Source organism: Winogradskyella epiphytica (assembly GCF_003217215.1).
In the GTDB taxonomy this organism is placed as follows: domain Bacteria; phylum Bacteroidota; class Bacteroidia; order Flavobacteriales; family Flavobacteriaceae; genus Winogradskyella; species Winogradskyella epiphytica.
In genome coordinates this window covers 1-57,671 of sequence record NZ_QJTD01000002.1, presented here as the reverse complement: position 1 = coordinate 57,671, position 57,671 = coordinate 1, and the positions used below count along the sequence as shown (strand labels likewise).

The following is a 57,671-nucleotide window of genomic DNA, read 5'->3' as shown; positions in this document are numbered from 1 at the left end:
AAGTTATTATTGATGCTGAAAACGATCCTGCAAATGCCATAATGCGAAAAGCCATTGCCCAACGAAAGGCAAATCTCGAAAAAATTAATTCATTTAAAGCTGATTTCTACTCGAGAGGCTTATTGAAAATTAAGGATGCTCCTGAGAAAATAATGGGTCAAGAGGTTGGTGATTTAGGCGGTGCTCTAGACTCAACTCGAAGCGGAATTATCTATTTATCTGAAACTATTTCGAAACTTCAGTTTTTAAGTCCAGATAAATTAAAAGAAACTATTACTGCTTCAAAAGTGAGTGGTAACGACAATGGCTTCAGTTTCAATAGCGCTTTAGATGTCGATTTTAATTTCTATAACAACACCATCAGTTTTGGAAATGAAATGATTTCACCAATTGCCAACAACGCTTTTGGTTATTATCGCTATAAGTTAGAAGGTATCTTCTACGATGACCGAGGAAACTTAATTAATAAAGTTAAGGTGATACCAAGGCGAACTAATGACCCTGTGTTTACCGGGTTTATTTATATTGTGGAAGACCAATGGGACATTTATGCTGTAGAATTAAGTCTTACCGGCACACAAGCCCGAAATCCACTGATTGATCTTGTTTCCATACAACAAAGTTTTTCTTACTCTGAAACTAACGATATATGGGCTCGCATTTCACAGAGCATCGATTTAAAATTTGGAATATTTGGAATTAAAGGGGAAGGTAGATACACGGCAGTATATAGTAACTACGAATTCAATTTAGGACTTACTAGAAAAGATTTTGATCGTGAAATCATAGCTTTTGAAAAAGAAGCCAATAAAAAAGATTCTATATTTTGGAATACGATTAGACCTGTTCCATTAACCAATGAGGAACGCGTAGATTATATAAAAAAAGATAGTATTCAGATTGTCCAAAAATCTAAACCTTATTTAGATTCCATCGATACGGCCAAGAATAAATTCAGACTGGAAAATATACTCGGCTATACCTATCAAAACTCACATAAAGACTATCGTGTAGGATTTGACATTCCAGCATTGGCAACTCAATTTAATACAGTTCAAGGCTATACACCAACTGCCACTGTGTTTTTTACTAAAAATTATGACGATTTCAACCGTTACTTCAGAGTCAATGGAAACTTTGTGTATGGCGTATCAGACAAACGTTTACGTGCCAATGGTTCATTAACGTACAAATTCAATAGTATTAGTCATACGTTTTTGACTTTATCAGGAAGCGTTGCTGCAGAACAGTTTAATCCTTCCACTCCTATTTCTCCATTAATCAACTCTATTAGCTCCTTATTTTTTGAAGATAACTATATGAAGTTATATGACAAGAGTTATTTAGCGCTTAATTATAGCGGAGAACTTTTCAACGGCTTTAGACTCTATACAGGTTTAAGCTACGAGAGACGAAAAGCACTTTTCAACACTACAAATCAAACCTTTTTTAATGATGAAAACGATGTCTATACGAGTAATAATCCTTTAGACGAAACTGCTTATGGGATAGCTCCTTTTGAAACACACCATATTATAAAAGGGACTATTAGTGCACGAATTAACTTTGGACAAGAATATGTTAGTCTTCCAAATGCGAAATTTAATGTAGGTAATAGCACTTATCCAACCTTGTATTTAGGTTATGAAAAAGGCTTTGGAGCAACGAACAGCGATTATAATTTTGATCAAATTAAAATTCGTGTCGAGCAATCCTTCAACATTAAAGATAAAGGGAGATTTATGTATAATCTAAGAGCTGGTAAGTTCTTTAACGCAGACGACATTGCCTTTATGGATTATCAACATTTTAATGGCAATCAAACTCATGTGAGCACAAAAGGTAACTATACAGACGTATTTAATAATTTAAGCTATTATTCTCATAGCACCAATGACTCTTATTTTGAGGGTCATTTAGAGCATTCTTTTAAAGGTTTCTTGCTTGGAAAAGTTCCCGTACTTAATAAACTAAACTTTAATTTAGTCGTAGGAGCGCATTTATTGGCAACACCAGATTTTAAACCCTATCAAGAATACTCGGTTGGATTAGATAATATTGGCTGGGGTAAATGGCGTTTCTTAAGAGTTGATTATCTTCGCTCTTATCAAAGCGGATTTCAAAGTGATGCTATTTTATTTGGCTTAAAATTCTTTTAATTTTGTAATATGAAAAACATCATAGGTATAATATTCCTATTCACTATAGGATTAAGCGCGCAAGAGCCAAAAGATTACACAAAGAACGTAATTACTATAGATAGCACGATTGCTTCCTTATATTCTGTAATATCAGGAGACAAAGGTGAAGCACGTAATTGGGAATTGTTTAAGCATTTATTTCAAAAAGACGCGAAACTTATAGCAACAGGCAAAACCCCGAAAGGAAAAATTTCTACTAAATATCTAACACCAGACGATTACATCAAGACTTCAGGGAAATGGTTGGTAGAAAACGGTTTTCACGAGATTGAAATTCATCGAGAAACACAAACTTTTGGTAATATAGCTCATGTTTTCAGCACTTATGAAGCCTATAATAGTAAAGATGACGAAAAACCATTAATGCGAGGCATTAATAGCATTCAATTATTTAATGATGGTAACCGTTGGTGGATTGTAAATATTTACTGGAAACAAGAATCCGAGCAGACTCCTATTCCTGAATCGTATCTTCCACAAGAATAAATCACTTTACGGTTCAAATTCAACCAACTACGAACGAATATACTTTTAGTCTTACAACTATGCTCAAAATTGAGAACAATAGATTAGTTTTTATCTTCTAACATTGGGACGAACCTGAAATCACCAAATTCATGTTTCTCAAATTCCTTGGGTCCTTTTCTTATGAATAATGTCATAACCTGAACTTCATCGCCAACAGGTATCACTAATCTACCTCCAATTGCTAATTGACTTAATAGTGGGTTTGGTACATAAGGTGCTCCAGCAGTAACTATGATGCTCTGATATGGCGCTTCCTCAGGTAAACCTTTATAACCATCTCCAAAAATGAGTTTTTTAGCTCTATATCCTATTTTTGGTAAAAATTTTGAAGTTTTCTTGAAGAGCTCTTGTTGACGCTCAATACTAAACACTTTTGCTCCTAGCTCGATAAGCACAGCAGTTTGATAACCACTACCTGTTCCTATTTCTAATACATTGTCACCTGGTTTTACCTCTAATAACTCAGATTGAAAGGCCACCGTGTAAGGTTGCGAAATAGTTTGATCTGCAGCTATAGGAAATGCTTTATCTTGATAAGCATGGTCTATAAAACCAGAATCCATAAATAAATGTCTCGGAATTTTACCAATAGCTTTTAAGACAGCCTTATCTTTGATGCCTTTATTAATCAATGTTTCAACAAGTTGCTGGCGCATCCCTTGATGCTTAAATGTATCTTTCAAAGCGGAGTTTAGTTTTGGATAAGTTTCGGTAAAAGTACTTCAAAAAAAATCAATCTTCAAGTCCAAAATGCCTGATTTTTCCACCAAAAAGAACGCTCACAATGCCAATAACTTAAGACATAATTTCATTCTAATATATCTCAACCCACTCATTATCAACAATTAGAATTTTTAAGTAAACATTACGAAATTTCATACTTTATTCAAAGACATAGCAACTCGTCAAAATAATCCCGTTTTTTCTTTGCCTGTTCATTCTCTATACGCCAAGATTTAGTCTTTGTTTCGGAATAATCTAATTGAAATCCATTATTTTTGTGAAAAACATAAATATATGCTGAAAGTTGGTGTTCTAGGTGCTGGTCACCTTGGTAAAATTCATCTTAGATTACTTAATCAATCTAACAAATACGATCTTATTGGTTTTTACGATGCCGATCCAGAAAACGCGAAACGCGTCGTTGAAGAGTTCGGTTATACATACTACGATTCTATAGACGATTTAATCGATGCTGTTGATGTTGTCGATATCGTCACTCCTACGCTTTCTCATTATGATTGTGCTAAAAAAGCCATCAAAAAAGGAAAACATATTTTTATAGAAAAGCCTATTACAAATACGGTTGAAGAAGCCGAAACCTTAAGAACTTTAGTAGCAGAGAATGGCGTAAAAGGTCAAGTTGGTCACGTGGAGCGCTTTAATCCTGCCTTTATTGGCGTTAAGGATCAGATTAAAAACCCGATGTTTATAGAAACCCATCGCTTGGCTGAATTTAATCCTCGTGGGACAGATGTTCCTGTGGTTTTAGATTTAATGATCCATGATATTGATATCATTCTTTCAGTTGTACAATCTCCTGTGAAGCATGTTTCAGCAAGTGGTGTTTCTGTAGTTAGTGATACGCCTGATATTGCCAATGCAAGAATCGAGTTTAAAAATGGTTGTGTTGCCAACTTAACAGCGAGTAGAATATCTTTAAAGAATATGCGTAAATCACGATTCTTCCAAAAGGACGCCTACATATCTGTAGATTTTCTAGAGAAGAAATGCGAAGTTGTAAAAATGAAAGATGCGCCTGAAAATCCAGGTGATTTCGATATGATTCTTCAAAATGCTGAAGGCGTTAAAAAGCAAATCTATTTTGACAACCCTGAAATCTCAAACAACAATGCGATTTTAGACGAATTAGAAACTTTTGCTTATGCGATAAACAACAACACTAAACCCGTTGTGACTTTACACGATGGTACTGAAGCATTACGCGTAGCGAATATGATTATTAATCAATTTTAATTTTCACTTTGGTGAGAATCACATATAATTTCAAACTAATTTAAAAACACGTTCCCTAATCATGGGAATAAAAACATTTTTTTAATGAAAAACATAGCAGTTATAGGTGCAGGAACCATGGGAAACGGAATTGCCCATACGTTTGCACAATCAGGATTTAAAGTTCAACTTATTGATATTAGTGAAGATTCTCTAACACGAGGACTAAATACCATTTCTAAGAATTTGGATCGTATGGTTGCTAAAGAAAAAATAAGTGAAGAGGACAAATCTAATACGCTTAATAATATTACAACGTTTACAGACACTGTAGAAGGTGTTAAGAATGCCGATTTAGTTGTTGAAGCTGCAACTGAAAATGTGGATTTAAAATTAAAGATTTTCAAACAACTTGATGAGGTTTGTGCAGAGAATACGATTTTAGCAACAAACACATCATCAATCTCAATAACTCAAATCGCAGCAGTAACGTCAAGACCTGAAAAAGTGATTGGTATGCACTTTATGAATCCTGTACCTATTATGAAATTGGTAGAGATTATTAGAGGTTACAGTACGAGTGATGAGGTTACTACGACAATTATGGATTTATCTAAAACTTTAGGAAAAGTTCCAACTGAAGTAAATGACTATCCTGGATTCGTGGCAAACAGAATTCTAATGCCAATGATTAACGAATCTATAGAAACACTTTATAACGGTGTGGCTGGTGTAGAAGAAATTGACACGGTAATGAAATTAGGAATGGCTCACCCAATGGGACCTTTACAATTAGCCGACTTTATTGGTTTAGATGTTTGTTTATCTATTTTAAATGTGATGTACGACGGATTCAAAAATCCGAAATATGCGCCATGTCCACTACTAGTAAATATGGTAATGGCTGGGAAATTAGGTGTGAAATCTGGTGAAGGTTTCTACGATTATTCAGAAAGCCGTAAAGCTGAAAAAGTATCTAAACAGTTTTCTTAATAAATAATAAGCAGTGCTCATTTCAATTAATAAGATAGGAAAGTGTTCCTGTCGTTTAAATATGAAATAGAGCACTGCTTACTTCATCTTCTAACTGAATCCAAAACACTGAATTCTATTTAATGATAAAAATAACCCCATTCAAAGCGGTAAGACCAACTAGAGCAACAGTAGGCTTAGTTGCTGCACGTGCTTATCAAAGTTATACGGTTGAGGAGCGCGAGTCCAGAATGGATTATAATCCCTATAGTTTTCTTCATATTGTAAATCCGGGTTACAAATACGCTCAAGAAGTTACAGGTGAAGAACGCTATAAGTTGGTTAAAAACAGGTATTTGGAATTTAAAGAGGCTGGTGTCTTTATTCAAGATGAAAAGCCTTCCTTTTACGTCTATAAAATTGTGAATAGACGCAAGCAAGAATTCACTGGAATTATAGCAGCGATGAGTGCCGAAGATTATGAAAAGGATATTATTAAAAAGCACGAAGATACCATCGCCCAACGTGAAGACAATTTTAAAACCTATGTTCAAACTGTAGGTTTTAATGCAGAACCTGTTCTTCTAACCTATCCTGATAATGATACTATTGCTAAAGTTATTAAGGAAACACAAAAGAATTTTGCTGAATACGAGTTTACCACAACTTTTAGAGACACCCATTATCTATGGAAATTAGATAATGAAAAGGCAATCGCTAAGATTCAGCAAGAATTTGAAAAAATGAAGACGGTTTATATAGCTGATGGTCATCACAGATCTGCTTCATCTTATTTACTTTATAAGGATGAAAAGTCAAAGAATCCTAATCATAATGGAAGCGAATCGTATAACTTCTTCATGTCTTACTTAATACCCGAATCTGAATTAGTAATTCATGGTTTCAATAGGTTGATAAGAGACTTAAACGGTTTATCTAAAGAAGATTTCTTAATTAAATTAGATGAGTTTTATCGTATCGAAAATTGTGGTGAATATCCTTTTAATCCTGCAGAACCACAGCAATTCAGCATGTATTTAGATGGTGAGTTTTATTCATTATATTTACGAAAGACCGCTTTTGAGTTCAACACGGCTTTAGACAAACTAGATGCACATATATTGTATAAAACGGTTCTAGAGCCTTTATTAAACATCAAAGATTTACGTCATGATAGTCGTATATCTTATGTGAATAGTCAACATAATAATGTAACTATAAAAAGTGTGGTGGACAGTGGTGAGTATGCCGTTGGTTTTGGTCTATGCTCTTCTAATGTTGAGCAGATGAAGCAAATTGCAGATGAAGGATTAACCATGCCACCAAAGAGCACTTACATACTTCCAAAGTTGAGAAGCGGTATTACTATTTATGAATACTAAGCTGATGAATAAGTAAGCATAATGCTTTATAAAATTAATTCACCAACTTAATTAAAACTTTAATCATGGGTATAAAAGAAAATCTTAATCATATTAAATCTCAGTTGCCAGAGCAAGTCACCTTAGTTGCTGTGTCAAAAACTAAACCTATAAATGAGATAATGGAAGCTTATAATGCTGGTCAGCGCATTTTTGGAGAAAATAAAATCCAAGAAATGGTTGATAAATATGAAGAAATGCCAAAAGATATTGAATGGCATATGATTGGACATGTTCAGCGTAATAAGGTAAAATATATGGCTGAATTTGTAAGCTTAATTCATGGTGTAGACAGCTTCAAACTTCTAAAAGAGATTAACAAACAAGCTAAGAAACACGATAGAATTATTAATTGTTTACTTCAAATTAAAATTGCCAAAGAAGATAGTAAATTCGGAATGTCTGCTGAAGATGCTTCTACTCTATTACAATCAGATTCATTTTCGGAATTAAACCATGTAAAAATCGTTGGTCTTATGGGCATGGCTACGTTCACTGAGGATATGAAACAGGTAGAAAACGAATTCAAATTTTTAAAGTCCACCTTTGAAAACCTAAAATCCTTAAATACCGATCTCAACATCATAAGTATGGGAATGAGTGGCGATTATGAGTTAGCAATTAGTTGTGGCAGTACAATGGTTCGCATTGGAAGTAGTATCTTTGGTGCTCGCAACTACAACAATTAGTTAAAAGCCCCATTTTACAAGTATAAACTTAACAACGAATATTATTTACGCAATATTAGACATAGAAACCACAGGTGGTAAATATAATGAAGAAGGCATCACCGAGATTGCAATCTACCGCTTTGATGGTCACAAAGTAACAGATCAATTCATTTCATTAGTAAATCCTGAACGGGAAATTCAACCATTCGTTGTTAATCTTACGGGGATTAATTCAAAAATGTTAAAGAACGCTCCTAAATTTTACGAGGTCGCCAAACGCATTGTTGAAATCACCGAAGACTGTATTCTAGTCGCACACAATTCCTCTTTCGATTATAGAATCCTTAAAACGGAATTTAAACGTTTGGGCTTTCCTTATAAACGAAAAACCCTTTGTACCGTAGAGCTATCTAAACAACTTATTCCGGATATGGAATCCTATAGTTTAGGTAAGTTGGCACGTGCCTTAGGAATCCCTATGAGCGATAGACATAGAGCAAATGGTGATGCTATGGCCACTGTGAAGTTGTTCAAAATGTTATTGAGCAAAGATTTAGATAAAACTATCATCAAAGACAATATACAGGTTGAAAAAAAATCGACCATTGCTCCTAACTTAAAAGATATTATTGATGAATTACCCTCAGAAACAGGTGTATATTATATTCATAATGCAGATGGCGACATTATATATATTGGTAAGAGTAATAATATAAGAAAACGCATAATTCAACATTTTACAGGGACAAATTCTAAATCTAAAAAAATTCAGAGGTTGGTTAGTACAGTTACATACGAAAAAACCGGTAGCGAACTAGCAGCTTTATTAAAAGAGAGTGCAGAGATCAAAAAGAATAAACCTATATTTAATAGAGCTCTTCGCAGAACAATCTTTACTCATGCTTTATATAGTTATAAAGACGAAAATGGTTATATCAATCTAAAAATAGATAAAGCAGATGGAAACGCTATACCTATAATTACGTTTAGCACAAGATTAAGTGGAAACAACTTTTTGTTCAAAGTGGTTGAGGATTATAATTTATGTCAAAAATTAACGGGTCTGTACTCAACCAAGTCAAGTTGCTTTAAATATGAAGTAAAAGAATGTCATGGTGCTTGTATACAAGAGGAAGATGTTGAAGCATATAATAAAAGAGTTCAATCTCTAATTGATAAATATAGCTACGACAATAAGGATATGCTTCTAATAGACAAAGGAAGAGATATCGAAGAGAAATGCGTATTTTTAATAGAGAATGGCATCTTTAAAGGCTTCGGTTTTTTTGACCTAAATCATCAGATTACAAATAGAGCCATCTTATCATCTGTTATAACACCTATGACTAATGATAGAGACACGCAACATATTATTCAAAGTTATATGAGACGTAATAAACGACTGAAAGTAATCAACTTAACCTAATATCAATGGATTTTAAACTATTTGCAGTAGCGTGATTTACGACTTTATTAATTTTCACCATTAAATAAACTTAGAGATGATCAAAGTAGTGAAAATACCATCGATTGTAAAATTCCCGAATTCGAACTAATTTAGAAGTCTATTGTTTTTTTACAGAATTTAAAGAAAATGAGCTTATTCTATATTTTAACGTTAAATTTGACCTGCCTATTTATGCGCCATAATATTATCCATATTTAAAACAATTTATGGCTAAGGTTGTAGAAATTCAGAACAATTCATTAATAATTTTAGAAAAACAATAGCTTAACTTTTCGTACTTTTAGATTATGGCTGCTCAGCAAATGCAAAATTGGAAAACCAAGATACATGATATCATTTATGAAGCGGATACACCGTTGGGTAAACTTTTTGATGTCCTTTTATTGGTATTTATACTATTAAGTATCTTATTGGTAATGCTTGAGAGTGTCGAGAGTATAGATCGCGATTATCACGAAATATTGTATATAGGTGAATGGGTGGTTACCATTTTATTTACGGTTGAATATATTTTGAGGATTATTTCAGTAAAGAAACCACTAAAATATATGCTTAGTACGTTCGGTATTATCGATTTCCTGTCGACTATCCCTTTGTACTTATCTTTCTTTTTTGTGGGTTCACAGGCCTTATTGACATTGAGAGCACTGCGATTACTAAGAGTATTTAGAATTTTAAAATTAGCAAGATATTTAGGAGCTTCACAGCACTTGAAAGATTCACTTATTGCTAGCCGTATAAAAATCATGGTTTTCTTATTCGCCATGTTAATCACTTCCATCATTTTTGGAACCATTATGTATTTAGTAGAAGGCGAAGCTAACGGTTTTGACAATATCCCAAAAAGTGTTTATTGGTGTGTAGTAACCTTAACTACGGTTGGTTTTGGTGATATTGCACCTCAAACTGCCCTAGGTCAGTTTATCACTACCTTTATTATGATTTTAGGTTATGGTATAATCGCCGTACCTACAGGAATTGTATCAGCTGAATACGTTAGAAGTTATAAGAATAATGAAGGTGAAGTTCCACCAGAGCTTAACCATTTAGACATTGATCTTAACTCCTTACATTGCTCAAACTGCAACACTTCTAATCATAAAGACAAAGCGGAATTCTGTTATAACTGTGGAGAACATCTGAATCCGTAAACAGTTTTACAAATGATTGAAAGTTCACAAAAAGTTATCATCTCCATAGTTGGACCGACGGCTATTGGTAAAACTGCTTTAAGCATCAAACTAGCACAGTATTTTAATTCTGAGATTGTATCTGCTGATTCGCGTCAATTTTTCAAAGAAATGTGTATAGGAACTGCCGTTCCTTCAGAAGAAGAACTGAACGCGGCTACTCATCATTTCATCCAACATAAATCGATACAAGAAACTTATAGTGTAGGTGATTTTGAGCGTGAAGCCATTTCAAAAATAAAAGAACTGCATCAAAATAATTCCGTAGTTGTTATGGTTGGTGGCTCAGGTTTATATGTTAAAGCTGTAACCAAAGGATTAGATTATTTTCCTGAAGTCGATGCAACTATTAGAGCGGAATTAAATAGTCAATTAGAAAAAAATGGTTTGGCCTCATTACAGGAGCAATTGCAGCAGTTAGACATTGAAGCTTATAACACTATTGCAATAGATAATCCGCAACGTGTTATTAGAGCACTAGAGATTTGTATAGGGACAGGAAAACCCTATTCATCCTTTTTAACCAATCCTGAAAAGAATCGAGAGTTCAAGACCATTAGTATAGGTTTGAATGCAGAACGTTCTCTAATTTATGATAGAATTAATCAGCGTGTCGATTTAATGATCGAAAACGGTTTATTAGATGAAGTAAAGCGTTTGATTCCTTATAAAGATTTGAATGCTTTAAACACGGTTGGCTACAAAGAGGTTTTCGAATATTTTGAAGGTCATACCACTCTAGAATTCGCCATTTCAGAAATTAAAAAAAATACTAGAAGATTTGCTAAGCGACAACTCACTTGGTTTAGAAAAGATGAATCCATCAAATGGTTCGATTATCAAACTGATGTGGAGGAGATTATTGAATTTATAGAATCACAGCTATAAACGAGATTAATACCAAATAGCTTGCTCTACTTTACCTTCTTAAATAAAAAAATCCAGTGCTAAGCACTGGATTTTTAAACTATATAGAACAACTTCTTATTTGTTATTTATCACTAATCTAAAGCCTTCGCCATGAATGTTTAAAATTTCAACATTTGGATCTGGTTTTAAATATTTACGCAGTTTAGCAATATACACATCCATACTACGAGAAGTAAAATAATTATCATCTCTCCAGATTTTAGTCAATGCTAATTCTCTTGGCATTAAATCATTTTCGTGTAAGGCTAATAAACGTAATAATTCATTTTCCTTCGGAGATAGTTTTGTAGGCTCTCCGCCATCGAATTTTAAGAAACGTAACTTCGAGTTGAGATCAAAACGCCCGATTTTAAATTCAAACTGTTTACTGTCTGCTACGGTGTCCGTTGCTTTACGTTGCATTATTGCTTTAATTTTCATCAATAACACTTCACTATCAAACGGTTTATTTAAATAATCGTCTGCCCCTACTTTATAGCCTTTCAAAACGTCTTCTTTCATTGCTTTCGCCGTTAAGAAAATAATAGGCACATCCGTATTCTTCTCTCTAATTTCCTTTGCTAGCGTGAACCCATCTTTATATGGCATCATGACATCTAATATACAAAGGTCATAATCGTCTTTTTTGAACTTTTCAAAGCCTTCCATTCCATTTTTGGCATGTACGACGTCGTAATCATTCATCATTAAATAATCCTTTAAAACAGTTCCAAAATTTGGATCATCCTCAACCAAAAGAATCTTTTTGTTTTGTTCTTCCATAATTCGTTTTTATGATATTAACGGCATCTTTATAATAAAAGTACTGCCTTTCCCTTTTTCACTTTCTACTGATATATGACCTTGATGGTCTTCTACAATTCGTTTTACATAAGCTAATCCAAGCCCATGTCCTTTTACATTATGTACATTTCCTGTATGTTCTCTATAAAACTTTTCAAACACACGCTTGGCAACTGCCTTAGGCATTCCGTTCCCTTGATCTACTATCTTCACGATAATATTATTTCCAGCATTTTCTGTATACACGTCAATTTTTGGTGCATCATCCGAATACTTTATAGCGTTATCCAAAATATTAACAAGCACATTGGTAAAATGTGTCTCGTTTGCTAAAACCGATGACTTGTCAGCTTTTAAGTGCGTTTTTACATAACCCTTTCTATCTTCAACGATCAACTCTACATGAGTGATAGCATCTTCAATTAATTCGTGTAATTCTAATCGTTCTTTACTAATATTTAGTTCGTTTTTATCCAATTTAGAAATTCGTAAAACGTTTTCTACCTGCGCATGCATTCGTTTATTCTCCTCCTTAATCATTCCTAAATAACGCTTCACCTTTTCTTGATCATTAATTATTTTAGGATTTCTGATAGAGTCCAATGCTAAATTTATAGTAGCAATTGGTGTTTTAAACTCATGAGTCATATTGTTAATAAAATCCGTCTTTATTTGTGAAATCTGACGTTGTCTTATCAACTGATAAATTGCTCCGGCATAAGCAAGTAATATAATAGCTGTAAACAGGATTGAAAGAACAATCATCCAAATAATAGAGGAATATAAATACTTTTTTCGCTCCGGAAAATCGACATATAATTTATAACTACTTTCTTTATTCGCATCTAAGAACACATAAACACCATAGGCATCTTCTGTTTTTTCAAAATTTTGAGTTTGTATTTTCGTTGCTAAATCATCGTCGTATATGGCAAATTCGAAATCTAAATCAATCCCTTCGTCCTTTAATTCTCGTTTCAATAAGGTCTCCACATGTTTTGTAGTGATTCTTCTATAAACTGGAATATCCTTTAATATGGTCTTTAAAGCATCTTCCCACATTTGCATTTCCAGCGCACCTAAAGACGAATATTCTCTTAACCTAGTTTCCGGATTTATTCTTTTAACACCATCAATATTAGTATTATTATAAACCTCTGTTACACGTTCGCTATATAACTTACTGATATTAAAGCTGTCTGCATCAATTTCAAAGAACAATGACGGCACTTTAAAGCGCTCTTCTAAAACTGTATTACGATGAACTATGGTCTTATTACTAATATCATCTTCGGTCGCAATAAACAATTGTTTAATTATTTCTGAATTCGCCTTATTATCATCATTAAGATAAGGTCGGAGTTTCATAAAATAATCTCTGTACTCGTAATCTTCTATGGCACGAGACACAAAACTTAATGATCGTTTGACACTCCGCGTAAAATTTTTACGTTCATTTTCTAAACTATTGTTTATAAAAAACGACTGTACAAAAATGATACCTATGAGTGATAAACTCATTAAGACTATCAATAACACGAATAGCTTTTTGCCCATCATCCAAATTTAACATTTTAACATTTAGTACAAATTAGGTTTAACCTAACGTTAACAAAAGAAAGCACAGTATTATGCATTTATTCTCAGAAGAATCTCTTTATGAATTTTATGTGCTTGTTTTTTGGCCTCTTCCAAATTATTATTCTTAATCACGTAATCTGATTTTTTAATTTTTTCCTCATCGGATAACTGATTTTTCATAATCGATTTCACCTTTTCTTTAGATGATTGATCCCTATTAATAACACGTTGTATTCTTAAATCTTCATCGGCGACCACCGTTATTATAAAGTCATACTGATTTTCTAATTTGTTCTCAAATATAATAGCGGCTTCTTTTATCACATATGGGGCCTCTTGTTTTTTAAGCCATGATTTAAAGTGCGACGCAACCTTTGGATGAACCACAGCATTCATTTTTGCTAATAATGATTGATCTGCGAAAATCTTGGACGCCAAGTAAGGCCTATTTAACTCATCATTAATATAGGCTAAATCGCCAAATATATCAATGAGTTTACGTTGAATCACTTTGGAACGGTTCATCAAGGCTTTAGCCTCCTTATCAGCGATATAAATTGGAACACCAAATGATTCAAAACATTTTAAAAGTGTTGTTTTACCACTTCCTATTCCTCCTGTAAGTCCAACTACTACCATATTATAATTCTATAAAATCAATTCGTTTCTGTCTAATATTAACATGCTTTACAAACTCTGGTTTCATAACTACTTTAGGAATTAAGAAAGTTTGTAAATCTTCTAGTTCTGAATAATCACATTCAACTTTAAAGTCTAATTCCTTGACATCGTTATAATTCTCTAAATTAACATAATAAGATAAGCTAACCGTTTTAGGAAAGTAATTTATTGTGATGTCTTTTGGTTGATTTATTATGGTTAATGGAACTTCTATAGTACCTTCAGTAAATCTAGTTACCTCACCAGACACGGTGATATATTTTGGAAATATTTCGATATTCTCATAGTTTGAAATATCCAATTTTAGCGATTCTCTTATATTACTATTTACATTTTTTAATTCTAAAGTCTCGGTAATTATAGAATCGATTTGTTCTACTTCATATTCAGATCCGACTATTTTAACGCTATCTCTATTTATTTTAAAATTATCTTTTAAATCATAACCAACGGCATAGTTTATATGGTGACTAAGTGCAATAGGCACTTTTTTTGAGGCTCTTTTAGAATAGCCAATAAAAAGGCTGTCTGGTTTCAACGATATTAAATCATAAGAACTACCTAATTGATCTTCTATAAGAAATTTATTCTTTTGTACATCTAAAAGGAAATAATCTGCTTTTTGTGTGGCTTCACTTTCCGCATTAATAACGACGTCTTTGGATGGTTTAAATAATAAAGGAACTAAGGTGAAGCCTTTGGCCTGTACATAAGCCTTGATATAATTTGATGAATCCGTATTAAATAAAATTTCATCTTCAACATTCTCTAAAATTATCTTTAGTTGAATGGTTTGCTTATAGTCGTTCGAAAGTTTTGAAAAAATCAAAAACACAAAGGCCACTAAAAAGAACAGACAAAACTTTTTAAAGTTTCTCTGTTTTAAATAGTCTATCATGTTAGATTTTTTTTCGGTGTTCATTTTTTTAGTTTAGAAAAATAAGTGTGGAAAAGCCTCTTTAGGATTTTTACCAAATACGACAAGTGAAAACGTTGATTTTAAAAAGCCATAACCATATCCAAAAAACTGAATAACAATAGCAACTAAAGCTTGTATAGCGACACTTAAACTTTTGTTTGAAATCAATGCCAATACAAATGCAATGGCAAAGTACAGCCCATAAAAGTATAATGGTAAATACAGTTGAAATAGTGACATTATAATTGCAACTATCAATCCTAGGCTAAATACAGAAGGAAACCAGTATACAATACTTTTAGATTCAGGATGCCATTGATTAAGAATAGGTCTCACCATACCAAACTTATTCACTTGTTTATAAAATTTAGACCATGAAATCCGACGTTTATGAAAGACTACAGCTGTTTGAATAAGCGTCGTTTTAAAACCTAATTTATGTAATCTTAACGATAAATCAGGGTCTTCCCCTGGATGAATTTTGCCAAACCCTCCTGAAGCTAAAAATGCTTTTTTAGATAAACCCATATTAAAACTCCGTGGTTGAAAGTCTTCGAGCTTTTGCTTCCCTCCTCTTATTCCTCCAGTAGTTATAAAAGAGGTCATCGCAAAGTTTATTGCTTTTTGAAGATTTGAAAAGGTGCTATGAGCGGCATCTGGCCCACCAAAACAGTCGTAATAAGTAGTGTCTAAAAACTGTTTTACCGCAGTAAGGTAATTAGGCGGTAATATCACGTCAGAGTCTAAAATTATAAAATAATCTCCTTTAGCATTACGCATGCCATAGTTTCTTGAATCTCCTGGACCTGAATTAGATTTGAAATAATAAGAAATATCTAATTGGTCTTGAAACCTTTCAACTACTTCTTTCGAGGTTTGCGTTGAGCCATCTTCAACGATCACAATTTCATATGGAGAATGCCCGTCAAATTTTGAAAAACTTTCTAAAAGTTCTTTAATTTCGTCGGGTCTATTGTAAACGGGTATTATAAAAGAAAATACAGTTGCCTTCATAGTCTACAAAGGTAATTAAACCTAATACAATATATTAGAGATCTCATGGCTTTTGATGTGCTCAATCATAAATTAATAATCAATTTTTAATCCTGAGCTAAGAAAACAAAAAAGCCGCTATACATAGCGGCTTTTTCTAATATTAAAATTGAATAAGCTATTGCTTAATCACTCTAACTGTTTCAGTTATATTTCCGATAGTTACTTTAACAAAGTAAGTACCAGTTTGTAAATCAGACAAGTCTAAGTTGCTATCAACAGTATTAGGCGTAGCTCTTAATACTTCTTGCCCTAGCATATTGTACATTGCTACGTGCTCTATTGGATTTTGAGCATTTAAGGTCAACGTATTTTTAACTGGGTTAGGATAGTATGTAAAAGCAGCACCGTTATCGAATTCATCAATACTCATCGAAGGCGACGGAGACCATAAGGCTATTGTGAAATCAGGAGTGGACGTTGTACCAGTAAAGTAATAATACACTCTTACATAATAAGTTTCTCCTACAACCAAATCAGTTTGAGATATTGATGGATTACTACTAGGTCCTCCAAAATCATCACAGGCCATTGATACTAAACTACCGCACTCGCCACTAAAAAGTTCTACAACACCATCAAAATCGTCTGTAACATCAATATTAACATCTGTTGAAGTTGCAACAAAACTGAACCACACATCATCATTTGCAGTACCAACACAATCCGACACTACATCCGACTCAGTTGCATCTGCAATAGATCCTGCTATCTGAGAAGCCAATGCCAAATCATCAATATCGTTTTCAACATTCAACACTACAGCACCTTCACACTCATCATTTGCAGGAGGACAAGCTGTTTGAGTAATGGCTGAACTTGTAACCGTACATGAATCATCATCATTATCTGCATCTATAGTAATTACTACTTCTACACCATTGTCATATGGTCCAAACTGTAAAACACCAGCTTCTGTTAAAGACTGCGATGCATTACCTTGATCATCCGAAACTGTTAGAGCTGTAGCACTACCTATATCTGTTACATCAACATCAATATAAAATCCTCCGCTAACATCACAATCACTAACAACATTGTAAGTTGCAATGGCTGAAGAACATGAGTTTTCAGTAATGTTTAAAGTGTACGGCGTACTTTGAGGTGAAGGATAGGTTGAAATAACAATATAGTATGTTGTTCCTCCGGTTAGACTAACTTCCGGTAAACTTGGGTTTGCCCCACTACCTGAAGTATCATAGCCCACACAAGTTACAAAAGGACACTCTTCAAAAACAAACAAACCTACCCAATTACTCGTGTCAGCCGTTGAAATATTTACAGACATATCCACAGCTGGTGTAAAGCTATAAACAACATCATCTCCATTAAGATAACTTGAGCTCCCACAAGGATCATCAGTACTTGAATAATCATCACCATAGTTTTCTGTATTGTCCGTTGTAGTAAAAGGAAGTGTACCGACTACAATAGCGTTTTCGCATATCTCCCCTGGTAATGTACAACCTGTATTAAATTCATTTAAAGAAAAATTACAAGCAGCAACAGAGTGTTCAACTGTTAATGTTACCGATGTATCATATGCATAAGGTCCAACTGTTACCGTTCCTTCCTCAACTACAAATGAGCCTCCTAAACCATCTGTAATAAATGTTCCATCTCCAACTGAAGCAACAACTACATCAATAGAAAACTGACTGTTTTCACAATCATCTACTACTGTAGAACTAGTTATTTCAGCTTCTGCACAACCTAAATCTTGTTGAGCTACAAAATTGTCTACATAAAAGTAGTAATCACCAGTAATCCAAGTATTATATACTTGTAGTTTAATATCAGAACCAATTGGCAAACTTTCTCCAGGAACTGTTACAGATATATTAGCGCAATCTGCTGAAACAACATGATTTGTATCATCGATAGTAAAAGCAGTTATCCAATTGGCACCGTCATCCGTAGAATAGCGTATTTCGGAAGAACCCCAACCTTCAGCTTGTGGAACAGTTGGGTTCGAAAAATTATATTCAACTATTTTGTAATCGAAACTAATTATCAAATCTGTACCGTTGGAGATTCCTTCAAAATTGGGAGTGGTTAAATGCCCCATTGAAGTACCTGCACTCCATAAGTTTTTTCTTTCTGAATTACCACTACATGCTCCAGCTGAACTATTAGTGTAATTATCAGTCCATCCATCAGGTGTGCCAGAGTCAAAATTTTCATTAATGTTAACTTGAGAATTACTTTGCCAACAAAAGGCAAGCATCGCAAAAAGTAAAAAAGTAATTTTTTTCATAAAATTTGGTATTTTGTTAGTAATCCATTAAAAATATGTTAATTTTTTAACAAAGAGAAGAGTTATATTGCTAAATCGATTAAGTGTTCAAAAGTTCGATAAGAAGATGAAAAAGGTCGATATAAAATTTTGTAAAAAATATACTACTTATAAATATGCTTTTATCAGGCTTTTTTCATAAAAAAAACCGCTACACATATGTGTAACGGTCTTTATAAGTTTTTGTAACTATTATATTATTGATTTTTTACAAAAGTATCCATAACCTTATCACTAACGCCCATATTACTAAACCCTCCATCGTTATATAAATTCTGAAGTGTCACTCTTTTGGTCAGATCACTAAATAAGCTAACCGTATAATTAGCACAATCTAGAGCAGTTGCGTTTCCTAAAGGAGACATTTCTTCAGCGTAAGCGATAAATCCATCAAATCCTTTAACGCCACTACCAGCGGTTGTAGGTGTTGGAGATTGTGAAATTGTATTCACTCGAACTTTTTTATCTCTTCCAAAGAAATAACCAAAACTACGAGCAATACTCTCTAAATAAGCTTTGTTATCTGCCATATCATTATAATCTGGGAATACACGTTGTGCAGCCATATAAGTTAGAGCTACAATACTACCCCATTCGTTCATGGCATCTGCCTTATATAAGGTTTGCATTACTTTGTGAAAAGACATAGCAGAAACATCGGTTCCCTTTTGTGTCCACGCATAATTTTGATCCGTATAGTGCTTTCCTTTTCTTACATTAATAGACATTCCAATAGAATGTAATACAAAGTCTATTTTTCCTCCTAAAATTTCCATAGACTGTTCTACTAAATTTTGAAGATCTTCTTCGGATGTGGCATCTGCTGGAATAATTTGTGAACCTGTTTTTTCTGCTAATTCTTTAATTTGCCCCATTCTCATGGCAACCGGAGCATTGGTTAACACAAAAGTTCCACCTTCTTCATGAACACGTTCTGCCGTTTTCCAAGCAATAGAATTTTCGTCTAAAGCTCCAAATATAATTCCTCTTTTTCCTTTTAGTAAATTGTATGACATGTCTATTTTGTTAAGTTATTTCTTAGTGAGTTAATTCTTCTACTCAATTTATTTTTCTATTTGCTTCAAAGTTAATAAATCTTTGAGCTTTATACTTAAATCTTTAAATCTTTTAATTCAATAACTGCTTTGCATGAGCCAAGGCCGAATCTGTAATAGAAATCCCTCCTAGCATTTGCGCAATTTCTACAATGCGCTCTTCTTCTTTTAGTTTTTTTAATTGTGTATGCGTCACCTCCTCTACATCTGTTTTAAACACCTTAAAGTGTGAATCTCCCTTTGCTGCAATTTGTGGTAAATGCGTAATGGTAAAGACTTGCATTTTACGACTCATCTGCTTCATGATTTCTCCCATTTTATTTGAAATTTCTCCAGAAACACCCGTGTCTATTTCATCAAACATAATCGATGGCAACTGAATATATTCCGCTAGTATAGATTTAATGGCTAACATGATACGTGATAGCTCTCCTCCAGAAGCAGATTTTTTAAGTTCATTGAAGCTTGAACCTTTATTGGCCATAAACAAGAATTGTAAATTATCTTTTCCATTTTTAACAAAGTGTTCAATGGGTTCTAAATCTACTTTAAACCTTGCATTAGGCATACCCAATTCTGAAAGAATATTCTCTAATTTTGAAACAAAAATAGGAATTACCTTCTTTCTGTTTTTATGAATTTTCTGAGCAGTTTGATTCAGTTTGTCTTTAGCCTTTATAATCTCTTCCTCCTTCTTAATAATTGATGCATCTAAACTTTCTGTATTATCAATTTTCGACTGTAAATTATTTCTAATTTCAATTAATTCTGGCATACTAGAAACAGCATGTTTTTGGAATAAATTATTCACTATCTGAAGCTGACTCCCAATTCTTTCTAACTCTTGTGGATCAGAAGATAATTTATCTTCTAAATTGTCAAGTTCAATTAAGATATCGTCTAGTTCAATTCCAACGCTAACAATACGTTCTTTTAATGTGTCATAAGACTGACCAAAATTGGCTATTTTATTAAGTTCTTGCTTTGCTGTTTTTAATTGATCTATCGTTCCTAAATCCTCTGCACTAAGAATTGCTCTAGTACTACTTAGCTTTTCACTAATGATTTCTACATTGTTGAGTTCCTCATACTGCTCCTCTAACTCCTCTATATTTATCTTTTCTAAATTTATTTCATTTAACTCCTGCGATAAAAATAAATTATAATCATACTCTTTTATTAGCTCAGCTTTTGAAAGTTTCAGTTGTTCTAATTCTTTATGAAGTGATTTGTAGCTTACAAATTCTTTAGTAAACTTGTCTAAATTCGACTTATTATCCGCTAATGCATCTATAACCTTGAATTGATAATCGTCTTGTGTTAACTGCTGCGTTTGGTGTTGAGAATGAATATCTATTAGATAGCTACTTAAAGCCACCAAACTCTCTAAAGTCACCGGCGTATCATTAATAAAGGCTCTCGATTTTCCCGACGGAAGAATTTCACGTCGTATAATTGTTTGTAAATCAAAATCCAGATCTAAAGAATTGAATAAGGATTTTAAATCGTAATTCGCAATATCGAAAACGGCTTCAATAATACATTTTTCTTCTGCATTTTTCACCTGACTTAAATCTGCTCGTTTCCCTAAAACTAAAGATAAGCCACCTAACAAGATAGATTTACCTGCACCGGTTTCACCTGTAATAATAGTTAGTCCATTATTAAACCCTACGTGTAACTCGTCAATGAGAGCATAATTTTTTATATAAAGCGATGTTAACAAGTCTCTGTAATTTTTAAGATTATACTTAATAAACAATTAAACAAATTAAGGTAATTGATTCTGGCATAAATCCTAATGATGGAACAACTATTTTAAAAAGTTGATGAGCCAAAAACAAACCTTAATATTGAATCTACGCATTGCTCATTATAATAGTAATGTGCATTACAAAATTAAGTTTTTACTACTAAGAAACGGTAAATTTTTGGGAAATAAGTTATAAGTTTTAATACATTAAAACGAACTAATATAAAAGCTTGAAAAAGACTTAAGAAAGAAAATTAAAACTTAATATCTCTCCATTTTTGCGAATGCATTGGAGCAATTTTATTTAAGATATCTACAGCTTTTGTGATGTTAACACTAGGGCCACCTGAGAGAATATCCATTAACTCATTGGCTTTAGCATCGAAAAACACACGCATTAAAAAAGAATTAGGTCTTATACTATGTACTTTTTGTAAATCGTCTAAGGCCTCAATTATTTTTGATTTTCCATCCTTAGCACTTTCATTCATAATATCCATACCATTCATATGATACTTGTACATAGCCGATCTTAAATCTTTATACGCTGGAGACATAAGATTGTCTATCAAAGCAAAGCGAGACTGTAAACCATCTTCTAATTTCCAACCCTGTCCATTTAATTGCTGTGAATAACTCGCTATGGTTTGAGCCTGATTGAAATAACGGTCTCCTCCATTCAATTCAAACGTATCCGCGTCCATTCCTAAAATCATATAGACATGAAAAGATAGTACTGAAATTAAATTTGATTCGAATTGGGTAGGATTGAAAACTAAATTTTGAAATTCGATATATTGGAAGTTAAAATCCTTATCGTTATAATTATAAACTGGAGAACTATATGTTGAATTAAAAACAGGTCTTGACGAGGAAATTTGCAATGATGCCGAAAACATATCATTGTTTTGCTCTCGTACGTTTATAATCATACTACAATTAATACGTTCCTGAGGACTAAAGGTTTTATTTGTCCACTTTGTATTATTGATAAACTCCGTTAATTGCTTTTCTAAAGTTTTGTAAACAACATCATTTTCATTGCCTGTTTGTTGTGCAATAACATTTACAGTACAATACAACTCTTGTGCGCTTATAACACTAGAAACTATAAAAGCTAATAAAAGGAATAGATTACGCATGGATTTGTTTTAATATCAGTTGCATTAAATCTTGAGCAACCTCTGCCTTCGATTTTAATTCATTTTCAATAATAGCGTTAGACGCAGTGATAAATGTAACTTTATTTGTTGATACTCCAAAACCGGCACCTTTATCTTGTAATGAATTTAAAACAATAAGATCTAAGTTCTTGGATTTTAGCTTTCCTTTAGCATTCTCTAATTCATTATTGGTTTCTAAGGCAAAACCTACTAAGAACTGATGTTTCTTAATCTCTCCAAGAGACTTTAGAATATCTTTTGTTTTTTCTAACTCTAAAGTAAACGCTGTATCCTTCTTTTTTATTTTCTGTTGTGCTACATTTTTTGGTCTGTAATCTGCAACAGCTGCCGAAAGAATAGCTATGTCAGAGGTTTCGAAATGCTTATGCACTTCGCTATACATATCCTCTGCACTAACCACAGGCTTTACAGAAACAAGACTATGCGAAATTTTCTCATGTGTTGGTCCAGACACTAAGATTACTTCAGCACCTAAGTTGGCGGCAGCATTGGCAATTTGAAATCCCATTTTACCACTTGAATGATTTCCAATAAATCGAACAGGGTCTAATGCTTCGTGTGTTGGACCTGCAGTAATTAAAATACGTTTACCCTTAAGAGGTAACTGATCCAAAATATCTTTCTCAATGTAGCTCAATATATCTTCAGGTTCAGCCATACGTCCTTCACCTACGAGTCCACTTGCAAGCTCACCAGTTCCCGCAGGAATCATTTTATTTCCGAAAGATGTCAGTTTATCAAATGACGCTTTAGTAGATTCATGTTTATACATATCTAAATCCATTGCTGGCGCAAAGTAAACAGGACACTTTGCGGAAAGATAGGTAGCCATTAAGATATTATCACAAACACCATTGGCCATTTTTGCCATCGTATTTGCTGTAGCTGGTGCTATAACGAACAAGTCTGCCCAAAGACCTAAATCAACATGATTATTCCAAACCTGATTATCATCGTCTTCATTTACAAACGATGAATAAACTGGATTTTTAGAAAGTGTGGAAAGCGTAAGTGGAGTTATAAAATCCTTAGAAGCAGGTGTCATAACGACTTTAACGTTAGCACCTGCTTTTATGAATAATCGGACCAGGTTGGCCGATTTATAGGCGGCAATACCAGCGGTAATGCCTAATAAAATATTTTTATCCTTTAGAATTGACATCTAAGGCTTAGGATTTATGATTGAGGATCCTCAGTGTTTCTATGATAAATTTTATCATCTAACCACTCCTTTACTGCTAAAGCATGTGGCTTTGGTAATCTTTCATAAAACTTAGAAACTTCGATTTGTTCTTTGTTTTCAAAGATCTCCTCTAAACTGTCATTGTAAGTTGCAAACTCTTCTAGTTTGTCTACTAACTCACGTCTAATATCTGTGTTTATTTGTTCTGCGCGTTTAGATATTACCGAAATAGCTTCATAGATATTCCCTGTTGGAGCATCAATTTCATTTCTGTCGTAAGTTACAGTACTTACCGGTGCGTCTGTTTTTTTTAAATCCGTCATTATATGATTAACTTTTAGTAGTAAGTGTATTTAATTCTTGTTGTAATTCTTCATGATGTACGTTAGCCTCTTCCATAAATTCTGAATTTGGATAGGCTTTGGCAAAGGCATTATAATAACCTATAGCATCTTTTACTCGTTTTTCCTTTAAATACTCTACACTTCTGATGGCAAGTTTGTAAGCCGAATCAAATCTGTAGTAATAAGCACCTTCTCTTAATGATGCCCCAGGAAATTCAAGTAAAAAATTATTGAATGATTCTATAGAAGCGTTATAATCTCCTGTATAACCACCAATAATATTATATTGTTTAGCAATTTCAAATGCTTTTTTCTCAAGTTTAAAATCCAATTCCTTAACTAAAGCATTAGCTTCACTTAAATATTGAGAGCTTGGATAACTATTAACAAACATCTGAAGTTTTTCAATAGCTTCAACTGTTTCTTTTTGCTCCTTAGAATACACAGGTGAATTAAAATAATATCCTTTTGCCGCTAAGAATGCAGCTTCTTCTGCTTTTTCACTTTGCGGATAGCTATCACGAAATTTATCAAAATGATAACTTGAAATATAGTAGTCTCCCAATTGATAAGAGCACATAGCGTGCATAAAAGTTATCTTTTCAGCTTGTGGTTTCCCTCTATACTTCTGAAGGATTTGATCCAAAAGTCTAAATGATTTTTTCCAATTTTCAGCTTCGTAAAGCTCAGTAGCCATTTCAAATTTCGCTGCCGTATCTTCAGATTTTAATGTTTTCTGAAAGTCACTACATGAAATAAATAGAATACTGATAAATAGTATGTAAAGTCCTCGATTCATAAATTTTAAACAGGATGCAAAAGTAAGCATTAATAACGGATTTTGAAAACAAATATTATCTGCTAAAATAAGTGTTGTTCAAAAGGTGAAAACTAATTTAGATAAAGTTTAACTTTTTCCTAATACTTTTAATTCGTTATTTATTATGTCTTTTAGATTTTTGGTCGCTTCAACTAGCGGTAATCGCACATGTGGCTTCGAAATTTTCAAACCACTTAGCACTGCTTTAATACCTGCTGGATTATTTTCTGCAAAAATATGTCCTGTAATAGGCATTAATTTAAAATGAATCTCATAGGCCTCCTTCGCTTTTCCTGCTAATCCCAATTGAATCATTTTTGAATATTCTTCCGGAAGGGCCTGCCCTATTACAGAGATGACTCCAGATCCACCAGCTAATACAATTCCTAATGCTAAATCATCGTCACCAGAAATTATTAAGAAATCATTTGGTTTAGTTCTTAATAGCTCTAAATATTGCTGTACATTATTAGCAGCTTCTTTTACTGCTACAATATTTTCAAAGTCTTTGGCTAATCTAACCGTAGTTTCCGGTAACATATTAGAAGAAGTTCTTCCAGGAACATTATATAATATAATAGGTTTAGGACACACTTCTGCTATAGCCTTGAAATGTTGATAGATACCTTCTTGTGTTGGTTTACTATAATAAGGAGATACCGATAAAACACCATCAATTTCTGAAAAGTCAGTTGATTGTATTTCTTTAATTACCTCAGCAGTATTGTTCCCTCCTATACCCAAAACTAACGGTAATCTTCCTTTATTCACTTTTGAAATAAATGTCACCAACTCTTTTTTCTCTGCACTAGTGACCGTTACGCTTTCTCCAGTAGTTCCGCTTATAACTAAGTAATTGGTTCCGTTTGAAATATTATATTCTACTAAACGCTCTAAAGCATCAAAATCAATACTTAAGTCTGCATTAAACGGTGTTATTAACGCCACACCAGTGCCTATAAATTTTTTCATTATAATTTTTTAAAAATATGTAAGTATTTTTTTAATTCTTGCTTAAACAGGTTGATATCTTTTAAATCTACATTTATAATTAAGTCATATAAACGATTATCTTCATTTGATATCCCCACTTTTAAATTTGCTTTTGATGCTGCTGTTATCAGGTCGAGCTCTAATACCCTGTTTTTAAAAAAACAAATCAGCATATCATAAGGTTCATTAATAAATTCCTCTAAATCGGTATTTTTTATTTTTCCTTTCCACCCAAAATCTTTTGGACTAAAATGTGTATTCCACTGATTGTGCTCTAATTTATCATCTAAGGTAAACGCCACAACTTTATGCTTTGGGGATGTTAATCCCAACTCCTTAAAATAGCCTCTAAACACTTCAAATTCATGAAATTCACTAGCATTTAGCAACACGGCAACCGTCTTTATCTTATCGTTATTAACCACATCATTATTTGTGGACAATAATTTATTGAGATATTTTTGATTTGATTTTTCTTTAAATGCTTTTAAAATCATTTATCTTTAGCCTTTGTGCAAATTTAATAAAAGCACGTACATATTATTATAATCTCTATATAAGTTATTCAATGACTATAAAACATACTTTAAAACTCTGTTTTTTACTTTTTATTTTTGCCTGTGCACCATTAAAAGTATCAAAAATTGAAGGCAAACGTCTAGATATAGATAAAAGTCTAACAGCCAATCAAGAAATCGAAGCTTTTATAAAACCATACAGAGAGCGTGTTAATAAGGATATGGATAGTGTAATATCCTATGCTCCTGAAACTTATTCTAAAAGTGACGGTAAATTCAATACGGCTATAGGAAATTTTATGGCTGATGCTGTGTTTAATGAAGGTAATCCAATATTTAAGCAACGAACTGGAAAAAACATCGATTTCGTTCTATTGAATCATGGGGGAATTCGTGCTATAATTTCCAAAGGAAACATTACCACGCGAACTGCTTATGAGGTTATGCCTTTTGAAAACTCAGTTATAGTTGCTTCTATAAAAGGAGAACAAGTCAATAAAATGATGGCTTATTTATCTAAAGCCAAACGAGCACATCCAATATCTCACCAACTACAATTGATTTTAGATTCAAATGGAGGAATTGTTTCTGCAACAGTTCACGGCGAACCAATTGACCCAAATAAAATTTATCACGTTGCAACCAACGATTATTTGTATAATGGTGGCGATGGAATGGATTTCTTTCAACCAAATCAAGGTGTAAACGTGTTAGATTATAAAATTAGAAATGTATTAATAGACAATTTCAAAAAGAAAGATACCATCAACCCAAAACGCGATAATCGTTTTATTCAACAATAATATGACGTTATGAAAAGAAGACAATTTATACAAAAATCTACAGCAGCAACGGCATTAGTAGGTCTAGGTGGATTAGGGTTACAATCTTTTAGCCCTTCAAAAACGAAAAAAATCACTATTCTTCATACCAATGACGTTCATAGTCATATTGATCCTTTTGGTCCAGACGATGGCAGAAACGCTAATAAAGGTGGAGTGGCAAGACGTGCTACTTTAGTCGAAAATATTCGTAAAGAAAACCCGAATACCTTATTGCTTGATGCAGGAGATATTTTTCAAGGTACGCCCTATTTCAATTATTATGGTGGTGAGTTGGAATTTAAACTCATGAGTATGCTGAAATATGATGTGGCCACTATTGGCAATCATGATTTTGACAATGGTATTGATGGACTATATGCTCAGATTCCACATGCTAAATTCGATTTTGTTTCAGCAAACTACGATTTCACAAATACAGTTATGGACACTCATGTGAAACCATACAAAACATTTGTTAGAGACGGAATTAAAATCGGAATATTTGGATTAGGTATTCAACTTGATGGTTTGGTAGATAAAAAAATGTATAAGGAAACCGTTTATCACCACCCAATCGAAATCGCTCAGGATATGTCTAGAATACTAAAAGAAGATCACTCCTGTGATTTAGTGATTTGTTTATCTCATATAGGATATGAATATAGAAACTCACCAAATCGTGTAAGCGACATTAATCTTGCAAGAGCAACAAAGGACATTGACCTCATTGTTGGAGGCCATACTCATACTTTCTTACCAAAACCAACTATTGAAACAAATAGCGTGGGTAAAAAAGTACTTGTAAATCAAGTTGGGGCTTTTGGATTATATCTAGGAAGAGTTGATTTCTATTTTGAACCAGGTAAGAAAGTACAAGCTGAAGGCGCTTCCATCATGGTTTAACCTAAACATACAGTATAAAAAATAAATGATTTTTAACAAAGAGTAACATACTGATATCATTCCGTTTCAGCAGTATATACCCTAAAAACAGAGACGTAAAAGGTGAAACTAAAACGAAGACGAAAGCTTGTTACGTATTTAAACATTTTAGACCAACCCGTCCAGTTTAACCCTTTCGTGTTTAGTCGGACTTTTTTATTGTGGGCCCTTCTTGGTTTAATTGGTGGTATCATAGCCGGAGTGTATTGGATTGCACTAGAATTCCTCACCCATCAGCTCGCATTTTTTAAAGGATGGGAAGTGATCCCTGTAATGGCAATTTCAGGGTTTCTTGCAGGGTTAATAATTCAATTCATCGGAGATCCTGGAGAAATTCATTTAATTGTAGACAACATTAGATTTAATAAAGGCAAACTCGACCCTAAGAACAATCCTTCCATGATTTTAAGTTCATTGCTTTGCGTTGCATCAGGAGGAAGCTTAGGACCAGAAGCACCTCTAGTTCAGGTTACAGGATCTACAGGCACTTGGTTAGGAAAAATATTTAGACTTAAAGGTGATGAATTAAGGTCATTAAGTATAGCAGGAATGGCTTCTGGTTTCACCGCGTTATTTGGCGCACCCTTAGGAGGTAGTCTGTTTTCATTAGAAATACTCCACCACAAACATGCCGTTGAATATTACAAAGCCATTATTCCTGCATTTGTAGCAAGCTCATTTAGCTATATAGTGTTTGCTTTAATCATTCATTTAGGCCTTGGTCCAATTTGGGATTTATCATCATATGAATATTCGGGGCTTTTCGATTTTGGCTACGCTGTACTATTTGCTTTTATGGGAGCAGCAATTGGATGGGGTTTTATATTCTGTACTAAATTTTTTAAAACAATTTTCGAAAAACGACCTATGCCAATCTATATTAAAACGTTAATAGGCGGATTAGTTTTAGGTATAATTGCATATTACTTTCCATTAACAAGGTACTTTGGCCATCACGAAATTAACGAACTGCTAACTGGGAATTTATCTTTATCCGAATTAGTTTCTATATTAGTACTTAAAATTATAGCTATCGCAATAACCGTAACTTCTGGATGGCGAGGAGGATTCATTATTCCCTTGTTTTTCGTAGGTGCTACCTTAGGTTTGATTCTGAATCACATATTTCCCTCAATTAACCTGAGTTTGGCAATAGTATGTTGCATGGCGGCTATTAATGCTTGTGTAACAAGAACACCAATGAGCACAACCATTTTATTAGCAACTTTAACAGGCTTCGGACATTTCATTCCAATTTTATTTGCTAGTCTGACTGGATATTTTCTAGCTCCAAGGATTCCATTTATTAAATCACAGATGGATAAAGAATAGTTTTTCGCTTAAGTTTCGGGAGTGTCTTCAACATAAATCCGCATAGGACCTGAATACTGTTGTTGTGACTGTAGGTAAAGAAAAAGAAACGCCACAAATAAAAGGAAAGAATAGACTAACCCTAAGTTTGAATCGTCTAGAATATAAAAATATGCGAGCTGAATAATTTCAGAGAAGACAATTAAAATAGACCCAATTAAAAATAACATTGACTTATTATCGTTTCGGTACATATAGTTAATTAGACCAACAGATAATAAAGCCATTACGATTGAATTATAAACAAACTCTAAAATATATTCGGATGTTGTTAGTAGTTTTTCGGCTGTATCTGTAATTATAATAACACAAAAAACATCTAGCACAATCAAAATTATAATTGGCACAAAAAGCTCTTTAATAATTTTTCTTGGGTTTAACCTTGTTAAGACTTTAATCATTAAGAATGAATACGAAATGATGTAAAGAATATTATTAAAAAAGTACCAATAATCAATATCTCCTTGTGGAATTGCAGGAGTGAAAAATGTGATAAAGTTTACCACATGTGCAATTGTAAACGTTATCAAAAACAAAAAGAAATAAATATTCTTTTTTTCAGCCTCCTTATAATATAACCATGTTAGCAATATCAACATGATTGCACTAACCGCCGTACCCTCTTTTTGATACGCAAAGCCCTGAAGTCCAACATATAGAACTCCAAGTGCTAACAATATTATTTTAAAAACTTTACTATACAACATTAATTTATCCCGTCATTTCTAAAACAAATATAAACTTTATTTTCACATGTAAACGAATTATTTTACCTTTTGTCGATGAAATACACAATTACACGTAAGAATTTACTTCATCATATTAAGGAAATCATTTTCTGTAATTATTGGAATATCTAAACTTTCAGCCTTTGTGCGTTTACTTGGCCCCATTTTATCACCTGCTACAACATAAGATGTTTTTGAAGATATAGACGATGATACTTTTCCACCATTATCTTCAATTAGCTTTTTAAGATCATTACGTGATACGCTTTCAAAAACTCCAGAAACCACAAATATTTGTCCTTGCAGCTTATCTGTTTGGTTTGCTAATTTCTCTGCTGATATTTCTAGTTGCACTCCAAAAGATTTTAATCGCTCAATAATCTGTTTGTTCTCTTCTAAACTAAAAAACTCAACGACACTCTCGGCAATACGCTCACCTATTTCATCTACCGTAACTAAATCTAATGTTGAAGCAAACATTAGAGCATCTATAGACTTATAATGTTTGGCTAATTTTTTAGCAACCGTTTCTCCGACATATCGAATTCCCAAGGCAAATAATACACGCTCAAAAGGAATTTGTTTTGAAGCTTCAATCCCATTAACTAAGTTTTCAGCACTCTTTTCTGCCATTCGTTCTAACGGAATCACTTGCTCTACCGTTAATTCATATAAATCTGAGTAGTTATTAATCAATCCTTCATTCACTAAAAGCGCTACCGTTTCTCCACCCAAACCTTCAATATCCATCGCTTTTCTAGATATATAATGTTGAATTCGGCCTATGACTTGTGGCGGACAACCATTATAATTAGGACAGTAGTGTTTTGCTTCACCCTCTAGTCTAACAAGCTCCGTATGACATTCTGGACAATTGGTTATGTATTTTGTCGGTTCAGAATTTTCTGGACGTTTTGTAAAATCGACTGCAATAATTTTCGGAATAATTTCACCACCTTTCTCCACAAATACCTCGTCTCCTACTCTAATATCTATTTTTTCAATTTGATCAGCATTATGAAGTGATGCTCGTTTTACTGTTGTCCCTGCTAATTCAACTGGCTCTAAGTTAGCAACAGGTGTAATTGCACCTGTACGACCAACTTGATATGTAATTTCATTTAATCGTGTAGATACTTGCTCAGCTTTAAACTTATAAGCCATTGCCCAACGAGGTGCTTTGGCTGTAAAACCTAATTCATCTTGCTGATGCAAGTTATTCACCTTCACCACTACACCATCAATTTCATAAGGTAAATTATGTCTATGCTCGTCCCAATAATTAATATAGTCTAAAACTTCGTCAATAGAATTCACCAATTTCGCTTCCTGTGGCACTTTAAATCCCCAAGCTCTCGCTTTTTCTAATCCTTCAAATTGTGAATTGATATTTAAATTATTTCCAACAATACTATATAGTAAACATTCTAAAGGACGTTTAGCCACCTCTGCACTATCTTGAAGTTTTAAACTTCCAGAAGCTGTGTTTCTTGGGTTTCTATAGGGTTCTTCATCGTTTGCAATTCGTTCTTGATTCATTTTTAAGAACCCTTCAATTGGAAGCACAATTTCACCTCTAATATCAAATCGTTCAGGGTAATCGCCTTTTAATTGTAGTGGAACCGTATTTATGGTTTTAATGTTGGCAGTAACTTCATCTCCTTGTACACCATCACCACGAGTTACAGCTCTAATTAACTTACCATTCTCATAAGTAAGATTCATAGAGGCACCATCGTATTTTAACTCACAAGTATATTGCACATCTCCATCTACCATTTTCTTGATTCTAGCTTCCCAATCCAATAAATCTTCTTTAGAATACGAATTATCTAAAGAATACATTCTAAAATCGTGAACAACAGTTTCGAAGTTTTTCGTAACCGTTCCTCCTACACGCTGTGTTGGTGAATTTGCGTCAAAAAACTCTGGATGCTTTTCTTCTAATGCCTGAAGTTCTTTTAACTTAATATCGAATTCATAATCACTGATGGTGGCATTATCTAAAATGTAATAATTGTAATTATGTTGACGAAGTTCGTCACGAAGAGATTCAATTTTTTGTTGTGTGTTCATTATTTAAGGAATATAAACAGTTCTTAATAGTATTTCTTTTGGCCTTTTAACATTCTGTAATTACCATTTAAGTCTTTCAACAAATCTATAGCATCAAAATCAGCATCAATTAATAATTGCTTTGTTTCTTCTCCTAGATATTGATTAATTTCAAAATAAAGACTTCCGTTTGCTTTCAACTTATGAATAGCAAAGTTGGTGATAGCTTTATAAAAGATTAATGGATTATCATTTTCCACAAATAAAGCTAAATGTGGTTCATTATCTAAAACATTGGGTTGAATTTCAACCTTTTCTAATTCTCTTACATAAGGTGGATTAGATACAACGACATCAAATTCAATATTTTTAAAATTTGAATTCCATGTTGACTCATCTAAAATACTAACTTCAATAAAATTGATTTTCACCTTATTTAACTCGGCATTTTGTTTGGCTACGGCTAAAGCTTCTTTCGAAACATCTAAAGCATAAACTTCAACGTCTGGAAGGTTTTTAGCCAAAGAAATAGCTATACAACCACTTCCTGTTCCGATATCTAAAATTTTGATAGGAGACTTATCTTTTCGTTCTGAATGATTTTTGATAATTAAATCGACCAATTCTTCCGTTTCTTGACGTGGAATTAACACATGTTCATTCACTTTAAATGTCAATCCGTAAAATTCAGTTTCACCTAATATATATTGAATCGGTTTTTCCTGTTTTAAATGCTCTAAAACTTTAAAAAAGGAATCTGTTTCAGACTTCACAATGGTTAAATCTGGTTCTAATGCCAATTGAAAACGAGGTAGATTGAGATAATGTTCTAAGCAAAGAAAGAAGAAGCTGTCTACTTCATCCTTTCCGTAGATAATATCTAATTCCTTATGAAATATATGTTGTAGGTCTTTTAATAACATTCTTATAAATCTTTTAGCATCCACACCGTACATGAATAATGCCCAGTATCTCCTAAGGGTTCTGAAAGCGACTTAAATCCTACTTTTTCGTATAATTTCTGAGCATCTTTCATATAAGGCAAAGTTTCTAAATAACAGTGATCAAAACCTACTTGTTTAGCAAAATTCAAACAGGTCTTCATCATTTCAGCTCCTAAACCTTTACCTCTAGCTTCAGGTAAAAAATACATTTTCTGCAATTCGCAAACATTTCCATTGTAGTTCTCCAATTGCGCTATACCGGCTCCTCCTAGAATTTCATTACCCTGAGCAAGCACAAAGTAAGCTTTCTTTAAATCTGTATAGGTCTCTTTCATCGCATCTAAAGAGCGGTCTTCATAAGCAGTCCCCACTTTAGGTGCCCCCATTTCAACTAAAACCGACCGTATTGCTTTGGCGATTTTAGGGTTATCCTCTACTTCAATTTCTCGAATAACAATAGTATCTTTGTGCACTTGTAGATGTTTTAAAATCGGTCTGAATTTATTTTTTATTGGTCCAATACAGTTTAGTGAAGTTATAAAACTTTATTTTTAAACTTCAACTAAAACACCTCAGAAAAGAGCATTGTCAGACAACACCAAAAGTACATATAAAAACAATTTTATGTTTAAAAGATTCTTATTGTTTTCCTTAATTTTTACACTACTTCTTAACTGTTCTGTTAGAGAAAAACCAGAATTTATTGGATTAGAAAACATTCAAGTTGTGGACTCCAACAGCAAACACATCACCTTAAGTGCTGAGGCATTATTTCTGAATAAAAACAATGTGGGTGGTTCTTTAAAAACTGATGATTTAAAAGTGTATATCAACGATATAGAAGTGGCTAGTATTATTTCAGATGAATTTGACGTTCCTTCGAAACAAAATTTTACTATTCCCTTAACGGTCGCCGTAGCCACTGATAGTCTATTTGACAAAAATAGTCTTGGCGGGTTATTAGGAAGCCTAATTTCACAACGCTTAAAAGTTCACTACAAAGGTGATATTAAATATAAAATTATGGGGTTTTCATCGACTTATACAGTTGATGAGATTCAGGATGTTAAAATAAAGCTTTAATTGATTAATCAAGAAACATACATAAAACGCTGCTTGCAGATAGCAAAAAACGGATTAGGAACTACGAGGCCTAATCCCATGGTTGGTGCTGTAATAGTTTATAATAACACCATTATAGGTGAAGGTTTTACTAGTGAATATGGTGGTAATCATGCTGAAGTCAACGCTATTAATTCTGTTAAAAATAAAGCGCTTTTAACTAAGAGCACGCTTTACGTCACTCTTGAACCTTGTAGTCATTATGGAAAAACACCTCCTTGTAGTGATTTAATTGTATCACATCAGATTCCAAATGTCGTGATTGGTTGTGTTGATGACAATCCGGAAGTAGCAGGAAAAGGTATTGCCAAACTTGAAGCTGCAGGTTGCCATGTTACGGTTGGTGTATTGGAAAAGGAATGTAGAGTACATCATAAACGCTTTTTTACTTTCCATAATAAAAAACGCCCATATATAATATTGAAATGGGCAGAAACCGATGATGGTTTTATTGCGCCGCTAACTAAAAATGAAAACAAACCCGTTTGGATTACGAATTCGTATTCTCGTCAACTCGTACATAAATGGCGCGCAGAAGAACAAGCTATTTTAGTAGGTACCAGTACCGTTATTGCGGATAACCCAAGTTTAACCGTAAGAGATTGGACGGGCCAAAATCCTATCAGAGTGGTTTTAGACAAGCATTTAAGATTAGCAGCAAATTATTCACTTTTCAGCAATGATGCAGAAACTATCGTTATTACCGAAAGTAGTGTGGAAAGAAAACAAACAGCAGGTAATTTGACATTTGAACTTATTGATTGGAACTTAAAGGAGTCCATAGCGAAGCAAATTTGTGATGTTTTATTTAATAGGAACCTAACTTCAATTATTATAGAAGGTGGCGCACAAACACTTCAAACCTTTATAGATGAGAATCTTTGGGATGAAGCCCGCATATTTACAGGTAAATCTGAATTTAAAGAAGGGGTTAGTTCACCTATCTTTAAAGGATCCATGATTTCTAAAACTGAGATAAAGAATGATACTCTTAAAGTATACAATAATGACTTGCTTTATTGAAGTATTCCTATAATAAAGACTTGTACTAATGTTTAATAAAAAATAGAGATTTCGTTTAACACGAAGAAATAACTATGATTACAACTTTAATTTTCGATTTTGGTGATGTATTTATCAACTTAGATAAGCAAGGTGCTATGCAAAACGCCTTAAACTTGTTCAATCTTAAAACATTTGACAAAGATATGGTTGAAGCTAATACAAGCTATGAGGTTGGTGAGATTTCAACAGCAGAATTTATTCAATTTTATAAAACAAAATTCCTAGAACTCAGTGAAACGGAAATTGTTGACGCCTGGAATTACATCCTTAAAGATTTTCCAAAACACAGATTAGAGTTCATTAAAGATTTGGCTCATCAAAAAAAATACAAATTGATACTGTTGAGCAACACGAACACAATGCATATAGATTATATAAAGCAAAATGTATCCTTCTATGATGAATTTAAAGCTTGTTTTGATGTTTTTTATCTATCTCAAGAAATTCATCTTAGAAAACCCAATAAGAATATTTTCGAATTCGTTCTAAACGAGAATAATCTCACAGCAGAAGAATGTGTGTTTATAGATGACACTAAAGAAAATACGGATGCTGCCAAGGAAATGGGATTCCATGTCTGGAATATAGATGAAACCAAAGAAGATGTTGTAACCCTGTTTCAAACTAAAAAAGAACTCTTTTGATTTACTTACTGCTTAGCATCTTATCATCTACAGCGATATTCGTTGTATTCAAACTTATAAAAAAGTATGATATTGACACTTTACAAGTCATCGTTGTCAACTATTTTACAGCTTTTACTTGTGGCGCCTTACTCTATTCAGGAAACATTCAACCTTCAGAAATAATAGAATCGGATTGGTTTGTTGCTGCCATTGGTTTAGGGTTTCTATTTATTACAATATTCAATGTGATGGCATTAACTGCACAAAAGAATGGACTTTCAGTAGCTTCTGTAGCTAGCAAGATGAGTGTAATAATTCCAATAGTTTTTGGGATTTACGTATTTAATGAAAGTGCTAGTTTACAAAAAATCACAGGAATTGTTCTTGCCTTATTTGCAGTATATCTGACATCATTAAAAAAGAAAGACCATACAGTTTTAACTAAGTCAATTTATTTGCCCATTATATTATTTTTAGGCTCAGGTGTCATTGATACTTCAATAAACTATTTTGCTCCGAGTGATAATATTCCTTTATTTTCAGCTACAATTTTTGCGATGGCTGCACTAATTGGATTAGTGATTGTTGGCATTAACTTACTAAAAACTAAGAGGCGTTTTAAATTGAAAAGTTTACCAGCAGGAATAACTTTAGGTATAGTAAATTACGGCTCTATTCACTTTTTATTGATGGCTCTTCGTGCAGAAAACACTGAGAGTTCTACCTTATTTACTATTAATCATATTGCAATCTTGGCGCTTTCAACTTTGATAGGTTTGTTATTATTTAAAGAAGATATTTCGCAGAAAAACTGGATAGGTATTATCTTAGCCTTAATTTCAATACTATTAGTGACACTAGCATAATGGAAGACGACTTATACCAAACGATTGAAAAACCAGCACAAGGCGAATTATTTAAAGATAAAAATAGCAAGTTTTACGGTTACGCTTTTCCAGTAACCGATGAGGAACAAGTTAAAATTCATCTTGAAGATCTAAAAAAAGAACACTATTCTGCAAGACATTGGTGCTACGCCTATCAAATAGGAACAGAAAATATTCAATATAGAGCAAATGATGATGGGGAGCCAAACAATTCCGCAGGTATGCCTATCTATGGACAAATCCAATCCTTCGAAGTTACCAATATTTTAATTGTAGTTGTTCGTTATTTTGGAGGGGTAAAACTTGGTGTTGGAGGTTTAATAAATGCTTATCGTACAGGCGCGCAATTAGCTTTGGAAGCAGCAGATATTGTTAAAAAAACGATCAATAAAGAATTCTTGCTCACTTTCGAGTATAAAAACATGAGCAAAGTGATGCGGATATTAAAAGAAAACAATGTTGATATTAAAAAACAAACCTTAGAACTTGATTGCAAATTAGAAATTACAGTAAGAAAAAGTCATGCTCCAAAAATTTTAGAACTTTTTAATCAATTTTTTGGTGTTGAAATCAAAGAATTATGACGAGTAATCCTGCAGTTTGTCTAAAAGATATTTTGGACAACGCGTCGGTCTATTTTTAACCTTATCAATAAATGCCAAAACAGTATTTCCTGTAGCTAACAAAACATTAGAATCGTTCCATAATTCATATTCAAATTCAATAGAGGCAGTAGGTAATTTTTTAAGGGTTGTTTTTACTTTAAGCACATCATCATAACGAGCTGAATTTTTGTATTTTATAGATAATGAAATCACCGGCAACATGATGCCCTCTGCTTCCATCCTACTATAGCTAAGTCCAAACTCACGTAACCACTCTGTTCTACCAACTTCGAAATACATGGCGTAATTAGCGTGATAGACGACTCCCATCTGATCTGTTTCACCGTAACGAACCCTAATTTCTGTTTCATTATAATTCATATTTCACTCTTTGATTCGGAAAATATTTTGTAAATTTCAGAAGGTTTTAAACATGGGGAAAATTTTCCAAACATTCAACAAAATTTGATTTTTTTATTAAGAATTTTGTTCACATATTTGTCCTGTTCAAAACAACGAGAGAATTCCTGTTCTCTCTTTTTTTGCTAATATAACTAACAACGAAAAAACTCACTTTAAAGAATGGAGATCACAGCGAAATCTGTATGGAATAATTGTCTGGCTTTCATTAAAGATAATATTCAACCACAAGCTTATAAAACTTGGTTCGAACCTATAGACGCTGTAAAACTTTCCGGTAACGCCTTAAGTATTCAGGTACCTAGTAAATTTTTCTATGAATGGTTAGAAGAGCACTATGTAAAAATCTTAAAAGTTGCCCTAACAAAAGAGTTAGGTAAAGACGCTAAGTTGGTGTATGTTATTAAAATGGAAAACACCTATGGCAATAAGCAGCCATTTACAGAAAAGATTCCAAGTGCAAATAGATCGGCTGTAAAATCTCAAGATGTAGATGTTCCTTTTAACAATAAAAGTCCTGAATTAAAGAATCCATTTATAATTCCTGGAATTAGAAATGTTAAGATTGAATCTCAACTGAATCCAAGTTATAGTTTCGAAAATTTCTTGGAAGGTGACTCTAACCGTTTGGCTAGAAACGCGGGAATCGCTGTCGCTAATAAACCAGGGGGAACTTCCTTCAATCCACTTTTAATATTTGGTGGGGTTGGCTTAGGAAAAACACACTTAGCTCATGCTATTGGAGTTGATATTAAAGACAAGTATCCTGAGAAAACAGTTCTATATATTTCAGCTGAAAAATTCACGCAACAATATATAGACTCTGTAAAAAAGAATAATAGAAATGATTTTATTCACTTTTACCAAATTATTGACGTATTAATAATAGATGACGTTCAATTCTTATCAGGTAAAACTGGAACTCAAGATGTATTCTTCCATATTTTTAACCATTTACATCAAAATGGAAAGCAGGTTATTTTAACAAGTGACAAAGCGCCTGTTGATATGCAAGACATTGAGCAACGCTTATTATCTCGTTTTAAGTGGGGACTTTCTGCTGAATTACAAACACCAGACTTTGAAACTAGAGTTTCTATTTTAAAGAATAAACTATATAGAGATGGTGTTGAAATGCCTGATGACATTATTGAATATGTAGCAAAGCATATTAAAACGAATGTTAGAGAGCTTGAAGGTGCTATCATTTCATTAATAGCGCAATCCTCTTTCAACAAAAAAGAAATCACAATCAACTTAGCGAAAGACATCGTTGAGAAATTTGTTAAGAATACAAAACGTGAAGTCTCTATTGACTACATTCAGAAAGTGGTCTCTGATTACTTCCAAATGGATGTAAACACACTTCAGTCTAAAACACGTAAACGTCATATAGTGCAAGCGCGCCAATTGGCTATGTTTTTTGCTAAAAAATACACCAAAGCGTCTTTAGCAAGTATAGGATCTCAAATTGGACAACGCGATCACGCTACAGTTTTACATGCTTGTAAAACTGTGGATAATTTATCTTCAACAGATAAACAATTTAGAAAATACGTCGAAGATTTATCTAAGAAACTTGCCCTTTAAACACTTTTAGTATGACTCGCATCTTAATGGTTTGCTTGGGGAATATTTGTCGTTCACCACTAGCACATGGTATATTGCAGTCAAAACTTTCTGAAGATCGTTTTTATGTCGACTCTGCAGGTACCGCAGCTTATCATATAGGAAAATCACCTGATAAACGTTCTATTGCAGTAGCTAAAGACAATGGCTTAGATATAAGTACGCAAAGTGCTAGACAATTTAAAGTTTCAGATTTCGATACTTTTGATTTTATTTACGTGATGGATGAATCAAACTATGCCGATGTCATCCGTTTAGCCAGAAACGATAATGACAAAGCTAAGGTGTCGGTATTTTTAAACCATAACAATAATATTTCCCATAAGAACATGCCAGATCCTTACTATGGTGACGAAAGTGATTTTAAATACGTTTATCAACTCATAGATGAAACCTGTGACGTATTAGTGAAATCATTAAACAACTTATAAGCCCTCACAATCTTAAGGTAACTTTGATTTTTGTAATTTAGTAAGTCGGAAGAAGTGTTCATTTCTAAATTAACACCTCTGAGCATGTTTTAACATATATAATAAACTAACATTTATAGTAATGAGCAGCACTAAAGGAAAACTATATCTTATCCCCACACGTTTAGGTGATACCCCACCTTTAGAGGTCTTACCAATGTCTATTAAGAAAGTCATAGAAGATATTGATCACTATATTGTAGAAAATGAAAAAACTGCGCGACGCTTTATTAAACGTATTTCTCCAGGAAAGTCGCAACCATCGCTTAAGCTTCAAGTATTAAATAAATATACTACAGAAGAAGAGCGCAACACTTATTTAAACGCTTGTTTGAATGGCCTGTCCATAGGCTTATTATCTGAAGCAGGATGCCCTGCTATTGCCGACCCTGGAGCCGATATCGTAAAATTGGCACATCAAATGGATATCAGAGTTATTCCTTTGGTAGGCCCCTCCTCTATTATTTTAGCCTTAATGGCCTCTGGAATGAATGGTCAGAGTTTCACCTTCAATGGTTACTTACCTATAGATAAAAGTGAAAGAAAATCGAAAATTAAGCATTTAGAAAAACTATCACTTGAAAACGATCAAGCTCAAATTTTCATAGAAACACCTTATAGAAATATGAAGATGATTGAGGACTTAGCTCAAACACTTCACCCTAACACGAGAGTTTGCGTGGCTTGTGATTTAACATTACCTACAGAGTTTATCAAAACTTTAGCAGCCAAAGATTGGAAACACCACAAAGAAGACCTTCATAAAAGGCCCGCTATATTTATAATCCAAAAAGATTAGTTAAGATTAAAGTGTAACTCTAGCTTTCTTATTAGGAGTAATCATAGAGGTATCATACCCAGAAAACTTTTTCATATAATACTTCACTGAAGAACCGTAAGCATCAGATAAGTTTTGTTTTCCGTAACTGCGTAGAAATTTCTTTACACTCCCAGGACCTGCTAAATGTGCAGCAGCTAATATTCCAGATTCAGTTATTTCAACACCTCCGATATATTTCCCCTCAAAACGTTTAATATCTTTTCTAAGCACCCATTTATTTCTTTCTGTATTTGCAACGAAAGCTTTTTCTTGTAACTCTGGATTATATAAGAAGTTATTTGGATCGTAAATACCAATTAACTTTAAGGTTTCAGCTCCAAACTGATACTTTCCTAAATAACCTAATGTGTTTACCGTAAAATAATCACCTCTCGACTCTTTGAAAGCTAAGGCTTCTTTAAATCCTTCAAAAGATTTACCTAAATAAGGAGAAAACATCTTATGGTTTGAAATCTGGTCATCAGAAAGAGATGCTAAGTCACCAGAAATATTAAAGTCAAGTTCTAATCCTTCGGTTGAATACATCTCAGGATCGAGAGAAGAATCTGGGTACAAGGCTAATGCCATGAGTACACACATCGAAAAAGGTAAAACAAAATTTTTAATGCTATTTTTAATCATAACAGCTAAATTTTTAATGTAAAAGAGGTTTAAAAACCCTTCCACAAAATTCGCGTGCAAATATACGACATTTAAACAAATGCTGAAAATCAACCGATTAAGTGCAAAATAGCTCTCTTAAAGGTAGAGCCAATGCCATTTTACTCGACCAATGTCATTAATTTCTATCGCAGGAAAAGGAACCTTAATGACGTTAAAAACGTCAAAAATAGTTTTCAAGAGGTGAGAATTTGTTTTTATTCGACTTAAATCAACATCTAAACTTAAGTAATATTGTCGTCGTCGATTTTGATTTGGATACGAAGAATTATCCGAAGAACCTGTTAACATTCCATCTGCTCCATAACCAAAAGCAATGTTCAGCCAAGCTGGGATAGATTCCGATTTTAGAAATGACTTCATATTTGCACTTAGCCAATATGTTTGGCCGTTATAATCTTTTAAGAATTCTTCAAACAGACCATTACCTAATTTATCTGGTCGTACCTGTGCATATTTGGTTTGATGAAAAGAATATTTTAAAGTAATTCGTTGTTCGTTCCAAAGTAATTCTTGTCCAACGTACAAACCTGTACCAGTCACGTTGGCTGCCATATCAGACCATGAAAAGCCCCACTCTTCAGAATAGCCATCCATGATTTCAACGGCAGTAAGAAATCCTAAACTTAGACCTGCCCCATATAACAATTGGCCTTTCTTATTCACGCCAGCCCAATTCAAGGTATTCGCTCCTAACCTTCCCAATTGATAGGATGAAAAAACATGCCCTAACTTGTCCATTTGTAACCATTCTCCGCTATCATTTAAAGTTTTAAAGCTAGATTGCGGGTAATCGGCATACCATAATTGATGTAAACCGACCAGCGTAATGGAAGCTAAAGCTGTTTCTGTAATAATTACTAAATTTCGGCGAGAAGTATTTAAGGTATCACTTGGTTTTAAAAATTGATTCACTCCCGATTGTGAGAACATCGGAAAACTAACCCATAAGAAAAAATAAATAATTAGTCTGTTCAAACCTTACTTTCTAATACCTTGAGAAGACAAATATTTATGATATTCTCTTGCATTGACATTATGTTGAGCTAAAGTTTTTGCGAATTTATGGTAACCGATCCGCTTGGCATCTGCAGCAAAATATAAGTAGCTGTGGCTTTCAGGATCTAAAACAGCTTTTATAGCAGATAAATCAGGCATCGCAATTAATCCTGGAGGCAAACCTGTATGCTTATAGGTATTGTAAGGTGAGTCAATTTCTTTATGAATATTTAAAACTCTTCTAATAATTGTATTTTGATATTGAGGTAATTGATAAGCCGCAAATTTCAATGTAGGATCAGCTTGTAACGGCATGCCTATACGTAATCTATTAAGATACACACCTGCTACTCTAGGTTGTTCATCTGCTTGTTTAGATTCTTCATGCACGATAGATGCTAAAGTAATTACCTCACTCGGACTTAAATTTAATTTTTTTGCTTTAGCTTTTCTTTCCTCTGTCCAAAATCTATTGTATTCCGTTAACATTCTATCTCTAAAAGTTTCTGCTGATGAATTCCAGAAAAACTCGTAGCTATTGGGCAAGTACATCCCTAAGGCGGTAGCTGGAGTGAACCCATTCTTTTTCAAAAATTGCTCATCTGTCATAACCTCATATAAGGATAAACTATCAGCCTCAATCTGTACACTAATACGTCCTGCCAAATCTTTTAAACTATGCTGATTGTTGAATGAAATTTTAAGTGGTAAATTTTTACTTCTTATGGAATTAATAATGTCATTATTATTCATTCCCTTTTTAATCGCATAACGACCTGGTTTTACATAAGTGACGTATTCTTTTTGCTTAGCTAAGGCATCAAATGAATTGATGTCTTTTAATAATGGTTCTAATTGAAGTCTCACTTCTCCATAAGTAGCGTCCGTTGGCACATATATATAAGCCGTTTCATTTTCGAAACTTGTGTTAGGTGAAAACATAGCTCCATATATATAATAAGCAATAGCACCAAAGATGACTAAACCAATAAGAGCTACAGCCCAAAGAATTTTTTTAAAGTACATAGTTAATCGTTAATTCGTTGTAATAAATATTCGTGGCTGTATGTTTCACCATCAAATCTCCAATCTTTTTTTAATCCTATAATTTTAAAGCCATTAGACTGAAATAATCCTAAACTAGCCTCATTATCCTCACCAATATTAGCAAAGACTTGATGCAAATGTAAGGTCTGAAAACAATAATTCACTAAAATTTCTAAAGCTTCTTTTCCATAGCCTTTATTTCTATTTCCTTTATTCTGAATAACAATACCAATACCAGCACGTTTATTCTTGGCATCAAAATCGAATAGATCTATTAGACCAATTGTTGTATTATTCAAATCGCAAATAGCCAATCGCAATTGTTTGGCCTCATAAATGTCTTGTTGTGCATTTTCGAGATATTGCTTAATTAAAAATCTTGAATATGGTGCTTGTGTATCGCTTAACGACCATAATGTTGTATCATTTTCAACGTGATAGACAAACTCTAAATCTTCAGGCTCTAAAGCTCTTAAATAAATCTGTTTTCCTTTTAAAACTACCATTCTATTTCTCCTTTAAAAACAAGTTCAGCAGGACCAACCAACCAAATATTAGTGTACCCATGATTTGTTTTATTAAAAGTAACCCTTAGTTGACCTCCTTGAGTTTTTAAATCAACATCCGTAACTTTCGTTTTTCCTAAATGATGCATTGCTAAAGCCACAGCTGTTACGCCAGTACCACAAGACAAAGTTTCATCCTCCACGCCACGCTCATAGGTTCGTACTGCAAATCGGTTTTCACACAACTGCTCTACAAAATTCACATTAGTCCCTTCTTCTTCATAAGGTTTCGCATATCTGATTTTGGCTCCCGTAGATTTCACATCTACTTCACCAACATTCGTCATCATTTCAACATGATGTGGAGATCCTGTATCTAAAAATAGATGATTATCATAGGATTGTACGTCATGGACATCTTGCATTTGAAGGTGAACTATACCATTCTCAATTTTTGCCTTATGAGGACCATCTACAGCAATAAATTCAGTTTCATTTTTAATGATCCCTAAAAACTTAGCAAATGCCACTATACATCGACCGCCATTTCCACACATTGTGCTTTCGTTCCCATCAGAATTATAATACACCATTTTAAAATCAGCAACATCACTATCTTCTAATAGGATTAATCCATCTCCGCCTATGCCAAAACGTCTGTCACATAGCGATTCTATTCGTTTGGTATTGTTTTTGTCTATGAGTTGTAAACGATTATCGATTAAAATAAAATCGTTACCCGTGCCTTGAAATTTGTAAAATGTCATTGACTATAATTTGCGACAAATATAAGCATATTAGACTTTAAGTATAGCTGTTAAAAGGACACTAAAGTCAACGTTAAATAGTCGTTAAAATGAAAAACAGAATTCAATAAATAGGTAAATTTAATCGTTAAGAGTAAAATTAAATTTTATAAATAGTTAAACTTAAATCTGAAAAAATTATGAAGAAAGTTATAACATTAGTATTTGTTTCGGCATTAGGTGGTCTATTAACTTTAGGAGGATATAAACTTTTTATTGAAGATGAAAAACAACCATTAAAGGTTGAGCAGACTTCTGACTTTCCAGTATTCGTACCTGCATCGACTCATAATACTATAAACTCCAATTCTGTAGATGCGCCTAATTTTGTAGAGGTAGCAGAAAAATCATTGGACGCTGTAGTACATGTTAAAAATACATCAATCGTAAGTGCGCCTGTAACTATGCAGGATCTATTCTTTGGTCGACAATCACAACGCGCACAAGTAGGAACAGGAAGTGGTGTTATTATTTCCCCGACAGGATATATTGTGACCAATAATCATGTGATAAAAAATGCAAACACTATCAGTATTACACTTAATAACAATAAAGTTTATGAGGCTGAATTAATTGGTACGGACGAATCTACGGACATTGCTTTATTAAAAATAGACACAGAAGACGAATTACCATTTATGGCTTTCGGCGATTCTGATAATGCCAAAGTTGGGGAATGGGTCTTAGCTGTTGGTAACCCTTTCAACTTAAATTCGACGGTGACGGCTGGTATAATTAGTGCCAAATCAAGGGATTTAACTGGACAACATTTACAGTCTTTCATACAGACAGATGCCGCAGTAAACCCAGGAAACTCAGGTGGTGCTTTGGTAAATACTAATGGCGATTTAATAGGAATTAACACCGCTATTTCATCTCGTACAGGTTCTTATATTGGTTATTCATTTGCGGTTCCAAGTAACATAGCCCGTAAAATAGTTAATGACATAATGGAATATGGAAATGTGCAAAATGGTATTCTTGGTGTTGTAGGAACTGCTTTAAATAGTAGAGCTGCAGAAGAATTTAAAACTAATATTACGGAAGGGTTTTATGTCAGCGATGTACAAGAAGACACAGGAGCTGATAGAGCCGGTATTAAGTCGGGAGACATTATTAAAAAGATTGACAATGTTTCTATTAATAAGTTCTCAGATTTAACTGGTTATTTAAAAACAAAAAGTCCGAATGATGTTGTGGATGTCACGTTACTAAGAAACGGATCTGAAAAAGTTTTATCGGTTACTTTATTAAAACCAACTACTGCTTTACTACCTACAATTGGAGTTATAAAAAATGCGACTAAACAAGATTTAAAGCAAAACAGAACAGATTATGGAGTTAAAATTTTAGAATTCGACGAAAACACCAAACAATATTGGAATAGAAATGGTGTTGAAGAAGGAAGTATAGTTACTAAAATTAATGGCAGAAAGCTTAATTCAGTTGATGATGCTCAGACTGCACTTAATATGAGAGAATTCAATGAGCCTTTACAGATTGAAGTCATCAATAATGCAGGAGAAAAAATCATCTATAATTTTAGATAAAAATGTAAATTTTATTCACTTAATAACCACCCTTTAAAGTCATATTCTTTGAAGGGTTTTTATTTTCCAGCAAAAGGGCTACGAAAACGTTTGAATTGTATTACTTTTGCACAAAATTTAAATCACTTAAACCAAAGAAAACATGGGATTTAACGAGACTTACGAAAAAGAGTTAGCGTTTCAAGCCGATCGTCGCAGAGCAACTGTTGAATTTATTAAAATTATCAGTGATCTGTGGTACGACAAGTCAATTGAGCTTGTATTATTTAGAAATCAACTTATTGACAAAAATGTGAGCGAAATTTTAAACCTGCATGAATATGCTGGGGAATTTGTTCAAAAACCAATTTCAATTTTTGATTCTGTAGAAATTGCACAAGCCATTAGCGCAGCAAACTTACCTCCTGCTAAGTTAGATATTGGTAAATTAACTTACGAATATCATTTAGAAGATCAGAAATATAATAATGCAACTGCTTTTGTTGCTTCAAAACTGGGTAGTGCTAAAGAAAATAAAATGATCGAACCTAAGGATGTTATTCTTTATGGTTTTGGTAGAATTGGCCGCTTAGTTGCACGTGAGTTAATGACGCGTACCGGAAAAGGTAACCAACTACGATTAAGAGCTATCGTGACTAGAGGTGAAATTAATAAAGTTGTTTTAGAAAAACGTGCTTCTTTATTAAAGAATGATTCTGTTCACGGTGATTTTTCAGGTTTAGTAAGTACTGACGTGGAAAATTCAGCATTAATCATTAATGGTACTACTGTTAATATTATTTCAGCAAACAACCCTGAAGATATCGATTACACTAAATATGGTATAAACAATGCTTTAGTAATTGATAATACTGGTGCTTTTAGAGATAAAGAAGCTTTAAGTAGACATTTAAAAGCAAAAGGTGTTGATAAAGTATTGTTGACGGCGCCTGGTAAAGGTGTGCCAAATATTGTACATGGCGTTAACCATTTAGAACATAGTCCAGAAACAGTAGATATTTTCTCTGCGGCATCTTGTACAACTAATGCTATTACTCCAATTCTAAAAGCAGTAGAAGATTCTTTCGGAATTAAATCTGGGCACTTAGAAACGATCCATGCTTATACTAATGATCAAAATTTAGTAGATAATTTCCATAAAAAATACAGAAGAGGTCGTGCTGCTGCATTAAACATGGTAATAACTGAAACAGGTGCTGGACAAGCTGTAAGTAAAGCGATTCCTGCTCTTGAAGGTAAGCTAACTTCTAACGCAATTAGAGTTCCAGTTCCAAATGGCTCATTAGCAATTCTAAACTTAGAATTAAAAAATGAAACTTCGGTTGAAAGCATTAACACAATCATGAAGAAGTATGCACTTGAAGGTGATTTAGTTGAACAAATTAAATACGAAATGAGTGACGAATTAGTATCTAGCGATATTATTGGTAGCTCTGCTCCAGCAATATTTGATAGTAAAGCGACGATTGTTAGAACCGATGGAAAAAATGCTGTCCTATATATATGGTACGATAACGAATATGGCTATAGTCATCAAGTTATTCGTTTAGCGAAATATATTTCTAAAGTTAGACGTTTTGCTTATTATTAATCGTTAACTAAACTGAAAAGAAAAAATCTTGTCTTAGGGCAAGATTTTTTTTTGTTTAATTTTGAAAAACTATTGGAACGCAACCTAATAGTGTTCGAGAAGCATTTTCTATTTATAATTACTACTAATATAACATCCAAAACAGACTTCGTTTCGTATATAAAATGCCTCATTAATTTGTGAGGCTATTTGTTTAAGATTTTTTTATGATATCCTCATAAAATCGTTATCTTGGCAACTATTATAACCTAACAAAAATCAAAATTACGTCGTAAATGAAATTCTTAACGAAAGTTTCTTTAATTCTATTAGTTACACTCAGTTTTCAAAATATAAACGCACAAACAGAAGTCGAACAAGAAGAAAAATTGTCTTTAAACAGCGGTACAATAGATAATCAATTTGAATTTGTTATCAGACGTTCTAACAGTTGGCAAGATTATAAAACTGTAAAAAAATCATGGCTTTATACTTTAAAAGCACATACGTTAGATTCGTTAAAAGCTGTACATAAAGATTTATCCGATACTCAAGCAATTGTTAATTCACAAACAGCTGAAATTGAAAGTTTAAAAGAGAAACTTTCAAGTACAGAGTCAACATTAAATGCTACCAACGAAGAGAAAGACAACATTTCCTTATTTGGAATTCTAATGAGTAAAGCCAACTACAAAGTTTTAATGTGGAGTATCATTGGAGGTCTTTTTGCCCTATTATTAGTGTTCATTTATAAGTTTAAAGGAAGTAATTCTGCAACGAGAGAAGCAAAATTAAAATTAGATGAAGTTGAAACTGAGTTTGAAGAACACAGACGTAACGCCTTAGAACGCGAGCAAAAAGTAAGACGTCAATTACAAGACGAACTGAATAAACAAAAATCTTAGTAGTACTTACACTATCAGATATACTTAAAATCCGTAATGTACATTACGGATTTTTCATTTTAAACCCATTGAAGGTTGAGAGAGATAATGACATAACGGCTATTTAGATCACAATCAAATTCCACAATTAAACCTATCTTTGCAATCAATTTTTTAGAATACCATGCGAATAGATATAATAACTGTATTACCAGAACTTTTAAAAAGTCCATTTGAAGCCTCTATATTAAAACGAGCTATTGAAGCAGGCTTGGTTGAAGTTCATTTTCATAATTTAAGAGATTATGCCACTGGAGGCTATAAGGCTATAGACGATACTCAGTTTGGTGGAGGTGCTGGAATGGTTATGATGATTGAACCAATAGATAAGTGTATTTCAAAATTGCAAAAAGAGCGAAACTATGACGAAATCATTTATATGACTCCAGATGGTGAAACCCTGAATCAAAGTATCGCGAACCAAACCTCTTTAAAAGAAAACATTATTATTCTTTGCGGTCATTATAAAGGAGTAGATCAGCGCGTACGTGACAAGTTTATTACCCGTGAAATATCAATTGGAGATTATGTGCTTTCTGGTGGTGAATTAGGAGCAGCTGTACTCTGTGATGCTGTTATTCGTTTAATTCCAGGCGTATTAGGTAATGAAACCTCCGCCCTAACCGATTCCTTTCAAGACAATTTGTTAGCACCACCCATTTATACGAAACCAAGAGACTACGATGGAATGAAAGTGCCTGAGGTATTATTTAGTGGTAATTTTCCGGAAATTGAAAAATGGCGTGAAGAACAAGCTTATTTGAGAACAAAGGAGCGTCGACCAGATTTGCTTGAAGATTAAAAGTTTAAACCTCTACTAGAGTCCTAAATAGCCGATGAGTTTATAATAATTCTTCAAATTAATGTTAAAAATAAACCAGCAAAGCATTGCTTATATTTAAAATATAACTATTTTTGCACCCAATTTTAGATTAACCTCTGGCGAAAATCGTGAATGTTGATCCGAATTAACTATAATAAATAAAAGAAAATGAATTCTTTAGTAAAATTTGTTCAAGACGAGTTTGTAACTCGTAAAGACTTTCCAGAATTTAGCGCTGGTGATACTATCACAGCATACTACGAAATTAGAGAAGGTGAAAAAGTACGTACTCAGTTTTTTAGAGGTGTTGTATTACAACGTAAGGGAAGTGGAGCCACTGAAACCTTTACAATTCGTAAAATGTCAGGAACTATTGGTGTAGAGCGTATCTTCCCAATTAACTTACCTGCATTACAAAAAATTGAAGTTAACAAACGTGGTAAAGTACGTAGAGCAAGAATCTTCTACTTTAGAGGACTTACAGGTAGAAAAGCAAGAATTAAGGAAATTAGAAATTAATTCTATCTTACATATAACGATAAAAGAGCTTTCTGAAAAGAAGGCTCTTTTTGGTTATAAACAATTGTTAGTAACTGGAGTTTATAAATTGTTGATATCTAAAATGTTAAATAACTAGAGATATTCTAAATAATATTGTAAATTAGTAAAACAATTAACAACAAACATAGTTTGGTTTTGAATTTTATTCAGATTTATGTTAAATTGGGTATAAAGATTCGTTCTTTATTTATTGAAGTTGTTTTTTGAGGTTGTCTAGCGGTTTATTCAAACAAATCTTAGCGAAACAACCATGAAGCTTAATTATTATATCATACTAGGTAGGGTATAATGGTTTAAGTGAAAAGCTCTGAAAAAGTACTGGAATCGAAAGTGAACACGAAAAGGAAGAGCAATGCTTTACGTTCTATCATTCATAATAATGAATTCTAAAGAAAAAGCATCAAGAAAAACAAACTTTGGAAACAAAGTAGTATCAGGTCAATACATTTTGAAAGGTATGAAATGTTTCATTATTGAAACGGAAACACTTGAACCGAAAAAGATGATGACTTTAATTAGTCATACAGCTGAGTTAGTGAAAGCTAGATAGGTCACGTTAGTACTGTTTCAAAGAAAGCCATGTCAGAGCAGTTTTACTGTAGTGATATGGCTTTTTGTTTTTCATATAACGCCTTAACTATTCAAGTTTACTAAAATCCGTAAATCTAATAATTGTACGTACTATTTTTAAGCATTATGCATATCGGAGATGCACTGTTTAATTAATAATCTAAATTCTTTCCGTATCATTGTCACATGATTTTACCAGTAATAGATAACCAAACATTTAGTAAGCAAGATTATGCAAAGGATGATTTATTAAAAGCAGAATACGAGGACTGTACGTTCATAAATTGTGATTTTAATAATTCCGACCTCACTAGCGTTGCATTCCTAACTTGTGAGTTTATAGATTGTAATTTCAGTAATGCTAATATCACCCAGACCACCTTCAATAACGTTAACTTTAAAGGCTGTAAATTGTTAGGTGTTAAATTTCATAGATGTAATGAATTTTTACTATCCTTCAGCTGTTCGGATTGCTTGATTAATTTTAGCAGTTTCTACAAAGTAAAACTAAATCAGACTAAGTTCTATAAATGTATTCTTCATCAGGTCGACTTTACGGATGCGCAAGCTAAACATGCAATATTTGATGATTGTGATTTATCTCAATCCATATTTTACAATACCAATTTAGAACATGCCGATTTATCATCGGCCTATAACTTTTCAATTGATCCTTCACTAAACCAAATCAAGAATGCCTATTTCTCTAAATCTAACCTCATAGGACTATTAAACGCATTCAAAATCAGAGTAAAAGATTAAATTCAAAATTTTAAGTGTTTATTTAAGAACTTAATAAATTTTGAGGTCCTTTACTACAAATCTTATACCTACAAAACAGTATCAATTTTGTATATTTGCACAGCTCAATTTCGGGCGTATTATTATTCATTTTATTTTCTAGACTTATGACAAAAACAGCAAAGATTGTATATACAAAAACGGATGAAGCTCCAGCTTTGGCAACACGTTCATTTTTACCGATTGTTCAAGCATTTACAAAGTCTTCAGGTATCTCTATTGAAACAAAAGACATATCATTAGCGGCTAGAATTCTAGCGGCGTTTCCAGATTTTTTAACTGACGATCAAAAAGTAACGGACGATTTAGCAGAATTAGGAGCATTAGCAAAAACACCAGAGGCTAATATTATTAAACTTCCTAATATTAGTGCATCTATTCCACAACTAACTGCTGCCATAGAAGAACTACAAGAAAAAGGCTATAAACTTCCTGATTATCCAGAAGAGCCGAAAAACGATACAGAGAAAGAAATTAAATCTCGCTACGATAAAATTAAAGGTAGTGCAGTAAACCCGGTTCTTAGAGAAGGAAACTCTGACAGACGTGCTCCAAAAGCCGTAAAGAATTATGCTAAGAACAATCCACATAGTATGGGTGCTTGGTCGCCAGAATCTAAAACTCATGTGGCTACTATGACCAAAGGAGATTTCGCGCACAACGAAAAATCGGTTACACTAGACGATGCTACAACTGTAAAAATTGTACATACAGACGCTAAAGGAAATAAAACCATCTTAAAAAATGATTTCAATTTACTTAAAGATGAAATCATTGATGCTACTATAATGAGTAAAAAAGCTTTACTCGAATTCCTAGAATGGCACGTAGAAGACGCATTAGATAAAAGTGTTTTATTTTCGTTACATATGAAAGCCACAATGATGAAGGTTTCTGACCCTATCATTTTTGGGCATGCTGTACGTGTGTTCTTTAGAGACTTATTTGCAAAGCATGGTAAAACTTTCGATAAAATTGGAGTTGATGTCAATAACGGTTTTGGAAACTTACTTGAAAAATTAGGAGAACTTCCTGAAGCTAAACGTGACGAAATCAGAGCAGATATACGTTACGAACTAACTCATGGTGCCGATGTAGCAATGGTAAACTCGGATAGAGGTATTACCAATTTACACGTACCAAGTGACGTCATTATTGATGCATCTATGCCTGCCATGATTAGAAACTCTGGCCAAATGTGGAATTCTGAAGGTAAACTTCAAGATACAAAAGCTGTTATACCAGATAGTAGTTATGCTGGAGTTTATAGTGCAACTATAGATTTCTGTAAAAAGCATGGAGCTTTTGACCCTACCACTATGGGAACTGTTCCTAACGTTGGACTTATGGCTCAAAAAGCTGAAGAGTATGGCTCTCATGATAAAACTTTTGAAATTCAATCAAAAGGAAAAGTAGAAGTTATAGATGCGACAGGAAAAGTATTAACTAGTCATAAAGTAGAAGAAGGTGATATCTGGAGAATGTGTCAAGTTAAGGATGCACCAATTCAAGATTGGGTAAAGTTAGCTGTTACAAGAGCTAGGGCTTCTCAAACTCCTGCTGTTTTCTGGTTAGATAAGAAAAGAGCTCATGATGCAGAATTAATCAAAAAAGTAAACAAATACCTTCTTGACCACGATACAGAAGGATTAGATATTAGGATTCTTTCACCTATTGACGCTACTAACTTCACGTTAAAAAGACTTAAAGAAGGTAAAGATACCATTTCGGTTACAGGAAACGTATTAAGAGACTATTTAACAGATTTATTCCCAATCCTAGAAGTTGGTACAAGTGCAAAAATGTTATCTATTGTTCCATTAATGAATGGCGGTGGCTTATTTGAAACAGGAGCAGGTGGATCTGCACCTAAGCACGTTCAGCAGTTTGTTGAAGAAAATCATTTACGATGGGATTCCTTAGGTGAGTTTTTAGCTTTAGCCGTTTCACTAGAGCATTTTTCAATTGTAAACGATAATAAAAAAGCTCTAATCTTAGGTGAGGCTTTAGATGATGCTTCTGACAAATTATTAGAAAACAGAAAAGGTCCTTCAAGAAAAGTGAATGAACTTGATAATAGAGGAAGTCATTTTTATTTAGCATTATATTGGGCTCAAGCACTTGCTAATCAAAATGAAGATGAAGAATTAAAGTCTGAATTTACAAGCGTTTACAAAGCTTTATCTGAAAATGAAGAGCAAATCGTTAAAGAACTTATCGATTGTCAAGGTGAACCAGTAGACATGGATGGTTATTACCTTCCTGACGAAAACTTACTAACGCAAGCAATGCGTCCAAGTTCAGTATTAAATAAAATACTTAACAATTAGTAGTCCTATTTCAATTATATTAAAAGCTTCTTTAGGGAAGCTTTTTTTATGGCTTTTAGTTTATATTTACTTGGAATTCAAGTTATCTAAGTGATATGTCAGATAATAATTATATGCTATGCCTACTCCGCTTATGAAGTCATTTATGAAAAGACTAATTTTCTTTTTTTTAATGAGTCCCATAATTATTCTAGCTCAAGATAAATTTACGATTAGCGGGACTATTTCAGATAAACAAAGTAATGAAACTCTTATAGGCGTTACAATTATATTTCCAGAACTACAAACTGGAACTGTTACAAACGAATATGGCTTCTACTCTATTACTTTACCAAAAGGAACCTACGTTCTACAAATTAGTTATTTAGGCTATAGAACGATTTCTGAAACTTTAGTTCTTTCAGATAATATACAAAAGAACTATCAATTAGAAGAAGCTGCCGAAACCTTGGACGAAGTCGTTATTACAGAAGACATTGAAAAACTGAACATTAAGAAACCACAAATGAGCGTAAACTCTTTATCTATCAAAACGATAAAGAACATGCCTGTTGTTTTAGGCGAAGTTGACGTTATAAAATCAATTACGCTTTTACCAGGTGTTACCAATGCAGGGGAAGGCTCCTCTGGTTTCAATGTAAGAGGCGGTGCTGCAGATCAAAACCTCATACTTTTAGATGAGGCCACTATATTTAATTCGTCGCATCTCTTTGGTTTCTTTTCGGTATTTAATCCAGATGCCATTAAAGATATTAAATTATATAAAGGTGGTATTCCAGCCAAGTATGGCGGACGTGTTTCGTCTGTTTTAGATATTTATCAAAAAGAAGGAAATAGTAGTCAGTTTCATATGAATGGTGGAATTGGTTTAATTTCTAGTCGCTTACTTGCTGAAGGCCCTATTAAAAAAGATAAAGGCTCGTTTCTATTGGGTGGTCGTAGTAGTTATGCGCATTTATTTCTTCCACTATTTGATATGGATAATGTGGCTTACTTCTATGATCTCAACACAAAACTGAGCTACAGACTAAATAACAATAACAACATCTTCTTGTCTGGTTATTTCGGTAGAGATGTCTTTAATATTTCTGACAGTTTTGAAAATACTTATGGAAATACCGTTGTCAATTTCAGATGGAATCACCTGTTCTCAGATAAACTATTCTCAAACCTTTCTCTGATATATTCAGATTACTACTATGGACTAAAATTGAATTTTGTGCAATTCGATTGGGAGTCTGGCATTAGAAATTTTAATTTGAAGTATGATTTAAAACATTATATCAGTAATAACTTTAAACTCGATTATGGATTAAATAGCATCTATTACAAGTTTAATCCAGGAGAAATTAACCCTACTACAGAAGAGTCTGGTATAAATCCAACAAAATTAATAGATAAATATGCTCTTGAAAATGCCATCTATATAGATGCCGAACATAAATTGAGCCCTAAATTATCTGTGAGTTATGGGGCGCGTTTGAGTGTGTTTCATCGCTTAGGTCAAGGTGAATTAAATCTTTATGAAAATGACAACCCTGTTACCTATAATGAGGCCACACAAGTTTATGAGAATGCAGAGCCAATAGGAGTTGTAAACTACAACAGAAGTGATGTAATTCAAACTTTTTCTCAAATAGAGCCACGCTTGTCTATGGCCTTTCAACTTAATGATAATTCGTCCATAAAGGCCAGCTATAATAGAATGAGCCAATATTTACATCTGTTATCTAATACAAGCTCTCCTACCCCATTAGATATTTGGACGCCTAGTGGAAAATATATAAAACCACAATTGCTAGATCAAGTGGCCATCGGTTATTTTAAAACATTTAAGAACAACGCTTATTCACTAGAAGTTGAAAGTTATTATAAAATCATTGATAACCGCATTGATTATATTGATGGGGCTAATTTAATTGCGAATGATGCGGTAGAACAAATTATTTTAAATGGTGAAGCAAGAGCCTATGGATTAGAGATGTTATTAAGAAAGAATGAAGGTAAGTTTAACGGTTGGTTGGCCTATACACTTTCAAAATCTGAACAAAAAACTCCAGGACGAACAGCCTCAGAAACTGGGATTAATAATAGCGAATGGTATAACAGTTCTTTCGATAAAACACATGATATTTCTCTAACAGGTAGTTATGAATTTAATAAGAAATGGTCACTCAATTCTAATTTTATCTTTCAAACAGGCCAGTCTACAACTTTTCCTAATGGGCAATATGAATACAATGGTATTATCATTCCGAGTTATGAAAGTAGAAATTCTAGTAGGTTACCATCCTATCATCGTTTAGACATTGCCGTAAATTATAATCCCAAACCAAACAGTACTAAAAATTTTAAAGGTGAATGGGTATTCGGAATATATAATGTTTATAACAGAAAAAATGCAGCGAGTATATCATTTAGAGAAAATCGAAATTCAGGAACTAATGAAGCGGTAAGACTCGCTATTTTCGGAATTGTTCCTTCTATTTCTTATAATTTTAAATTTTGATTATGAAAAAGCTAATATATACATTTATCGCTTTGACCTTTCTCTTCTCTTGCCAAGATGTTATAGACGTTGATCTTAACGAGACGGCACCGAGGTTAGTAATAGAAGCTTCTATCAATTGGTTTAAAAATACTCCGGGTAACGAGCAAACCATAAAACTGTCTTTATCTGCTCCCTTTTTCCAGGATTCTATTCCTCCTGCTAATGGCGCAACCATTCAAATTACAGATGCCAACAATAATGTGTTTAACTTTATTGAAGAAGGTAACACAGGGATTTACATCACTCACGATTTTATACCTGTTATCGATCAAGAATACACCTTAGTTATTGACTACAATAATGAAACCTTTACTGCTACAGAAACCTTAAAATCCGTTGTGCCCATTGATTATGTAGAGCAGAACAACGAAGGTGGTTTTTCGGGAGAAGATATTGAGCTGAAGGCTTTTTTTATGGACCCAGCAAATATTGATAATTATTATTTTTTTGAATTTATAAGTGATATTCCTGTAGTCCCAACCTTGGCCGTTTATGAGGATACCTTCACTGATGGAAATGCTAATTTCGGATTTTATACAGAAGAGGATTTAGAAGCAGGAGACCATGTGACCATTAGAAATTATGGTGTTTCAAAACAGTTTTATGAATTCATGTTTATTTTATTACAACAAGGAGGTCAAGAAGGCGGTGGTCCATTCGAAACTCAACCAGCTACAGTGCGAGGCAATTGTATAAATACGACCAATTCAGAACATTATCCTTTCGGCTATTTTAGATTATCAGAAGTTGATGAACTTATCTATACAATTCAATAGTGTATTATACTGATATAGGTTGACTCTTTTTTGTTATTGTTTACACGTTCAATAGATTTTTTTTAAGCCGTTTAGAAGGCAAAAAAATAGTTTGAACTAGGTCTATTTTTAAATCTTAAGCTCAGGTAAATTTACCTTATTTTTTCGA

55 protein-coding genes (1 of these 55 running past the window's edge) are annotated in these 57,671 nt (G+C 33.3%); 30 read left to right on the top strand and 25 right to left on the bottom strand.

The annotated features are described in order from the left end of the window. Both DFQ11_RS05570 and DFQ11_RS05565 read left to right on the top strand, forming a co-directional pair. Positions 1 to 2,159 carry the 3' portion of a DUF5686 and carboxypeptidase regulatory-like domain-containing protein gene (locus DFQ11_RS05570; RefSeq protein WP_110474886.1) on the top strand. The gene continues 307 nt to the left of window position 1, outside the view, so 2,159 of the gene's 2,466 nt are visible here — the last part of the coding sequence; its start codon lies off the left edge, out of view; the stop codon is at positions 2,157 to 2,159. A gap of 9 nt (positions 2,160 to 2,168) precedes the next feature. After that, entirely contained in the window at positions 2,169 to 2,687 is a 519-nt protein-coding gene (locus tag DFQ11_RS05565; RefSeq protein ID WP_110474885.1) for a hypothetical protein, read from the top strand. 83 nt (positions 2,688 to 2,770) lie between these two features. Here DFQ11_RS05565 and DFQ11_RS05560 read toward each other — a convergent pair whose 3' ends face one another. After that, positions 2,771 to 3,412 carry a protein-L-isoaspartate(D-aspartate) O-methyltransferase gene (locus tag DFQ11_RS05560; RefSeq protein ID WP_110474884.1) on the bottom strand — a complete coding sequence of 214 codons (642 nt, stop codon included), beginning with the start codon at positions 3,410 to 3,412 and terminating at the stop codon, positions 2,771 to 2,773. A 334-nt stretch (positions 3,413 to 3,746) separates the two neighbouring features. Here DFQ11_RS05560 and DFQ11_RS05555 point away from each other — a divergent pair, with 334 nt between their 5' ends. The 7 genes from DFQ11_RS05555 to miaA all read left to right on the top strand — a co-directional run bounded on the left by DFQ11_RS05555 (position 3,747) and on the right by miaA (position 11,295). After that, entirely contained in the window at positions 3,747 to 4,706 is a 960-nt protein-coding gene (locus DFQ11_RS05555; RefSeq protein ID WP_110474883.1) for a Gfo/Idh/MocA family protein, read from the top strand. A gap of 84 nt (positions 4,707 to 4,790) precedes the next feature. Next, on the top strand, positions 4,791 to 5,678 hold the full coding sequence (locus DFQ11_RS05550; RefSeq protein WP_110474882.1) for a 3-hydroxyacyl-CoA dehydrogenase family protein: 888 nt from the start codon (positions 4,791 to 4,793) through the stop codon (positions 5,676 to 5,678). A 122-nt stretch (positions 5,679 to 5,800) separates the two neighbouring features. Further along, positions 5,801 to 7,039, top strand: coding sequence for a DUF1015 domain-containing protein (locus tag DFQ11_RS05545; RefSeq protein WP_110474881.1), 1,239 nt, complete (start codon positions 5,801 to 5,803; stop codon positions 7,037 to 7,039). A gap of 65 nt (positions 7,040 to 7,104) precedes the next feature. Then, a complete protein-coding gene (locus tag DFQ11_RS05540; RefSeq protein ID WP_110474880.1) occupies positions 7,105 to 7,767 on the top strand; it encodes a YggS family pyridoxal phosphate-dependent enzyme in 663 nt (220 codons plus the stop codon). Between the two features lie 43 nt (positions 7,768 to 7,810). After that, entirely contained in the window at positions 7,811 to 9,175 is a 1,365-nt protein-coding gene (locus DFQ11_RS05535) for an exonuclease domain-containing protein (RefSeq protein WP_110474879.1), read from the top strand. A 329-nt stretch (positions 9,176 to 9,504) separates the two neighbouring features. After that, positions 9,505 to 10,368, top strand: coding sequence for an ion transporter (locus DFQ11_RS05530; RefSeq protein WP_110474878.1), 864 nt, complete (start codon positions 9,505 to 9,507; stop codon positions 10,366 to 10,368). 12 nt (positions 10,369 to 10,380) lie between these two features. Beyond that, on the top strand, positions 10,381 to 11,295 hold the full coding sequence (gene miaA, locus DFQ11_RS05525) for a tRNA (adenosine(37)-N6)-dimethylallyltransferase MiaA (protein ID WP_110474877.1): 915 nt from the start codon (positions 10,381 to 10,383) through the stop codon (positions 11,293 to 11,295). Between the two features lie 96 nt (positions 11,296 to 11,391). Here the strand turns inward: miaA and DFQ11_RS05520 are convergent, their stop codons facing one another. The 14 genes from DFQ11_RS05520 to DFQ11_RS05455 all read right to left on the bottom strand — a co-directional run bounded on the left by DFQ11_RS05520 (position 11,392) and on the right by DFQ11_RS05455 (position 26,479). After that, positions 11,392 to 12,099 (bottom strand): response regulator transcription factor, encoded by a 708-nt coding sequence (locus DFQ11_RS05520; protein WP_110474876.1) that lies wholly within the window; start codon positions 12,097 to 12,099, stop codon positions 11,392 to 11,394. A 9-nt stretch (positions 12,100 to 12,108) separates the two neighbouring features. Beyond that, positions 12,109 to 13,641 carry a sensor histidine kinase gene (locus DFQ11_RS05515; RefSeq protein ID WP_110475512.1) on the bottom strand — a complete coding sequence of 511 codons (1,533 nt, stop codon included), beginning with the start codon at positions 13,639 to 13,641 and terminating at the stop codon, positions 12,109 to 12,111. 108 nt (positions 13,642 to 13,749) lie between these two features. Continuing rightward, complete coding sequence (gene coaE / locus DFQ11_RS05510) at positions 13,750 to 14,340, bottom strand: dephospho-CoA kinase (RefSeq protein WP_110474875.1); 591 nt, start codon at positions 14,338 to 14,340, stop codon at positions 13,750 to 13,752. A gap of 1 nt (position 14,341) precedes the next feature. Further along, positions 14,342 to 15,304, bottom strand: coding sequence for a YbbR-like domain-containing protein (locus DFQ11_RS05505; RefSeq protein WP_110474874.1), 963 nt, complete (start codon positions 15,302 to 15,304; stop codon positions 14,342 to 14,344). A 9-nt stretch (positions 15,305 to 15,313) separates the two neighbouring features. After that, entirely contained in the window at positions 15,314 to 16,315 is a 1,002-nt protein-coding gene (locus tag DFQ11_RS05500) for a glycosyltransferase (protein ID WP_110474873.1), read from the bottom strand. 157 nt (positions 16,316 to 16,472) lie between these two features. Beyond that, entirely contained in the window at positions 16,473 to 18,611 is a 2,139-nt protein-coding gene (locus DFQ11_RS05495) for a T9SS type A sorting domain-containing protein (protein ID WP_110474872.1), read from the bottom strand. A 236-nt stretch (positions 18,612 to 18,847) separates the two neighbouring features. Next, positions 18,848 to 19,666, bottom strand: a complete 819-nt coding sequence (locus tag DFQ11_RS05490; RefSeq protein WP_110474871.1) for an enoyl-ACP reductase FabI — start codon at positions 19,664 to 19,666, stop codon at positions 18,848 to 18,850. A gap of 112 nt (positions 19,667 to 19,778) precedes the next feature. Continuing rightward, positions 19,779 to 21,431, bottom strand: a complete 1,653-nt coding sequence (gene recN / locus DFQ11_RS05485) for a DNA repair protein RecN (RefSeq protein ID WP_110475511.1) — start codon at positions 21,429 to 21,431, stop codon at positions 19,779 to 19,781. 281 nt (positions 21,432 to 21,712) lie between these two features. Then, positions 21,713 to 22,600, bottom strand: a complete 888-nt coding sequence (gene porD, locus DFQ11_RS05480; RefSeq protein WP_110474870.1) for a type IX secretion system protein PorD — start codon at positions 22,598 to 22,600, stop codon at positions 21,713 to 21,715. Then, positions 22,593 to 23,804, bottom strand: a complete 1,212-nt coding sequence (gene coaBC, locus DFQ11_RS05475; protein ID WP_110474869.1) for a bifunctional phosphopantothenoylcysteine decarboxylase/phosphopantothenate--cysteine ligase CoaBC — start codon at positions 23,802 to 23,804, stop codon at positions 22,593 to 22,595. Before coaBC ends, porD begins: the two co-directional genes overlap by 8 nt. A 14-nt stretch (positions 23,805 to 23,818) precedes the next feature. Further along, positions 23,819 to 24,148, bottom strand: a complete 330-nt coding sequence (locus DFQ11_RS05470; protein ID WP_110474868.1) for a DNA-directed RNA polymerase subunit omega — start codon at positions 24,146 to 24,148, stop codon at positions 23,819 to 23,821. A 7-nt stretch (positions 24,149 to 24,155) separates the two neighbouring features. Further along, a complete protein-coding gene (locus tag DFQ11_RS05465) occupies positions 24,156 to 24,968 on the bottom strand; it encodes an outer membrane protein assembly factor BamD (RefSeq protein WP_229791268.1) in 813 nt (270 codons plus the stop codon). A gap of 108 nt (positions 24,969 to 25,076) precedes the next feature. Beyond that, a complete protein-coding gene (dapA, locus tag DFQ11_RS05460; protein WP_110474866.1) occupies positions 25,077 to 25,961 on the bottom strand; it encodes a 4-hydroxy-tetrahydrodipicolinate synthase in 885 nt (294 codons plus the stop codon). Then, positions 25,961 to 26,479, bottom strand: a complete 519-nt coding sequence (locus tag DFQ11_RS05455; protein ID WP_110474865.1) for a DUF6913 domain-containing protein — start codon at positions 26,477 to 26,479, stop codon at positions 25,961 to 25,963. The genes dapA and DFQ11_RS05455 overlap by 1 nt, the downstream gene beginning before the upstream one ends. 71 nt (positions 26,480 to 26,550) lie before the next feature. Here DFQ11_RS05455 and DFQ11_RS05450 point away from each other — a divergent pair, with 71 nt between their 5' ends. The 3 genes from DFQ11_RS05450 to DFQ11_RS05440 all read left to right on the top strand — a co-directional run bounded on the left by DFQ11_RS05450 (position 26,551) and on the right by DFQ11_RS05440 (position 29,598). Then, complete coding sequence (locus DFQ11_RS05450) at positions 26,551 to 27,303, top strand: 5'-nucleotidase C-terminal domain-containing protein (protein ID WP_110475510.1); 753 nt, start codon at positions 26,551 to 26,553, stop codon at positions 27,301 to 27,303. A gap of 9 nt (positions 27,304 to 27,312) precedes the next feature. Beyond that, positions 27,313 to 28,227 (top strand): bifunctional metallophosphatase/5'-nucleotidase, encoded by a 915-nt coding sequence (locus DFQ11_RS05445; RefSeq protein WP_110474864.1) that lies wholly within the window; start codon positions 27,313 to 27,315, stop codon positions 28,225 to 28,227. 102 nt (positions 28,228 to 28,329) lie between these two features. Then, on the top strand, positions 28,330 to 29,598 hold the full coding sequence (locus DFQ11_RS05440; protein WP_110474863.1) for a chloride channel protein: 1,269 nt from the start codon (positions 28,330 to 28,332) through the stop codon (positions 29,596 to 29,598). Positions 29,599 to 29,606: 8 nt separating this feature from the next. Here the strand turns inward: DFQ11_RS05440 and DFQ11_RS05435 are convergent, their stop codons facing one another. The 4 genes from DFQ11_RS05435 to DFQ11_RS05420 all read right to left on the bottom strand — a co-directional run bounded on the left by DFQ11_RS05435 (position 29,607) and on the right by DFQ11_RS05420 (position 33,837). Then, positions 29,607 to 30,314 carry a hypothetical protein gene (locus DFQ11_RS05435; protein ID WP_146221502.1) on the bottom strand — a complete coding sequence of 236 codons (708 nt, stop codon included), beginning with the start codon at positions 30,312 to 30,314 and terminating at the stop codon, positions 29,607 to 29,609. A 132-nt stretch (positions 30,315 to 30,446) separates the two neighbouring features. After that, positions 30,447 to 32,441, bottom strand: a complete 1,995-nt coding sequence (gene ligA, locus DFQ11_RS05430) for an NAD-dependent DNA ligase LigA (protein WP_110474861.1) — start codon at positions 32,439 to 32,441, stop codon at positions 30,447 to 30,449. A 23-nt stretch (positions 32,442 to 32,464) separates the two neighbouring features. Beyond that, complete coding sequence (prmC, locus tag DFQ11_RS05425) at positions 32,465 to 33,343, bottom strand: peptide chain release factor N(5)-glutamine methyltransferase (RefSeq protein WP_110474860.1); 879 nt, start codon at positions 33,341 to 33,343, stop codon at positions 32,465 to 32,467. Positions 33,344 to 33,345: 2 nt separating this feature from the next. Then, positions 33,346 to 33,837: a GNAT family N-acetyltransferase gene (locus DFQ11_RS05420; protein ID WP_110474859.1), complete on the bottom strand. Its 492-nt coding sequence runs from the start codon at positions 33,835 to 33,837 to the stop codon at positions 33,346 to 33,348. Positions 33,838 to 33,988: 151 nt separating this feature from the next. Here DFQ11_RS05420 and DFQ11_RS05415 point away from each other — a divergent pair, with 151 nt between their 5' ends. The 5 genes from DFQ11_RS05415 to DFQ11_RS05395 all read left to right on the top strand — a co-directional run bounded on the left by DFQ11_RS05415 (position 33,989) and on the right by DFQ11_RS05395 (position 37,648). After that, positions 33,989 to 34,447, top strand: coding sequence for an LEA type 2 family protein (locus DFQ11_RS05415; RefSeq protein ID WP_110475509.1), 459 nt, complete (start codon positions 33,989 to 33,991; stop codon positions 34,445 to 34,447). Further along, entirely contained in the window at positions 34,448 to 35,509 is a 1,062-nt protein-coding gene (ribD, locus tag DFQ11_RS05410; protein ID WP_110474858.1) for a bifunctional diaminohydroxyphosphoribosylaminopyrimidine deaminase/5-amino-6-(5-phosphoribosylamino)uracil reductase RibD, read from the top strand. Between the two features lie 74 nt (positions 35,510 to 35,583). Next, positions 35,584 to 36,195, top strand: coding sequence for an HAD family hydrolase (locus tag DFQ11_RS05405; RefSeq protein WP_110474857.1), 612 nt, complete (start codon positions 35,584 to 35,586; stop codon positions 36,193 to 36,195). After that, positions 36,192 to 37,043 (top strand): EamA family transporter, encoded by an 852-nt coding sequence (locus DFQ11_RS05400; RefSeq protein WP_110474856.1) that lies wholly within the window; start codon positions 36,192 to 36,194, stop codon positions 37,041 to 37,043. The genes DFQ11_RS05405 and DFQ11_RS05400 overlap by 4 nt, the downstream gene beginning before the upstream one ends. Beyond that, positions 37,043 to 37,648, top strand: coding sequence for an IMPACT family protein (locus DFQ11_RS05395; RefSeq protein ID WP_110474855.1), 606 nt, complete (start codon positions 37,043 to 37,045; stop codon positions 37,646 to 37,648). Before DFQ11_RS05400 ends, DFQ11_RS05395 begins: the two co-directional genes overlap by 1 nt. On the opposite strand, the gene DFQ11_RS05390 is transcribed toward DFQ11_RS05395, so the two are convergent. Then, complete coding sequence (locus DFQ11_RS05390) at positions 37,643 to 38,050, bottom strand: acyl-CoA thioesterase (protein ID WP_110474854.1); 408 nt, start codon at positions 38,048 to 38,050, stop codon at positions 37,643 to 37,645. The two genes, DFQ11_RS05395 and DFQ11_RS05390, sit on opposite strands and share 6 nt — an antisense overlap. A gap of 201 nt (positions 38,051 to 38,251) precedes the next feature. Here DFQ11_RS05390 and dnaA point away from each other — a divergent pair, with 201 nt between their 5' ends. The 3 genes from dnaA (at position 38,252) to DFQ11_RS05375 (ending at position 40,987) form a co-directional block, all read left to right on the top strand. After that, the gene (dnaA, locus tag DFQ11_RS05385; protein WP_110474853.1) at positions 38,252 to 39,679 is read left to right on the top strand and encodes a chromosomal replication initiator protein DnaA; all 1,428 of its coding nucleotides are present in this window, start codon (positions 38,252 to 38,254) and stop codon (positions 39,677 to 39,679) included. 11 nt (positions 39,680 to 39,690) lie between these two features. After that, complete coding sequence (locus tag DFQ11_RS05380; protein WP_110474852.1) at positions 39,691 to 40,149, top strand: low molecular weight protein-tyrosine-phosphatase; 459 nt, start codon at positions 39,691 to 39,693, stop codon at positions 40,147 to 40,149. A gap of 121 nt (positions 40,150 to 40,270) precedes the next feature. Beyond that, positions 40,271 to 40,987 carry an SAM-dependent methyltransferase gene (locus DFQ11_RS05375; RefSeq protein ID WP_110474851.1) on the top strand — a complete coding sequence of 239 codons (717 nt, stop codon included), beginning with the start codon at positions 40,271 to 40,273 and terminating at the stop codon, positions 40,985 to 40,987. Between the two features lie 6 nt (positions 40,988 to 40,993). On the opposite strand, the gene DFQ11_RS05370 is transcribed toward DFQ11_RS05375, so the two are convergent. The 5 genes from DFQ11_RS05370 to dapF form a co-directional block, all read right to left on the bottom strand. Next, entirely contained in the window at positions 40,994 to 41,650 is a 657-nt protein-coding gene (locus DFQ11_RS05370; protein WP_110475508.1) for a peptidoglycan-binding protein LysM, read from the bottom strand. 117 nt (positions 41,651 to 41,767) lie between these two features. Next, positions 41,768 to 42,667 (bottom strand): DUF2279 domain-containing protein, encoded by a 900-nt coding sequence (locus tag DFQ11_RS05365; protein ID WP_373287852.1) that lies wholly within the window; start codon positions 42,665 to 42,667, stop codon positions 41,768 to 41,770. A gap of 3 nt (positions 42,668 to 42,670) precedes the next feature. Next, positions 42,671 to 43,714: an endolytic transglycosylase MltG gene (gene mltG / locus DFQ11_RS05360; RefSeq protein WP_110474849.1), complete on the bottom strand. Its 1,044-nt coding sequence runs from the start codon at positions 43,712 to 43,714 to the stop codon at positions 42,671 to 42,673. A gap of 2 nt (positions 43,715 to 43,716) precedes the next feature. Next, on the bottom strand, positions 43,717 to 44,241 hold the full coding sequence (locus DFQ11_RS05355; protein ID WP_110474848.1) for a GNAT family N-acetyltransferase: 525 nt from the start codon (positions 44,239 to 44,241) through the stop codon (positions 43,717 to 43,719). Then, positions 44,235 to 45,008, bottom strand: a complete 774-nt coding sequence (gene dapF, locus DFQ11_RS05350) for a diaminopimelate epimerase (RefSeq protein WP_110474847.1) — start codon at positions 45,006 to 45,008, stop codon at positions 44,235 to 44,237. The genes DFQ11_RS05355 and dapF overlap by 7 nt, the downstream gene beginning before the upstream one ends. 179 nt (positions 45,009 to 45,187) lie before the next feature. On the opposite strand from dapF, the gene DFQ11_RS05345 reads away from it, so the two are divergent. The 10 genes from DFQ11_RS05345 (at position 45,188) to DFQ11_RS05305 (ending at position 57,523) form a co-directional block, all read left to right on the top strand. Next, complete coding sequence (locus DFQ11_RS05345; RefSeq protein WP_110474846.1) at positions 45,188 to 46,597, top strand: S1C family serine protease; 1,410 nt, start codon at positions 45,188 to 45,190, stop codon at positions 46,595 to 46,597. Positions 46,598 to 46,739: 142 nt separating this feature from the next. Next, positions 46,740 to 48,188 (top strand): glyceraldehyde-3-phosphate dehydrogenase, encoded by a 1,449-nt coding sequence (locus tag DFQ11_RS05340; RefSeq protein WP_110474845.1) that lies wholly within the window; start codon positions 46,740 to 46,742, stop codon positions 48,186 to 48,188. 275 nt (positions 48,189 to 48,463) lie between these two features. Further along, positions 48,464 to 49,072 (top strand): tRNA (guanine-N1)-methyltransferase, encoded by a 609-nt coding sequence (locus DFQ11_RS05335; protein WP_110474844.1) that lies wholly within the window; start codon positions 48,464 to 48,466, stop codon positions 49,070 to 49,072. 163 nt (positions 49,073 to 49,235) lie between these two features. Further along, positions 49,236 to 49,913, top strand: a complete 678-nt coding sequence (gene trmD / locus DFQ11_RS05330; RefSeq protein WP_110474843.1) for a tRNA (guanosine(37)-N1)-methyltransferase TrmD — start codon at positions 49,236 to 49,238, stop codon at positions 49,911 to 49,913. Between the two features lie 189 nt (positions 49,914 to 50,102). Continuing rightward, on the top strand, positions 50,103 to 50,453 hold the full coding sequence (rplS, locus tag DFQ11_RS05325) for a 50S ribosomal protein L19 (protein WP_110474842.1): 351 nt from the start codon (positions 50,103 to 50,105) through the stop codon (positions 50,451 to 50,453). A 421-nt stretch (positions 50,454 to 50,874) separates the two neighbouring features. Then, a complete protein-coding gene (locus DFQ11_RS15155; protein ID WP_158524984.1) occupies positions 50,875 to 51,045 on the top strand; it encodes a hypothetical protein in 171 nt (56 codons plus the stop codon). 206 nt (positions 51,046 to 51,251) lie between these two features. Beyond that, positions 51,252 to 51,827 carry a pentapeptide repeat-containing protein gene (locus tag DFQ11_RS05320; RefSeq protein WP_110474841.1) on the top strand — a complete coding sequence of 192 codons (576 nt, stop codon included), beginning with the start codon at positions 51,252 to 51,254 and terminating at the stop codon, positions 51,825 to 51,827. A gap of 146 nt (positions 51,828 to 51,973) precedes the next feature. Then, positions 51,974 to 54,196, top strand: coding sequence for an NADP-dependent isocitrate dehydrogenase (locus tag DFQ11_RS05315; protein WP_110474840.1), 2,223 nt, complete (start codon positions 51,974 to 51,976; stop codon positions 54,194 to 54,196). Positions 54,197 to 54,341: 145 nt separating this feature from the next. Continuing rightward, the gene (locus DFQ11_RS05310) at positions 54,342 to 56,705 is read left to right on the top strand and encodes a TonB-dependent receptor (protein ID WP_189343009.1); all 2,364 of its coding nucleotides are present in this window, start codon (positions 54,342 to 54,344) and stop codon (positions 56,703 to 56,705) included. Positions 56,706 to 56,707: 2 nt separating this feature from the next. After that, positions 56,708 to 57,523, top strand: a complete 816-nt coding sequence (locus DFQ11_RS05305) for a DUF4249 family protein (protein WP_110474838.1) — start codon at positions 56,708 to 56,710, stop codon at positions 57,521 to 57,523. The last annotated feature ends 148 nt before the right edge of the window (positions 57,524 to 57,671 follow it).

Excerpts from the sequence above, each read along its gene's own strand:
- DFQ11_RS05545 (WP_110474881.1), top strand. The coding sequence starts at position 5,801 with ATGATAAAAATAACCCCATTCAAAGCGGTAAGACCAACTAGAGCAACA.
- DFQ11_RS05345 (WP_110474846.1), top strand. The coding sequence starts at position 45,188 with ATGAAGAAAGTTATAACATTAGTATTTGTTTCGGCATTAGGTGGTCTA.
- DFQ11_RS05405 (WP_110474857.1), top strand. The coding sequence starts at position 35,584 with ATGATTACAACTTTAATTTTCGATTTTGGTGATGTATTTATCAACTTA.
- DFQ11_RS15155 (WP_158524984.1), top strand. The coding sequence starts at position 50,875 with ATGAATTCTAAAGAAAAAGCATCAAGAAAAACAAACTTTGGAAACAAA.
- DFQ11_RS05370 (WP_110475508.1), bottom strand. The coding sequence starts at position 41,650 with ATGATTAAAAATAGCATTAAAAATTTTGTTTTACCTTTTTCGATGTGT.
- DFQ11_RS05530 (WP_110474878.1), top strand. The coding sequence starts at position 9,505 with ATGGCTGCTCAGCAAATGCAAAATTGGAAAACCAAGATACATGATATC.
- DFQ11_RS05395 (WP_110474855.1), top strand. The coding sequence starts at position 37,043 with ATGGAAGACGACTTATACCAAACGATTGAAAAACCAGCACAAGGCGAA.
- ligA (WP_110474861.1), bottom strand. The coding sequence starts at position 32,441 with ATGAACACACAACAAAAAATTGAATCTCTTCGTGACGAACTTCGTCAA.
- DFQ11_RS05305 (WP_110474838.1), top strand. The coding sequence starts at position 56,708 with ATGAAAAAGCTAATATATACATTTATCGCTTTGACCTTTCTCTTCTCT.
- DFQ11_RS05375 (WP_110474851.1), top strand. The coding sequence starts at position 40,271 with ATGAGCAGCACTAAAGGAAAACTATATCTTATCCCCACACGTTTAGGT.
- DFQ11_RS05565 (WP_110474885.1), top strand. The coding sequence starts at position 2,169 with ATGAAAAACATCATAGGTATAATATTCCTATTCACTATAGGATTAAGC.
- DFQ11_RS05540 (WP_110474880.1), top strand. The coding sequence starts at position 7,105 with ATGGGTATAAAAGAAAATCTTAATCATATTAAATCTCAGTTGCCAGAG.
- DFQ11_RS05495 (WP_110474872.1), bottom strand. The coding sequence starts at position 18,611 with ATGAAAAAAATTACTTTTTTACTTTTTGCGATGCTTGCCTTTTGTTGG.
- DFQ11_RS05505 (WP_110474874.1), bottom strand. The coding sequence starts at position 15,304 with ATGAACACCGAAAAAAAATCTAACATGATAGACTATTTAAAACAGAGA.
- DFQ11_RS05470 (WP_110474868.1), bottom strand. The coding sequence starts at position 24,148 with ATGACGGATTTAAAAAAAACAGACGCACCGGTAAGTACTGTAACTTAC.
- rplS (WP_110474842.1), top strand. The coding sequence starts at position 50,103 with ATGAATTCTTTAGTAAAATTTGTTCAAGACGAGTTTGTAACTCGTAAA.
- DFQ11_RS05355 (WP_110474848.1), bottom strand. The coding sequence starts at position 44,241 with ATGGTAGTTTTAAAAGGAAAACAGATTTATTTAAGAGCTTTAGAGCCT.
- dapF (WP_110474847.1), bottom strand. The coding sequence starts at position 45,008 with ATGACATTTTACAAATTTCAAGGCACGGGTAACGATTTTATTTTAATC.
- coaE (WP_110474875.1), bottom strand. The coding sequence starts at position 14,340 with ATGGTAGTAGTTGGACTTACAGGAGGAATAGGAAGTGGTAAAACAACA.
- DFQ11_RS05455 (WP_110474865.1), bottom strand. The coding sequence starts at position 26,479 with ATGATTTTAAAAGCATTTAAAGAAAAATCAAATCAAAAATATCTCAAT.
- prmC (WP_110474860.1), bottom strand. The coding sequence starts at position 33,343 with ATGTTATTAAAAGACCTACAACATATATTTCATAAGGAATTAGATATT.
- DFQ11_RS05310 (WP_189343009.1), top strand. The coding sequence starts at position 54,342 with ATGAAAAGACTAATTTTCTTTTTTTTAATGAGTCCCATAATTATTCTA.
- DFQ11_RS05450 (WP_110475510.1), top strand. The coding sequence starts at position 26,551 with ATGACTATAAAACATACTTTAAAACTCTGTTTTTTACTTTTTATTTTT.
- DFQ11_RS05390 (WP_110474854.1), bottom strand. The coding sequence starts at position 38,050 with ATGAATTATAATGAAACAGAAATTAGGGTTCGTTACGGTGAAACAGAT.
- DFQ11_RS05500 (WP_110474873.1), bottom strand. The coding sequence starts at position 16,315 with ATGAAGGCAACTGTATTTTCTTTTATAATACCCGTTTACAATAGACCC.
- DFQ11_RS05320 (WP_110474841.1), top strand. The coding sequence starts at position 51,252 with ATGATTTTACCAGTAATAGATAACCAAACATTTAGTAAGCAAGATTAT.
- DFQ11_RS05515 (WP_110475512.1), bottom strand. The coding sequence starts at position 13,641 with ATGAGTTTATCACTCATAGGTATCATTTTTGTACAGTCGTTTTTTATA.
- DFQ11_RS05465 (WP_229791268.1), bottom strand. The coding sequence starts at position 24,968 with ATGAATCGAGGACTTTACATACTATTTATCAGTATTCTATTTATTTCA.
- DFQ11_RS05335 (WP_110474844.1), top strand. The coding sequence starts at position 48,464 with ATGAAATTCTTAACGAAAGTTTCTTTAATTCTATTAGTTACACTCAGT.
- DFQ11_RS05520 (WP_110474876.1), bottom strand. The coding sequence starts at position 12,099 with ATGGAAGAACAAAACAAAAAGATTCTTTTGGTTGAGGATGATCCAAAT.
- porD (WP_110474870.1), bottom strand. The coding sequence starts at position 22,600 with ATGCGTAATCTATTCCTTTTATTAGCTTTTATAGTTTCTAGTGTTATA.
- DFQ11_RS05490 (WP_110474871.1), bottom strand. The coding sequence starts at position 19,666 with ATGTCATACAATTTACTAAAAGGAAAAAGAGGAATTATATTTGGAGCT.
- DFQ11_RS05315 (WP_110474840.1), top strand. The coding sequence starts at position 51,974 with ATGACAAAAACAGCAAAGATTGTATATACAAAAACGGATGAAGCTCCA.
- coaBC (WP_110474869.1), bottom strand. The coding sequence starts at position 23,804 with ATGTCAATTCTAAAGGATAAAAATATTTTATTAGGCATTACCGCTGGT.
- DFQ11_RS05445 (WP_110474864.1), top strand. The coding sequence starts at position 27,313 with ATGAAAAGAAGACAATTTATACAAAAATCTACAGCAGCAACGGCATTA.
- mltG (WP_110474849.1), bottom strand. The coding sequence starts at position 43,714 with ATGTACTTTAAAAAAATTCTTTGGGCTGTAGCTCTTATTGGTTTAGTC.
- DFQ11_RS05380 (WP_110474852.1), top strand. The coding sequence starts at position 39,691 with ATGACTCGCATCTTAATGGTTTGCTTGGGGAATATTTGTCGTTCACCA.
- DFQ11_RS05340 (WP_110474845.1), top strand. The coding sequence starts at position 46,740 with ATGGGATTTAACGAGACTTACGAAAAAGAGTTAGCGTTTCAAGCCGAT.
- DFQ11_RS05550 (WP_110474882.1), top strand. The coding sequence starts at position 4,791 with ATGAAAAACATAGCAGTTATAGGTGCAGGAACCATGGGAAACGGAATT.
- dnaA (WP_110474853.1), top strand. The coding sequence starts at position 38,252 with ATGGAGATCACAGCGAAATCTGTATGGAATAATTGTCTGGCTTTCATT.
- miaA (WP_110474877.1), top strand. The coding sequence starts at position 10,381 with ATGATTGAAAGTTCACAAAAAGTTATCATCTCCATAGTTGGACCGACG.
- DFQ11_RS05555 (WP_110474883.1), top strand. The coding sequence starts at position 3,747 with ATGCTGAAAGTTGGTGTTCTAGGTGCTGGTCACCTTGGTAAAATTCAT.
- DFQ11_RS05415 (WP_110475509.1), top strand. The coding sequence starts at position 33,989 with ATGTTTAAAAGATTCTTATTGTTTTCCTTAATTTTTACACTACTTCTT.
- trmD (WP_110474843.1), top strand. The coding sequence starts at position 49,236 with ATGCGAATAGATATAATAACTGTATTACCAGAACTTTTAAAAAGTCCA.
- dapA (WP_110474866.1), bottom strand. The coding sequence starts at position 25,961 with ATGAAAAAATTTATAGGCACTGGTGTGGCGTTAATAACACCGTTTAAT.